General features: G+C 34.4%; 22 protein-coding genes and 4 pseudogenes (1 of these 26 only partly in view). 20 read left to right on the top strand and 6 right to left on the bottom strand.

The genetic code is table 11. From position 1 onward, the window contains the following. From Z054_RS31675 to Z054_RS32690, 4 genes and pseudogenes are all read left to right on the top strand, one after another. A pseudogene (locus Z054_RS31675) lies at nt 1-983 on the top strand (hypothetical protein); the annotation flags it as partial. 48 nt (nt 984-1,031) lie between these two features. Beyond that, nucleotides 1,032-15,578: a T9SS type B sorting domain-containing protein gene (locus Z054_RS0109495; RefSeq protein WP_161635271.1), complete on the top strand. Its 14,547-nt coding sequence runs from the start codon at nt 1,032-1,034 to the stop codon at nt 15,576-15,578. Nucleotides 15,579-15,672: 94 nt separating this feature from the next. Further along, nucleotides 15,673-16,629, top strand: a complete 957-nt coding sequence (locus tag Z054_RS0109490) for a PorP/SprF family type IX secretion system membrane protein (protein WP_024769838.1) — start codon at nt 15,673-15,675, stop codon at nt 16,627-16,629. A 487-nt stretch (nt 16,630-17,116) separates the two neighbouring features. Then, nucleotides 17,117-17,233: pseudogene (locus Z054_RS32690) on the top strand (T9SS type A sorting domain-containing protein); the annotation flags it as partial. 183 nt (nt 17,234-17,416) lie between these two features. Here Z054_RS32690 and Z054_RS0109485 read toward each other — a convergent pair. From Z054_RS0109485 to Z054_RS31670, 3 genes are all read right to left on the bottom strand, one after another. Then, on the bottom strand, nt 17,417-17,815 hold the full coding sequence (locus Z054_RS0109485; protein WP_024769837.1) for a hypothetical protein: 399 nt from the start codon (nt 17,813-17,815) through the stop codon (nt 17,417-17,419). Nucleotides 17,816-17,920: 105 nt separating this feature from the next. Further along, the gene (locus tag Z054_RS0109480) at nt 17,921-19,072 is read right to left on the bottom strand and encodes a DNA polymerase III subunit (protein ID WP_024769836.1); all 1,152 of its coding nucleotides are present in this window, start codon (nt 19,070-19,072) and stop codon (nt 17,921-17,923) included. A 231-nt stretch (nt 19,073-19,303) separates the two neighbouring features. Continuing rightward, the gene (locus Z054_RS31670) at nt 19,304-19,480 is read right to left on the bottom strand and encodes a hypothetical protein (protein WP_161635270.1); all 177 of its coding nucleotides are present in this window, start codon (nt 19,478-19,480) and stop codon (nt 19,304-19,306) included. A gap of 398 nt (nt 19,481-19,878) precedes the next feature. Here Z054_RS31670 and Z054_RS0109470 point away from each other — a divergent pair, with 398 nt between their 5' ends. From Z054_RS0109470 to Z054_RS0109440, 7 genes are all read left to right on the top strand, one after another. After that, the gene (locus tag Z054_RS0109470; protein ID WP_024769835.1) at nt 19,879-21,069 is read left to right on the top strand and encodes a phosphoglycerate kinase; all 1,191 of its coding nucleotides are present in this window, start codon (nt 19,879-19,881) and stop codon (nt 21,067-21,069) included. Between the two features lie 209 nt (nt 21,070-21,278). Continuing rightward, nucleotides 21,279-22,907, top strand: a complete 1,629-nt coding sequence (locus Z054_RS0109465; RefSeq protein WP_024769834.1) for a LysM peptidoglycan-binding domain-containing protein — start codon at nt 21,279-21,281, stop codon at nt 22,905-22,907. A 20-nt stretch (nt 22,908-22,927) separates the two neighbouring features. Beyond that, nucleotides 22,928-23,920 carry a DUF4837 family protein gene (locus Z054_RS0109460; RefSeq protein WP_024769833.1) on the top strand — a complete coding sequence of 331 codons (993 nt, stop codon included), beginning with the start codon at nt 22,928-22,930 and terminating at the stop codon, nt 23,918-23,920. A 202-nt stretch (nt 23,921-24,122) separates the two neighbouring features. Then, nucleotides 24,123-26,525: a hypothetical protein gene (locus Z054_RS0109455; RefSeq protein ID WP_152538516.1), complete on the top strand. Its 2,403-nt coding sequence runs from the start codon at nt 24,123-24,125 to the stop codon at nt 26,523-26,525. A gap of 124 nt (nt 26,526-26,649) precedes the next feature. Further along, nucleotides 26,650-28,776: a Tex family protein gene (locus Z054_RS0109450; RefSeq protein ID WP_024769831.1), complete on the top strand. Its 2,127-nt coding sequence runs from the start codon at nt 26,650-26,652 to the stop codon at nt 28,774-28,776. Between the two features lie 3 nt (nt 28,777-28,779). Beyond that, complete coding sequence (locus Z054_RS0109445; RefSeq protein WP_024769830.1) at nt 28,780-29,880, top strand: helix-turn-helix domain-containing protein; 1,101 nt, start codon at nt 28,780-28,782, stop codon at nt 29,878-29,880. A gap of 116 nt (nt 29,881-29,996) precedes the next feature. Further along, the gene (locus Z054_RS0109440) at nt 29,997-30,683 is read left to right on the top strand and encodes a DUF2306 domain-containing protein (RefSeq protein ID WP_024769829.1); all 687 of its coding nucleotides are present in this window, start codon (nt 29,997-29,999) and stop codon (nt 30,681-30,683) included. A 56-nt stretch (nt 30,684-30,739) separates the two neighbouring features. Here Z054_RS0109440 and Z054_RS0109435 read toward each other — a convergent pair whose 3' ends face one another. Then, nucleotides 30,740-30,931 carry a Sec-independent protein translocase subunit TatA/TatB gene (locus Z054_RS0109435; protein ID WP_024769828.1) on the bottom strand — a complete coding sequence of 64 codons (192 nt, stop codon included), beginning with the start codon at nt 30,929-30,931 and terminating at the stop codon, nt 30,740-30,742. A gap of 366 nt (nt 30,932-31,297) precedes the next feature. Here Z054_RS0109435 and Z054_RS0109430 point away from each other — a divergent pair, with 366 nt between their 5' ends. Genes Z054_RS0109430 through Z054_RS0109415 form a run of 4 tightly spaced genes read left to right on the top strand, consistent with a single transcriptional unit; the run spans nt 31,298 to nt 36,424 of the window. Further along, on the top strand, nt 31,298-32,170 hold the full coding sequence (locus Z054_RS0109430) for a M23 family metallopeptidase (protein WP_024769827.1): 873 nt from the start codon (nt 31,298-31,300) through the stop codon (nt 32,168-32,170). Nucleotides 32,171-32,176: 6 nt separating this feature from the next. Next, the gene (locus tag Z054_RS0109425) at nt 32,177-33,676 is read left to right on the top strand and encodes a GH3 auxin-responsive promoter family protein (RefSeq protein WP_024769826.1); all 1,500 of its coding nucleotides are present in this window, start codon (nt 32,177-32,179) and stop codon (nt 33,674-33,676) included. Between the two features lie 55 nt (nt 33,677-33,731). Continuing rightward, on the top strand, nt 33,732-35,426 hold the full coding sequence (locus tag Z054_RS0109420; RefSeq protein WP_024769825.1) for a DUF6909 family protein: 1,695 nt from the start codon (nt 33,732-33,734) through the stop codon (nt 35,424-35,426). A gap of 5 nt (nt 35,427-35,431) precedes the next feature. Beyond that, nucleotides 35,432-36,424, top strand: coding sequence for a hypothetical protein (locus Z054_RS0109415; RefSeq protein ID WP_024769824.1), 993 nt, complete (start codon nt 35,432-35,434; stop codon nt 36,422-36,424). A gap of 112 nt (nt 36,425-36,536) precedes the next feature. Here the strand turns inward: Z054_RS0109415 and Z054_RS0109410 are convergent. After that, a pseudogene (locus Z054_RS0109410) lies at nt 36,537-36,902 on the bottom strand (transposase); the annotation flags it as partial. A gap of 188 nt (nt 36,903-37,090) precedes the next feature. Between Z054_RS0109410 and Z054_RS0109405 the strand changes: the two are divergent. After that, nucleotides 37,091-37,579 carry a hypothetical protein gene (locus tag Z054_RS0109405; protein WP_152538515.1) on the top strand — a complete coding sequence of 163 codons (489 nt, stop codon included), beginning with the start codon at nt 37,091-37,093 and terminating at the stop codon, nt 37,577-37,579. Between the two features lie 106 nt (nt 37,580-37,685). Beyond that, nucleotides 37,686-38,486, top strand: coding sequence for a hypothetical protein (locus tag Z054_RS0109400; protein ID WP_024769821.1), 801 nt, complete (start codon nt 37,686-37,688; stop codon nt 38,484-38,486). A gap of 274 nt (nt 38,487-38,760) precedes the next feature. Here the strand turns inward: Z054_RS0109400 and Z054_RS32430 are convergent. Next, a pseudogene (locus tag Z054_RS32430) lies at nt 38,761-39,492 on the bottom strand (IS630 family transposase); the annotation flags it as partial. Between the two features lie 624 nt (nt 39,493-40,116). On the opposite strand from Z054_RS32430, the gene Z054_RS30065 reads away from it, so the two are divergent. The 3 genes in view from Z054_RS30065 to rfbD are tightly spaced (at most 28 nt apart) and all read left to right on the top strand, a layout consistent with a single transcriptional unit that may run on beyond the window. Next, entirely contained in the window at nt 40,117-40,353 is a 237-nt protein-coding gene (locus tag Z054_RS30065) for a hypothetical protein (RefSeq protein WP_051473714.1), read from the top strand. Further along, nucleotides 40,354-41,148 carry a hypothetical protein gene (locus Z054_RS28170; RefSeq protein WP_051473713.1) on the top strand — a complete coding sequence of 265 codons (795 nt, stop codon included), beginning with the start codon at nt 40,354-40,356 and terminating at the stop codon, nt 41,146-41,148. 28 nt (nt 41,149-41,176) lie between these two features. Further along, on the top strand, nt 41,177-41,838 hold the 5' portion of the coding sequence (rfbD, locus tag Z054_RS0109380; RefSeq protein WP_035091177.1) for a dTDP-4-dehydrorhamnose reductase. 205 nt of this gene lie beyond the right edge of the window; 662 of the gene's 867 nt are visible here — the first part of the coding sequence; it begins with the start codon at nt 41,177-41,179; its stop codon lies beyond the right edge, outside the window.

The raw sequence follows: 41,838 nt of genomic DNA, 5'->3' as shown, positions 1-41,838 counted from the left end.
GTTTAGCAGAAGAGAAGAGACTGGCAGATGAAGCAGCAGCAGAAGCAGCTCGTCTTGCTGAGGCAGAAAGATTAAAACAAGAAGCAGCAAAAGCAACAACAACTGCAAACGAAGAAGGCTTAGATGAGATTAAGAAAGAATTGGATAATAGTAGTCGAATCACAAGTAAGATATTTGCTCGTAGAGATTCATTACTAACTACCAACTTAAATGTGGATAAACGTGAATTTAGCAAGCTTTTAGAATCACTTGTTAGTATGAATGATGATGCCGATGAGGCTAAAAGAGAAGCTGATCCTGCTAGTTCTAAAAGATTAACAGCTAAAAATAGATTTGTGAAATTTGCAGAAACAACAAGACCAGAAGCTCAAATCGCAACCAAATATATACCTGGATACCCAGAAGGATATTACTTAATTGGTAATGTATTTAAGGGAGGAACATATGCTGATAAATTCTCAGGAACTTTAAAAGATTTAGGATTCAATGATTCTAAAATAATACTTAACCCAGAAAATCAATTCCAGTATGTAGCTATAGAAAGTTATACAAACAGGGATGAGGCGACAGAAAAGTATTTAAATAATATTGATAACAGATACTTTGGTGATATGTGGATATTGCACATTGCCAAGAGTAGAGTAGAATCCTATAAAAAGCTATTACAAGAAACTCGACTTATCAAGGATACAGTTAAGGATGATACAGTATTAACAGAGAGTTTATCATATATCGGAGGACATAATATTGAAAATGGATATTATCTGATTACTAATATTTTCAAGAGAGAAAATTACTTTGAAAGAGGAATGGCGAAGCTACGATCTCAAGGATTAGAGCCTCAATATTTCAGGAACCCCAAAGACAACTATATATACGTTTACTTAAAGAGACATGACAATCTTGATGAAGCTAAACAAAGTTTATTTTCTAACGTAAACAATTCGTATGATGGAGATCTTTATATATTGAAAATTCAATAATGTAAGAAAGAGATTATGATGACTAAATACCCAAACACCCCACGGCTTATGAAACTTAGACTGAAATCTGCTATCGTTTTGGTTTTTTTAATGATAGGCGTACAACAAATATCAGCTCAGGTCCCCTTTACCGAGGTACCTAATAGTACGTTAAGAATTAATGGAGAGCTTAAAATAATTGGTAATGCTATTATTGGACTAAACCAAAGTGGTTTTACACCTAATGATAACTATAATGGAAACGCTTCTAACAATGCAAAAACCTTTGGGTATATAGATATAGATGGAGATGGGAGTACATTTAGTTCCAGTAGTGCAGAACTTGAGTTAACATCTGGTTGTGAAAGGATTGCATATGCAGGATTATATTGGTCGGCATCATATTTTGTACAAATGAACCCGTCTGATACTCGTTTTGTTCAGTATACGGGTTTACCTTTTCCTGATAATAGACCTGATTTTAGAACTATAAAAATTAGACCACCTGGTGGTGGTGGGTATGTTACTATTCCACCTACTCAGACACAAGTGATTTATGATGGATATCGTAATACTGCCACCAATCCAAGTAATACTGCAGCAATAGATATTCCGTATGTATGTTATGCAGATGTTACAACACTAATACAAGGGCTTGGGGCAGGGAATGCAAATGGAACATATACTGTTGCAGATATGCGTGCTTCTACAGGTTTTTCTGGATTTAATGCCAACGGTATAGCTGGGGGATGGGTACTGGTAGTTGCTTATGAAGACCCTACCTTATCAGCAAAATTTATAAGTACAAATAATGGATATTTAGTGATTGCTCCGGGTAATCCACTTCAAACTTTTTCATATACTGGTTTTCAGACTTTACCTGCACCTTTACCAGTTCGTGCGCGATATTCGATTGCTACGTTAGAGGGTGATAGACCTTTTTTAGGAGACATATTTCAAGTGCAAAGACCAGATACTGCCTGGCAAAATATTTTTACAACTCCCGCTAATCCTAATAATAATTTTTATGACAGTTCGATTTCTATAGATGGTCAATATGTTACCACTGCGAATCCATTGACTCCAGATAGAACTCCATCTTCAATAAACACTTTAGGATTTGATGCCGATATTTTTGATATTCCGAATCCGGGTAGAACAGTTATTGGTAATGATCAAACTTCTGCTAGTTTTAGAACAACTTCTGCTGGTGATGCGTATAGTGTGTTTTTCAATTCATTTCAAATAGAAATTATTGAACCTGAGCTTACGGTTACCAAGCGAGTGTTAGATAATAATGGCATTGATATTACAGGATCTCCTGTAAATTTTGCAGATCAGTTGTTTTATGAACTTACTATAGAGAATCAAGGTAATGAGGATATTACTGCAGCAAGTATTAGGGATGTGCTTCCTGATAATGTTGATTTTACATTAGGTAGTATAACTACTAGTAATCCAGGAATAGTTGCTACTCCTAATGGTACAAACCGACAGATAGATATTACAATAGCAGATCCATTAATTGTTCGTAATGGAGGGATTCATACTGTTCGTTTTGGAGTTAGTGTTGTAGCCACCTGTGCCGACTTGCGAGATGCTTGTTCTAATCAAATTAATAATGTAGCAATTTCAACCTATACAGGAGTTGAATCTGGTATTACACAAACTGGTGAAGAAAGTATTTTGGAACAAGATGCGTGTCAGTTTGACATTACAGGTACATCTAACGTTTTGGTTAATGATGGTATTTGTTTTACAGAAAGCCAACCAGCGTTTATATGTACGGGTTCTTTAACGCTTACAGCGGGAGCAGGTTTTACTTCTTATGAATGGGTAAACGCTAGTAATCCAGGAGTTGTTATAGGCACTAATAGAGATTTAGTAGTTACAGCCGCAGGAACATATATAGTTACTGAGACCGGTGCACCAGGTTGTCAGGATAAACAACAAACCTTTGTTGTTGATGCTTTTAATACTGTAGTAAACCCTATTATACAAATAGCAAATGATTTAGTATCAAACCCCAATGTAAATGGTAATATTAGAACTTGTCCGAGTACCGGAGATCCACTACCGGAGATTTTTTTATGTGGAGCAGGGACTACATTAACTGTTCCAACCCCAGGAAATACGTTAGGTTTTCCTATTGGAACTACGGTTGAATGGCAGCGATTAGATCCTGCTGCTTGTCCTGCAGTAACAAGAGATCCTAATTGCCCTACTACAGATGCAGGATGTGATGGTGATTGGGTAACGGTAAGTACAGATATTAATAGTTTTACAATTTCACAAGCAGGAGAATATAGAATTAATGCCACTTTTGATAGTAATTGTACCATACCTTTTTACTTTAATGTATTTCAGAATAATTTTGATCCTGATCTTACAGTTGTACGACAAATCATTTGTAGTACGCCAGGAACAATACGAGTTCAAAATTCCTCTCTTCAATACGAATATCAATTAATTACACCAATAACAAACACAGTAATTGGGTATCAGGCTTCAGCAGAGTTTACAGGATTAACAGAAGTAGGAACATATGCTGTTAATGTTCGTCAAGTTGGAGGTTTGCCTACAGCTTGTGTTTTTCAGGAAACTATCTTTTTAGACGAATTAGATGCAAGAGAAACAGTTACTCCAACTTCTCCTACATGTCCAGGTGATCAAGGAAGGATTGAAATAACAGTTGATGATTCCCAAGTTAATTATAGATATATTATTAATAGTACTTCAACGACTTTTAATGATACAGAGGGACCTACAACGGTTCCAAACCATACATTTACCGGGCTTAATCCTGATACTTATAATGTACAGGTATTATCAGCCGATGGTAGCTGCTCTGAGGTTTTTGTTGTTACAATAAATGACCCTGCAGCATTTTCGGCTACAGTGAGACTTGTTGAGGATTTACATTGTAATCCCGGGTATCAACCTGATCCGAACCTTAATGATCCATTACATCCAAGTTATGATCCATTAGCTCCACCGTTTGATCCTGATCAATTTATTGCAATATACGAGGTTACGGTAACAGGAGGTTCTGGTAATTTTGCATTTAATACCCAGGCAGATTTTTTGGGTACTGTATTAGCACCCATAACAGGAACGACTTATCAATTTAGAGCGACTACTGCGGGTAATTACCCAGTATTTGTTGATGATCTTGATAATAGTTGTACTATAGCGGCTGGTAGTGTAGATGTAAGCCCTTATACGGCAATTACGGCAACAGCTACACCTATTAACCCTGCTTGTAACGCAGATAGCGGATCTATCCAAGTTACTATTGGTGCTGGGTCGACAGGGCCTTTTACCTATATTCTCGATCAAGGAACAGCATCAGAGGTAACTATCGGGCCTTCTGCTAATACTACTGAAACTTTTAATAATGTAGACCCATCGGTATCTCATACGGTTACTGTGCAAGATGGATTTGGTTGTGATTTTACAGTTACTCCAGATGTGACCTTTACAACACCAGCTAGTATTACAGCCACGATAAATGATGATTTCAGACTATTGAGTTGTACAGCAACTCCAGGAGCTCAGGCCCAGGTAACTGCTATTACAGGTGGTTCGGGAACTTATGAGTGGAGTTTAAACCCAGCAGGTCCTTTTACAGCAGTAGGAGCGGTTCCTTTTGAAATTGATTTTGCGAGTGACGGATCTTATACTTTATATATTAGAAACCAAGCTACTGATGATTGTTTAACACCTTTCCCAATTACTATAGATCCAAGATTAGAAGTTGATAGTGTAACCATCACACCGGGAGATCAAAATTGTACAAATCAAACTGTGGATGTTGTAGTTTCTGCTTTACCAGCATTAACAGCTCCTGCATTTTATGAATATAGTATTACACCAGACCCTGCTACAGGAGCTGGTGCTACAGGTACAACAGCATTTAGTACTACAACAGCTTATACGTTTACTAATGGAGTACTTTATACAGTTACAGCCAGAAGAAGTGATACCCAATGTGTTAATACAGAAAGTTTTACAGGAACTGCAGTTCCTGAAATACAAATTACAAGTGCTTCGCAGGATAAACCTGTAAATTGTGTTGGAGCGAGTGATGGTATATTATCTTTCACTGTTGGTAATAGTGCTGCCTATACATATACAGTTACTGGCCCTACAGTTGTTCCAGCAGGAGCAGGAGCAGGAGTAACTCCTGTAACGATTGGTTCACTATCTGCAGGTACCTATACGATTACAGTTACAGATACAAGTCTTTCTGCACCATCTGTAAATTGTTCTACAACGACTACAGTCGATATTACAGAGCCAACAGATCCATTTAGTTTTGATCCTTTTGGCATAGATGCTGCAGATTGTGGTAATCCAACAGGTTTTATTACTGTAAATGTTACAGGAGGACGAGGAGGTTACGAATATCAATTACGAGATGCTGCAGGTGTTGCAATAATTACACCGTATCAGTCGGGTAATGTGTTTGGTCCTTTAGCACCAGGAACGTATACTGTTTTTGCGCGTGATGGAAGTGACCCTACAACAGCTTGTGAAATTAACCAGCAGGTAATTGTACCAGTTACAGCTGTACCTAGTATTGCTGCAGTGGCTGGAGGAGACGCATGTTATACTCCTGCAGATCCAGCTACACAGAGAATTACTATTACTTTAGGAGTTCCAGCACCTGTCGGTCCTTTTACCTATAGTTTAGATGGTGGTGCTCCAGTGGCAGTTGTATTTTTAGGCGCACCTGCAAACACATTTGAGATTCCTAATCTTACTCCAGGAGCACATACAGTAACAGTTACTAATACAGGAAGTACATGTACTTCTAATACAGTGAACTTTACAATAAACCCAGAATTAACAATTACGGCTAATTTAGACAAAGATATAGATTGTAATTCAGGAGCTAGCATTTCGTTTACTCCCACTGGAGGAGATGGAGCTTATACCTTTAATTTAGTAGGAACAGCTCCTCAAGCTGGGATACCTAATCCTGTAACAGGAATTACGACTCCCGGAACTTATCAGATAGAAGTAGTAGATGGATTAGGCTGTACGGCATTATCAAATACTATAACTGTCAATGCATATGAAGCACTAGCAGGAAACCTTGTTGGAATAGATCCTGCCTGTCCGGCAGATAATGGAGGAATAACTGTTAATGCTACTGCTGGTGAAGGTCCTTTTACTTATATTTTAGATGGAGCGGTAACGTTTGGTCCAACAAGTGATGTGTCTCATACATTTAATGGAGTTGATCCTACAGTACCTCATAATGTTATAATACGTGATAGATTTAATTGTGATTTAGCATTAGGTCCGATATCATTAACTCCTCCGGCGGCAATTACAGCTACTATAAATGATGATTTCAGATTGTTGAGTTGTACTGCAACACCTGGCGCTCAGGCTCAGGTAACAGCCATCGCAGGTGGTTCGGGTACTTATGAATGGAGTCTAAATCCAGCTGGTCCATTTACTACAGTGGCAGCAATCCCTTTTGAAATTGATTTTGCTACCGATGGATCATATACCGTATATATTAGAAATCAAGCTACGGATGATTGTGTTGAGTCTTTCCCAATTACAATAGATCCACTTTTGGAGGTTACTGATATTACTTTTGTAACAGGAGATTCAGACTGTTCTGCGCAAACTATTGAGGTAACAGCAACTGGTGTTCCTGCAGGACCAACATATACATATAGTGTTGTTCCGGCACCAGTATCTGGTAATGCTACAACAGGAGTATTTGTATTAAACAGAGCAGTAACCTATACTTTTACTGCTACAAGAGGAGATAATCAATGTTCTTATGATGAAGATTATAGACAGGAACTAGTTCCTGAAATACAGATTACTAATGCAGTTGAAACTAGCCCTACGACTTGTATCGGAGGTAGTGATGGAGCACTTTCATTTACTGTTGGTAATAGTGCTAACTTTACATATACTATTACTGGCCCTATCGTGGTTCCAGGAGGTGCAGGAGTAGGAGTTACTCCGGTAAATGTTGGTTCTTTAGAGGATGGAGTATATACTATTATTGTAACAGATTCAAATCTGGCAGGAGGTTCACCACCTAATTGTCAAGCTACAACTACGGTAACGATTACCCAACCAGATCCTATTACATTTACCATAGATCCAGTAGTTCAGGACTGTGCGGCTGATACTAATACAGTTACCATTAGTGCAGTTGCAGGAGGTAGTGGGACAGGATATACATACGTATTAAATGATTCAGGAGGGACACCATTAGGTGCGAGCCGACCTGTTAATCAACCTTATAATAATGTACCTAATGCAACCGGATATGAAATTATTGTTACAGATGGAGCGGGTTGTCCATCCGCACCACAAACATTTGATATCAATCAATTACCACAATTAGATGCAAGTGTTAATGCTAGTTCTGATTTCTGTTTAGATGATGGCACAGTAAGTTTTACAATAGATATTGATGGTACTGATTCTGGTACTCCTGATTATACATATAACGTAACCAGAAGTGGTATTGTAGTAATACCAGATACCAATGTTGGAGCATTGACTACGTTTACTACAACTCCTGATTTAACCTTACCAGGAGATTATATAATTACAATTACAGATAGTAATGGTTGTCCGGTAGTACTACCAACACAAACTATTGCGCCAGCAGTAGAATTGGTAGTTACTCAAGTTGCTGATAATACTTGTGATGCTTTAGGTAATCCAGTTCCTGCAGAATTTTCATTTGCGGTTAATGGAGGATATACACCTTATGACATAGCAGTTTCTATAAATGGTGGAGCATTTGCTGACCACTTGACCAATGCTACAACACCATTTGCAAATTATACAAATGGTACTGCAGGATCTTATGTATTTAGAGTTACCGATGATAGAGGGTGTACCTTTACTACAACACCATTTACAGTTACAGTTCCTGCAGTGATCAATATTAATGCACCAACGGTGAATTTAGATTGTGATGGAGATACAGGAACAGCAGTGATTAACGTTACTGGTACAGAAGGACCTTATGAAATTGATTTCCAAAATACAGGAACTTTTGTTACTATTACAGGTACTCAGATTACTTTCCCGAATTTAGGAGAAGCTATCTATCCATTTACTGTTAGAAGTAATCGTGGATGTACTGATACAGGTACAGTAGAAATTACCACACCAGATCCTATTACCGAGGTAAGTAGAACAGAGACTCCAGTTACCTGTGGAGGTTCTGTAGTGATAACAGATTTAGGAGCTATTGATTTTGAAATAGCAGGAGGTACAGCAAACTATACTTATACTTTGGTTACTGCAGCGAATTTTGCAGTATTACCATTAGTTCCTGCTGCTACAGCTGCTACAACTCCAAACCCTGTAACTACAGGAACTACTGTAAGATTTGAAGGTTTAGATTTTGGTCAGTACTTTATTTTTGTAACTGATACGAATGGATGTACAGATAATGGTCCTTTTGGGCCTTTTAACATTTTCTCTCCACCAAATGACTTAGTACAGAACATTACAGTTTCTGCAACATGTCCGGGAGGGGTAACGTTTGAAATCGATGTACAAGGAGGTTCAGGTATTAATCCACCAGCAAATCCACCACCAGGATTTGATATTAGAATTGTTGGAGAGCCATCTCCAGGACTAGGTGATTTTGTGCCATTAGATGATAGTGTTGGAGGAGCGACTGCTGTTGATGCAAATACGCCGATCAGAGATCATACGTATAGCGGATTGGATTTTAATAGAACCTATATTTTAGAAGTAAGAGATAATGCGACGAACTGTTTATATCAAGAAATGGTTCCTGCTATAGCACCACCGTCAGAACCGAGTATTATAAATGATGTAGTTACGGATGTAAGTTGTAATGAAACACCAGCTTTAGATGACGGTAGTGTTACATTTGATGTTTCTGCATATGATCCTACGGTAACAGAAATATCTTGGGAAGTGTTTAACGCTTTTACTAATGTAAGCTTAGGTGCTGCATATACAGGTTCTGATAACACTACCCCAAGTCCGGCAGTACCAAATGTTCCGGTTACGATTAATAATATACCACCTGGTCAATATTATGTAACTATACGAGAAGTTGATGGTACAATGTGTCCGGCGAGATACGATTTTACTATTGATCTTCCAGTTCCAATAACTTCAACAGCAACAAATCAAACTCCAGCTAATGGTTGTGGTACAAATGCACAGGTTATTATGAATACCAATGGAGGTACACCATTTGCAATCCCTCCAACAGCTGATGGATATCAATATGCACTAATAGCCGATGATGGTTTTGGAGCTCCGGTAACTACACCAACGTTATTAGCAGATTTTCCATTACTAAGTAATGTAATTGATTTGGGTAGTACAAATGGACAGGTACAACATATATTTGTTATAGATGATAATGGGTGTACTTTTGGCCCTGTTACAGTTACAACAGTAGCAAACCCACTTCCAACAATAACATCAGCTAACTTTATAGATGATTGTGCCTATGACAATAGTAATGTGATACGTATTCAAGCTACAGGATTAGGAACGTTAACATATCAAATAGATGGTGGTACCGCGGTTGTCGGAAGTATTGATAACAATAATCATGAATTTACGGTTTCGACACCAGGAACATATACTATTGGAGTTACCGATGAAACAGGTTGTACTGTAACTACTCCTGTTGATGTATATGGACCATTGCAGATTAGTGCAGCGTTTACTGTGGCACCTGATTGTACAAATGCAACAGGAACAATTACCACAACAATCACCTCAGGAACAATACAAGGAACAGAAACATATGTATTACAAGATTCTGGAGGTACTCCTACAGGAAATGTGACAGGAGTCGCAACAGGTATATTTACAGGGGTTGCTCCTGGTAGTTATCTTGTTGAGATAACAGATGATGGTAGAGGGGTAGCACCAGGGTGTTCATTTACGGCACCTGTGAGTATAGAAGCACCTACATTACCCGTATTATTAGCACAGCCTAACACAAGTGTAACGTGTAATGGGGATACAGATGGTGTTGTTAATGCAGTACTTGATCCAGCTACAGAAGATCTTACTGCTACATATCAATATGAAATTATTGCGCCTATTGTAGTTGCACCACAAGCAAGCCCACAATTTACAGGCCTTGCTGCAGGAACGTATACAGTAAGAGTAACTGCTACAGAAGCAAACGGTGCATTGTCTGTATTGTGTACAGATGATCAGGACTATATTATAGATGATCCAAGTGTAATTACTGCAACAGGGACTGCTCAAGACCCATTAACTTGTGGTGCAGGCAATACTGTAAGCCCAGGAACGATAGCAATCACTATTGATGCTACTACAGGAACAGGACCAGATTTCTTTGTAACGGTTACGCAACCAGATGGAATAGTAAGAACAAGAATACCGGTACCAACACCAATACCAGCACCACCTGCAACAGCATTACTTATTGATGCACCAGTAGATGGCGTATATAACATTACTGTTTTTGATAGTAATAATTGTTCACTTGTATTGGCACCAGTACCAATAGCTCCATTACCAGTAATGAGTGATCCTACGGTAACTGCAGGTACACCTATAAATTGTGTTACTAATGTTCAACCAGTAACAGTTTCTATAACCGGAGGAACAGGACCATTTGATTTTGCAGAAACTAGTGGAGCGGTAGTTACTCAAACAGTTGCTGCCGGAACAGGTAATGTTGATCCACCACCAGGAGTTCAAACTATTGCGACATTTAATTTACCGGGAGTTGGTAATTATGTATTCGAAATTACTGATACTGCTACCGGATGTACAATTCAAACGCCTACATTTAATGTACCAGAATATGATACGATTGAGGCTACTATAGCGCCTTTAACTAATATAACGTGTGTAAATGATTTAACAGCTGGAGAAGTAACTTTAACAGTTACTGGATATACAGGAGCATATACATACAATGCAACTAACGCGACTACTGGTACAGTAACGCCAGGAGCTGGAAATACTGCTACAGGACCTATTACAATTTCTGGTTTGGAAGCTGGAGATATAACAGTTGTTGTGACAGCTGCGGCACCACTATTATGTGATGACACCTCAAACGTTGTTACAATTTCTGCACCAGCCCCATTAACATTAAGTCCTTTGAGTATATCTACTCCTGATTGTAACAATCCATTATCAGTAGTTACCATGGAAGCTAACGGAGGAGTTGGACCATACAACTTTGCGGCTGAAGCAGGAACACTTGTTCCTGGACCACCACCAGCAACTCCTGCAGTATTTGCACTTACAGATACTTTTAGTTTAGACCCGACAACGAGTTTAGATTGGGTGATTTATGTACAAGATGCTAATGGTTGTATAGTACCAACACAAATAGCTATACCAGCGGTTACAGCACCACCTACATTAAACCCTATACCATTGTTTGTAGATGATGCATGTAATTTTGATAATAATTATACATTTACAGTTACTGCAACAAGTAATGTACCCGCGCCGGGAACAGGAGATTTAACATACCAATTAAATATGATTACCCCTGTTGCTACTGTTGGTCCGCAAGTGCCAGGAAGTGTAAACAACAATACTCATGAATTTACGGTTACCGCTCCAGGTACATATAGAGTATTTGTATATGATGAGAATGGCTGTCCTTCGGCTTCACAAGACATAACGGTTTATCCAGAATTATTAGTAACAGCAACCTTTACTGACCCTACTTGTCGTGCTTCAGATGCCACTGTAGTAGCTACAGTAAGTGGTGGTTCTGCTACTCCAGGAAATTGGACTTTTAGTTTAGTTGATGCTGGAACGGGTACCCCTATAGCAGGAGTAACCCAAGCAGTTGGTGTACCAGGTGCAAATGATGTTACGTTTAGTAATGTGCCACCAGGAAATCATAGAGTAGAAGTTAACGATAGTGCAATAGGACCAAATCCACCTGCTCCAGGAGGTTGTCCTGCAACTTTTAATATCACTGTACCTACATTCTTAGATCCAATTCCTTCAGGAACGCCTACACCCGTTTCTTGTTTTAGTGGAACTGATGGTACTATTTTAGTAAGTTTAGACCCAACGGCAGATGATAATCCGCCATATCAATATGAGATTGTAGCCGGGCCAGTACTAATAGGACCACAGTCAAATCCATTATTTGAGAATTTACCAGCAGGAACTTATGATATCGTTGCTACTTCTGATAAAGGATGTTCTAATGCACCAGCAATTCAGGTAGTAGTTGGAGGACCAATGGCTGTTCTTGCCGCGAGTGGTCTTCCTGGATCTTATACTTGTAGTCTAACAAATGATCCTGTATCTCCAATTATCATAGTTACGATTACAGGAGGAACAGCTCCTTATGATGTATCGTATACAGGACCTTCGTCTTCTGGATCAGAAACCGATGTGGTAGATTCTGATTTAGTAACACCAGGAGTTCAATATGAAATTACTGCACCAGTTGCAGGAACATATACAATTACAGTTGTTGATGATAATAACTGTGCTGTTGCCGATTTTGATGTGATACAACCTGTATTCCCGGTAATGAGCAATCCTACAGTAAATGCTGGACCCGCAATTGATTGTAATACGAATACGCAAGATGTTACAGTTACTATAACAGGAGGTGTAGGTCCATTTAACTTTGTAGAAACAACAGGAGTTATCCCACCAGATAATAATGTTGTTTCGGGAGGAGCTACAACAACAAGTACTACATTTAGTTTACCAGGTTTACCAACACCAGGCAGCTATATTTTTGAAATTTTTGATATTGGTACAGGATGTTCTATTCTTACGCCACAATATGATGTACCTGTATATGATACTATTGAAGCGACTATTGCTTTGGGGAATGATATTACATGTTTTAATACTGCCCCAGCGGATGGTTCTGTTGTATTAACGGTAACAGGTTATACAGGAGCATATAGTTATAATGCAACGAATACAACAACGGGTACGGTTACACCAGGAGTAGGTAATACTGCTACAGGAACACATACAATTACTGGATTAGAAGCAGGGAATATTGAAGTGGTAGTGACGGCTACAGCAACACCATTCTGTAGTACTCCTACAAATACAGTTGCCATTACCCAGCCACCAGTTATTAATCTTACTGTAAATCAAATACAGGATGAAACCTGTACCCCTGGTGATGATGCTACTGTTGAAGCAGTTGCCGGAGGAGGTACTGGAGCTTTACAATACCAGTTAGAAAATGCAGGAGGAGGGATATTAGTACCATTTGGTACAGATCCAAGATTTGGAGGTTTCCTTCTTGATGCAGGTACTGCACCGGCAGGAATAGATTATGTGGTAAGAGTAAGAGACACTAGAGGTTGTGAGGTAACGGGCACAATTAATATTCAACCACCGACACCTTTAGGATTAAATGCAATTGCACCAACGCTATTAGCTTGTTCTGATAGTGAGGATGGTACAATTACAGCTACTGCAACAGGAGGTCAGGGACCAGGGACATATTTCTTTATGTTAACATTCCCTGATGGTTCACAATCTGCTGCGGTTGCAAGTACTACAGATACTTTCCAATGGATAGATCTTAAACCAGGTAACTATATTGTTACGGTTACCGATAACTTAGCGTGTGAATTTGCTCAAAATCCTGTGGTTATTAATGCACCACCAGTTGTGACGATAGATGTGGTTCAAGGACCAATAACTTGTCTTGCTCCTAGTCCTAACCCGATAACGGTTACTGCAGGAGGAGGAACTCCTGGAGGATATGTGTTTAGTAGTGATGGTGTAACCTTTGTTGCGGGTAATATTTCTCCTACAGTCCATGAATTTACTTTACCTGCAGGGGATTATAACTTCTTTGTTAGAGATGTAAATGGATGTGTTTCTCCGGCTTCTAATACCATACCAGTACGAGATCCTGTTCCATTAGCGACGACTCTAGATTTAAGTAACACGTTTATTGTTTGTTTTGGTGAACCAACAGGTTCTATTGATGCAAGTGTTACAGGAGGATTAGGTAATTATGGATATCGAGTAACAGGTACAGATTATTTAGGTAATGCTGTAACATTACCCGGCCCATTAGCTACAGATACTCAGACCACTAGTTTCTTTGGTGATTTACCAGCAGGAACTTATACCTATACAGTAACCAGTGGAGACTGTGTAGATAGTGTAACACCTTTTGATATTACCCAACCAGCAGAATTTATAGCAGAAGCATTTGCAACGCCTATTTCTTGTAATGGAGAAACTGACGGTACTATACGAGTAACTGCTGTTGGGGGTACTGCACAATACTACTTCTCATTATATAATAGCGCGGGTACTGCAGTGTTTACCTTTATTGAAGATGAATCTGAAACACCTCTTAATGAGCATACGTTTATAGATTTACCAGCGGATACATATCGAGTAGAGGTAGAAGATGATAACGGTTGTCCAAGAACTATTATTGATATTCAGATTATAGAGCCAGCACCAATTTTGGCTACTGTAAATTCGACAACGCCAGAAGATTGTGCAGGAGATATGAATGGTACAGCTACCTTATCAATTACAGGAGGATTACCACCTGCAAATCCAGCAGATCCAAGTTATTTCTGGAGTATTGATGGTGTAAATTATCAACCCGTAACAGATCCTGCAAATTTATTTATTGATAATCTACCAGGAGGTACGACTACAGTATTTATTAGAGATTCACAAAACAATGCAAACTGTCAGGGAGCCTTTAATATTGATATTGAACCAGGCGTTAATCTTGCTGGCGAACTAGTACCAGAATTAGTATGTCCTATATTTGACTATAGTGATCCTGCGAATCCTGTGATGACTAGTGAAGAGCAATATCTTGTAAGTTTTGATATTGTCGAAGAGGCACAAGGATTAGGTATTATTTATACTTTGAATGGTATAAATGGAACACCAAATCCACCTAACAATTCGAATTTGACAGGTAATTTTGAGGTAATTCCAGGAGAGTATGAAGGTATTATGGAGTTCCAAGGATGTACAAGAACTGTAGATACAATCGAGATTCTTGAGTATACTCCATTGGCAATACCAGTTGCTCAAATGACCAATAACCCAGAAGACCCTAATGAATATCAAATTATAGCATCTGGAGGAAGACCATTTGAAAATACTCCTTTCTATGCATTCTCATTTACGATGTTAGAAGATGGAATGACGTTGGATCAATTAGAGCCTTCAGACTATACAGAATTAGATGGAAATATTTTTGTAATACGACAGACTGCAGATTATGTATTACGCGTAGTTGATGCAGATGGCTGTGAGGTACTTACGATTCAGAATCTGACGTATATTAATATTCGTATTCCTAACTACTTTACACCGGATAGTCCTAATAGTACAGCAGAAGATCGTTTCTGGTACCCTAGACAGATTACTCCTAATATAGATGATCCTTTCTTCTTTGAAAACATGGAAGTAATCGTCTTTGATAGATATGGAAGAATGCTAGCGGAATTTAAAGGAGACCAACAAGGATGGGATGGTTTATACCAAGGAAAACAACTTCCATCAGGAGATTATTGGTATTCTATAATTCTGAATGACGTAGATAATAGAGAATTTACAGGCCACTTTACATTATATAGATAATATATAGAGCCTTAGTAAGTTATAAGACTATATGGATAAAAAGCCAAATGGTATAGAAAGAGAAAAGTTAATGATCTGTAATTTTTAATATTAGATGAAGAAGTATATTATCATATTTAGCCTATTTGCAAGTTATTGTACTTTTGCCCAGGAGTTTTTTGCCCCTGTACAAAATCAATATATCGCAGATAACCCATATTTGATATCCTCGGCATATGCGGGTATTGGAGATTGTTGGCAGATCAGAGCTTCAGGTTTTGAGCAGTGGGTTAGTATCGAGGATTCTCCAGGTACACAATCCTTATCAATAGATGGTAGAATATCAGACCGTTCGGGTGTAGGTGCTATTCTGTTTAATGATCAGAATGGATTTACTACTCAGAAAGGGATTCAGTTATCTTTTGCTCACCATTTAACACTTAACGAATACAATAATCAATACTTATCATTTGGAATTAGCTACAAGTTCACCCAATTTGGTATTGATACTTCAAAGTTTAATAATGGAGACCCTGATAACCCATTTAATCCTGGATTAGCAGATATAAGTGTAAATGATTCTAATTTTGATATTGGATTATTATATCGTATTGGTCGTTTCTTTTTGAGCGCCAATGCTGTGAATTTATTACAGAAAGAGATAGATGATTTTAATCCAACAGAACCTTCTCAAATACAGAACTATTATCTGTATACTGGATATACATTCTATCATAGATTTAGTGATATCGAGGTAGAACCGTCTATACTATACCAAAACTTTGCTGGAGATGGTCGTTCTACAGCTGATCTTAATCTAAAGGTTCGTAAAATGCACCGTGGAGATTATTATTGGATAGGAGTTAGTCTTCGATCTTTGGTTGATCAGGATTTTAAACCACTTTCTGTATCTCCTATGTTAGGAATCAAAAAAGCTAATTTTTATGTTGCTTATGGATATCAGATTAATGTAAACGAAGTTTTACAACCTACCTCTGCAGCAGGGTCGCACATGATCACGTTAGGATTCGATTTTGGTTGTAGACAAAGTAAATGTGGATGTACATATTAATAAGATTTTAAAAGAAATTCTAAAAACCTGCTTTGTTTAAGCAGGTTTTTTTATTTAAATTATTTATCCATATATTTTTGATTATTTAGTTTCTTCAACAAACTTCAAGATGTAAAACCCCTGAAAACCGTGATTTTTATTTAGTTACTCCATTGTATTTTTAACAAATATAAATGAGCTTCAATACTATATTATTAAACTAATATTTGTGTGATTTTATTTAAATATTTATAGCTCTTAAAACCCAAAACATGAAAAAATTATTATGTAGCATTACTATCCTTTCTAGCTCTGTTTTAGTTATCAAAATGCCTTTTAATTCCATATTTAAATAGTACCATTACAATAAAAGGCGAGTCAAAGACAATAGGAAATAGCATTGTTGGGTTAAATGAAACAGTAGATGGTCTCACACATGCACCAAACGAATTATAAATGTAAATACAAAGGTTACCAGTATAAAAATCTATGATAGAATGGCAAACTTGTAATAGAAACTACAGAAAACATATACAATATTGCTAATCTTCGTGATGGTATTTATTTTGTTAAGATCTTAACAAAAAATAAGAAGGAAATTATCACTAAAATAGTAAAGAAATAATATTCCCCAATATTTATTTCTTTAACCCGCCTTATGTAATAGAAAGTCCATTCTGTATTTGAGAAGAGGTGAAATATTACCCACACCAGGTTGGTATTACTATTTTATTCTAAAAAAGTTTTATTACATAAGGCGGGAGACTAGAAGGGCACTAATTAGTGCCCTTCTATATTATAAAGTATTTTATAAAGAAACAACGTATAACCCAAAGATGGCTACTATAAAGTAACAGGTGATTGTTAAAGCTCCTTGATAATCTTTTGCTACTCTTTGTCCAAAAAGCAACATTAAGAGCGTTATACAGGCTAAAAACATAGCTAAAACAGCATAGCATGTAATGTTATCTGTAATAAGGTAATACATACCAATAACGCAACATACCGCCGTAATCATTTCAATAATTAAAATAATTGTTAAAAGAAGAGGAACCATATTACCCATAAAAGTAGATGCAAAATGTTCTTTTAACCAACTAAGATTTCCTTTCCAATCGATTATTTTATCGATACCAGATTGCAAAAAAGTAATGAGAAGAAATAATAAGATAGTTATTGAAACAATATTATTTATAAAATTATCCATGTGAGATTAGTTTAGGATATCAAATATAGAATAAGATTTGAGACTAAAAACACTGATTTCTAATTTAGTATTCTTAAGGGTTAATAGGCAGTACACTAAGCGTGATTAACTTTTTTTATGTAATAATCGGGTAAGTTTTATAGAAAGATCTGTGAGGATGATTTTTGCATTACCGTTTCGTTCTATATGATAAGCAGCATCTTGAAGTTCATTACAGATGTCCATAATATTGGCTCCGTGTACAAAAGGAGCGAAGTTTTTTAATTTGAAACCATTTGTATTTGGTTCTAGAAAGACTAAATCTTCTGCACCATAATTAAGTAACATAGCTTGTCTGAAAAAATCCAGACAATATTTTAGGAATTTTTTTTGTGTTTCTCTTCCTGTACCAGCAATAGATTCGCTCCAGGTGATTAGATCATTTACAGCAGACTTGTTTCCCTTGGCTTTAAATGCTGTACGCACCCATTGTATAAACCAATCTTCAAATTGATCATCACCACCATCATGATGTAGCAGGTGTAAAGCTTTACTATAATCACCATTAGCCTGATGTGCTATTTTTAAAGCATCACCATCAGAAATATTCTCTTTTTTCTGAAGCGCTTCTTTTATTACCTGTTCTCCCAAAGGAGGAAAATGTAATACTTGACATCTGGATCTAATAGTTTGTATAAGTTGCTCCTCATCTTCTGCGATAAGTATAAATATGGTTTTTGCAGGAGGCTCTTCAATTAATTTGAGAAGCTTATTAGAAGCTGCAATATTCATTTTATCAGCCATCCAGATCAACATTATTTTATAACCTCCTTCATAGCTTTTTAGCGAAAGTTTTTTTACGATCTCAAGTGCTTCATCTACTCCAATCTGACCTTGCTTTTTTTCAATTCCAAGAGAAAGATACCAGTCAAAAATACTTCCGTATGGATTTTCATTTACAAAATGTCTCCACTCTTCTGCAAATTGATCCGATGTAGGGTGTTTTTTCACCTTATCGTTTACAGCAACAGGATATACAAAATGTAAATCGGGATGCGCGAGATGATCAAACTTTACATTACAAGCCTCGAGACCATCTGTATTTTCTCCATTTTGATTTTGGCACAAGACATACTGTGCATAGGCAATAGCCATAGGCAATGTTCCACTACCATTAGGACCAACAAAAAGCTGGGCATGAGGTATTCTTTGACGATTAGCACTAGTGGTCAAATAGCTTTTGATATGTTTTAAGCCTAAAATTTCTGAGAAAAGCATAGGCAAATATAAGGGATACCTAAAAAAGAAAGCAGATCTATAAGATATAAAACCTGATAAAAAATGAGCAACCTCTAAAATATCAATATAGGAATTAGAAGATGTAGTATTTATTTGACTTTAGGACATGTATTTGTACTAAGTATTAGTCATTATATATTACTAGAAAATCTTTTCTATAAAATAATCAGGGTTAAACGAATTTTGATAGGTATTGATCTTTACCGAAAATCACAGCCCTTTTAGATAAACTCCTAGTAGAAGAAGCACATATCCTGCAAGTACGAGCCAATTACTATTTTCTGCCAAAACAGGATGAATACGTGAACCTAGAAGGCCTAAAAGAACAAGTACAATACTTATGATTACTGTAATTTTTTTTGGTGTTTGTGCGGATAAATTACTCATAATTAGTTAGTTGTTTAGTGTTTTTGCATATACAATATAGAAATAATTTTTAACATAAAATACTATTATGGTATTTTGCCAAGACAAATATGATGTTAATAGCATCAAAGATTTATCGTATTCTAATTCTAAGAAATCGAAACAAATAGGTATAGTAAGAAAGAAAAACATGAAGTTGGATAAGAACCCCAATTTATTATAAATATCAAAATCGTATCTTTTTTTGGTTTGACAGTAATCCTATTATTTGACTATGATTCTTTTATTGAAAAAAGGGTTTTTATAAAAATTTGATAAAAGTGAAAAATTACCTTTGATTTCGGGTAATTTTTCTATCAGATTTTGATGTTTTTAATGAAATAGAATTATTTTCGTTTGCGAAAAACCAATTCAGCATCATGAAGACAATTGACGATTTTAATTTTGAAAATAAAAAAGCCTTAATTCGAGTAGATTTTAATGTTCCTTTAAATGAAAATTTTGAAGTAACCGATGATACTAGAATTCAAGCAGCAAAACCTACAATAATTAAAGTTTTGGAAGACGGAGGAAGTGCGATCTTAATGTCCCATTTAGGTAGACCAAAAGGTGTTCAGGATGAGTTTTCATTAAGACATATCGTAGATAAAGTTGCAGATGTTCTTGGAGTTCAAGTCAAATATGTAGCTAACTGTGTTGGTCAGGAGGCAGAAGATGCTGTCGCAGCGCTAAACTCTGGTGAAGTTCTATTATTAGAAAATTTAAGATTTCATCCTAATGAAACAAGTGGAGATGCAATTTTTGCAGAGCAATTGTCAAAGCTGGGAGATATCTATATAAATGATGCGTTTGGTACAGCTCACAGAGCACATGCTTCTACGACTATTGTAGCACAATTTTTTCCTGAGCATAAATGTTTTGGTAGTTTATTAGCAAAAGAAATAGAAAGTATTGATAAAGTATTAAGAAGCGGAGAGAAGCCTGTTACTGCAATTCTGGGAGGATCAAAAGTATCTTCAAAAATTACAATAATCGAAAATATTCTGGATAAAATAGATCACTTGATTATTGGAGGAGGAATGACCTATACATTTATTAAAGCTTTGGGAGGTCAAATAGGAGATTCTATTTGTGAAGATGATAAACAAGAACTGGCATTAGAGATTTTAAGGAAAGCTAAAGAAAAAGGAGTAGAAATTCACCTTCCTGTAGATGTATTGGGTGCAGATGCATTTGATAATAACGCAAATACTAAGGTTGTTGCTGTTAATACAATTCCTGATGGTTGGCAAGGACTTGATGTCGGACCCGAAACAATGAAAATTTTTCATGAAGTAATTCTAAAATCAAAAACCATATTATGGAATGGACCATTAGGTGTTTTTGAAATGGAAAATTTTTCTAAAGGAACAATAGCATTAGGACATTCTATCGCAGAAGCTACAGAAAATGGAGCATTCTCTCTTGTCGGAGGAGGAGATTCTGTAGCAGCAGTAAAACAATTTGGTTTTGGTACCAAAGTAAGTTATGTTTCTACAGGGGGAGGAGCTATGTTAGAAAGCTTAGAAGGTAAAACACTACCAGGAATTGCTGCAATAGAAAATGAATAAGGTATAATTTTGTAAGAAAACGCTTATTTTTTGTAAAAATTATGAAAAAACGGTTGTTTTAACCGTTTTTTTCATGTTTTTAACGCTTTGATTTTTTGCAGTTTAGAAAAAAAAGCACGATTTTCGTTGCTGTATTGTTGATAACATGTTAAAAACAATACAGATAGTCCCCAAATTTCCGTTGAACTAAAAGCAAATGCATTTGTAAAATGAATAACTATTGTACATTATTTCTTTCTTTTTTATTAGTTTCGATTTCATTAGCGGGACAAGAAACATCATCAGAGGAACAATCAAATCCTAAAAACACCAAGGAGATTGTACTTAGTAAGACCCAGGACATAAAACAAAATACAGTTCGGGTAGTAGATACAACTCAAGTAATCAAAACAACTGGCGAACTACAAACAACTACGTTAACATCGACGAGTGCAAAAGACAGTGTAATTTATGTAGCAAATGACCATCCCAGGATGTCGCAGTTAGATTCTATCTGGAAACAGGAATTATATAACTCTAACCTTTTTGATACTATTTACAAATCAGTTACCGAACTGAAATATGAACCAGTAGAATATGTTGATCTTCCTACTGATACTTTAAAAGCAAGATTAGCAGCATTAAATGCGCGCACTCCTTTTAATGTAGAGTATAATACCTCATTAGAAAGTGTTATCAAAAGATATTTAAAAAACAGGCACGAACATTTAGAGCGCTTAATGGCACTAAGCGAATTTTATTTTCCACTTTTTGAGCAAGAGCTAGACAATCAAAATATTCCTTTAGAAATAAAATACCTTGCTATTGTAGAATCTGCTTTAAAACCTAGAGCAAAGTCCAGAGTTGGAGCTACAGGATTATGGCAGTTTATGTTTGGTACAGGTAAAATGTTTGGTTTAGAGGTAAGTTCATATGTCGATGAACGTATGGATCCAATTATGTCTACCAAAGCTGCTTGCAAGTATCTTTCTAATTTGTATAAAGTATTTGGAGATTGGGATCTTGCTTTGGCTTCGTATAATTCAGGTCCTGGTAATGTAACCAAGGCTATTCGCCGTAGTGGTGGATATACAAACTATTGGAATATCAGACATAATCTTCCTAGAGAAACTGCAGGATACTTACCTGCTTTTTTGGCAACAATGTATATTTTTGAATATGCAGACAAACATGGTTTTAAACCCAGAAAACCCGAGTTTGCATATTTTGAAACCGACACCATACGAGTTAAACAAATGATCACATTAGATCAGGTTTCAGAATATATAAATATTGATATTGAAGAATTGCAATTTCTAAACCCTTCTTATAAACTAGATATCATTCCATATATCAAAGATGAAGATTATGTATTGCGATTACCATTGGATAAAATTGGTTCTTTTGTTACTAATGAAGATCAAATCTATACATTAGCTAAGGCAGAATTTGATAAACGCGAAAAACCATTACCTAAATACCGAGAGGCAAATGATCGGATTCGATATCGAGTACGTAGTGGCGACTATTTAGGAAAAATAGCAAGACGCTATGGCGTTAGAGTAAGTCAAATTAAAAAATGGAATGGTTTACGAAGTAATAATCTTAAAATTGGTCGACGTCTTACCATTTATCCTCGTAGACCAGTAGTAGATAAACCCAGAAAAACCACAACAAAAAAAGTCTTAACTAGGGTTGCAGCTAATAGTTCAGAGGTGTATACCGTTAAGACGGGAGACACTTTATGGAGCATTTCACAAAAATTTAAAGGTGTATCTGTCGAAAATCTTAAAAATTGGAACGATATTAGTGGTAGTGGTATAAAACCAGGTATGACACTGAAACTTTCAAAATCATAACCGCTAATATTATCTACCTTATGAGAAAATTATCCCTCGCAATTATTTGCATGCTTTGTATCGTTAGCTGTACAGAGGTTAAAAAAGATGAAAACCAGAAGAGCCAGGAATCTATGGCACACTCTAATGGAAGAATAAATCATCTTTCTGTAGTTGTAGATAATGAACTATGGAACAGTAATGTTGGTGATACCATTAGAAAATATTTTGGAGCCGAAGTACCAGGTCTACCCCAAGAAGAACCTTTGTTTACATTGCGACAAATGCCAAAGGAAACGTTTACCGGCCTCGCAAAACAGAGTCGTATTTTTCTTTGGATTGAAAAACAAAATGAAGGAGAAAACAAATATGGGTTGTTAAAAAACAAATTTTCTAACCCTCAAATTGGCGTAGTAATCTCTGGAGCCACAAACGAAGATATTGCTACTTTGATTCGAGAGAATCATGAAAAGATCATTTCGAAATATAAATCTATCGAAATTAAGGAAAAACAAGCGATTATTAAAAAGTCCTTAGAGAGGATTCCACAGTTACAAGAAAAAATGGGAATCACTTTAAACATCCCTTCAGCATATCGTATCGCTATTGAAGAAAATGAGTTTTTCTGGATTCGTAAAAATATTAAGCATGGTAGTATGAATCTTATGATCTATGAATTACCACTAGGAACGGTTACCAAAGATTCTAATACAGTTTCTAGTATCATAAAAATGAGAGATTCTATGGGAACAGTGAAAATTCCTACCCCAGAAGTTGGTCATTTCATTACCGAAGAGGCTTATGCACCTTATCTTTATGAAATTGAGTTAGACAATAGATTTACTTTCGAGACCAAAGGAATCTGGGAGATCAAAGATCGTTTTATGTCGGGCCCATTTGTTAATTATGTTATAGAAGACATTGCTAATAATAGATTAATGGTATTAGAAGGCTTTGTATTTGCTCCTTCGGTAAGTAAAAGAGATAATATATTTGAACTTGAAGCAATTATAAAAACGGTAAAATTCGATTAAGTCTTATAGACATTACAGAAATTTAATATCTACTGTTTTTTAATTGACAACTAGTTATAAAAACAGTTTAACCTTATTACTATTAGTTTTTTAATTCTGAAAGGACATTTTTAACTAAAAATCTAGTTAAAACCTTAGCAGTTAATTAATATGAGTTTTAAGGATTTCATATACTAGAGAAATAAAATATAAATAGGGGCTTATGAATCACTTTTTTACAACACTACTATTGTTCTTCCTTTCTATAGGATTAAATGCTCAGAATAATAGTTTATCACGCTCTGCACAACAAGCTAATAATGATTACTTCAGTATACCTAGAGAAACATTATACTTGCATTTGGACAAAAGCACTTATGTTAATGGAGAAGAAGTATGGTTTAAAGGCTATGCTTATGATCGACAAAATAATCTTCCATCTTTTGGTTCAACAAATTTTAATGTTCAATTATTCAATCAGGAAGGAAAGGAACTATATAATGGTTTGTTTTTTGGTTCCAGAGGTAATTTTAGAGGTAATATAAAAATTGATTCTACTTGGAATAATGGTAATTACTATATGAGAGTATCAACGAACTGGATGAATAATTTTATAGAAGACGAATCCTATACCAAGAAAATAGAGATCATAAAAGAACCCAATCCTGAAGAAGTTTTAACAGAAAAGTTAAGATATGATTTTCAATTACTTCCTGAAGGTGGTTATCTAGTCTCAGACACAGATAATAGCGTTGGTTTTAAACTGATTAATAGTAGAGGTTATGGAGTGCATTTTGAAAATGGTTATGTTTTTGATGATAAGGGAAATAAAATCATTTCATTTGGTTCAAATAAATTTGGGATGGGCAAATTTAATATACGTCCAAGATTAGATAAAAAATATAAAGCAATTGTAGAACTCAATAATGGCGAGAAAATACAAATACCATTTCCTCAAACATATGATAAAGGAATAGCTATAAGAGTTGACAATATGGCAACAGATCATACGTTGGTAGAATTTAATACCAATACAAGAACATTAGAGGATTTAGCCAGTGATCATTATTATTTATTAGTTAAACAAAATCACTTATCTAAGAAAATCCCTTTGCATTTTTTACCTAACGAAGTAAAGAGGAGGATTTCATTAAAAAAAGACGTGTTTTATCCAGGAATAAATACACTAACCGTATTTAAAGAGAAAACCCCTATTGCAGAAAGATTATTGTTTAATTCTTTTGATAAAACTGTTGAGGACATTAGTGCTTCTAGCAAGAAGACTATAAAAGATTCTTTATTAATAAATATCAAGGTGCCTACAAAAAAAGGAGTTAGATATGATCTAAGTATTTCTGTATTACCTGAAGGCACAAAATCATATAATCCAAACGATAATATTTATTCGGCAATGGTATTACGACCTTACTTAAAAGGTTTTATAGAGAATGAAATATATTATTTTACTGATATAGACAGAAAAAAAAGATATGATCTTGATTTATTATTAATTACTCAAGGTTGGAGTAAGTATAGTTGGAATACCATCTTTAATAATAAGCCTAACATGTTGTATGAATTTAATCAGGGGTATATACTAAAAGGAAAAATACAAGGTAAGAACAAAGATGATATATATAAATTATATATGCATCCAACTACATATCAAAAAGGTAATTTTATTGATGTTGATAATACAAATTCTTTTGAATTACCTAATTTCTTTCCTGAAAAAGGGGAAGAAATTAAGCTTTCTGGGGTAACCTCTGATGATATTTTTGTAGAGCCAAGATTATATTTACAAATACTATTAGATCAGCATAAAAAGCCACTTAATGATATTGTTATTTCACAACAAAATAATATAGAAAGCAAAAATATAAACAAGAACATAAAGATTCCTAAAGGGTTTATTGCCGATAATGTTGAGGTTTTAGATGAAGTTTTGTTGAAGGCAAAAAGTAAAGAAGAATCAGAAAACACAAGTAAAGTACCAATACTTAAATACATTAAAAATAATTCTAAAAAAATCACTCCTAGGATGGCAAGGGATTTTCCAGTGATATTAGACTATATTAAGTCTGTTGGAAGCTTTTTTATACGCGATCAGAGACCAGCTACTTCAGATGTAGTTATTTACAGCCGTGCACCAAGTTCTATAAATTTTCCAACTCAGGTTCCTGTATTTGTGGATAATGTTGAGTTAAGAGGCGATAAAAGTATGTTAACAGTATTACGAACTAATGAAGTAGATAGAATTTATATTGATAAAATAAGTTATGGTTTGGGTGCCCGAGGGGGCGCAGGGGCATCTATAAGGATATATACTAGAAAAGTTCCTTTAGGATCAAAAATTGACATTGATGAAAATTCTGTAGGATACACAATGGAAAAAGGATTTGAACCTGTTAAAGAGTTTTATAATCCAGGATATTCAAACTATCTTGATTTGGGATTTATAGACTATGGTTTGATTCATTGGCAACCTTGGGTTGATTTTAATAAGGACGGCTTAGGAACGTTTAAGATTAAGAATACCAACTTAGAGAATATTACACTTTTTATTGAAGGAATGGGAAGTGATGGAAGTTTGATCTCCAAGATTCAAACAATACATCTGAATTAGAATTTTGTGATACGTCTTGTATGTATAAAAGCAATTTTCTAAAAAATTGTAGAAAACTTTCTCTTCCGCATAAAATAATCCGCCATTTTTGGCATTATATTTAGCGATTCTAAAACTTGATTTTATGAGTATCGTTTCTTTTATAGCAAAGCAGATTCCTGTTTCAGAAAAACAAATTGCTAAAACTATTTCCTTACTAGATGATGGGGCTACGATTCCGTTTATCTCTAGATATCGTAAAGAGATGACTGGAGACCTTGATGAGGTGGCTGTTGGCGAAATAGTAAAGTTTAAAGCTGCCTTTGAAGCTCTTCAAAAAAGAAAAGAAAGTGTATTAGCCACGATCAAGGAGCAAGAAGCATTAACACCAGAATTAGAGAAAAAAATTCTATCTGCAGATACACTTACACAAGTAGAAGATCTGTATTTACCGTATAAGAAAAAAAGAAAAACTAAAGCTTCTGTTGCCAAAGAACAAGGATTAGAACCCTTGGCTAAGATCATTATGCAGCAAAGAGAAGAAGAAATTCTTTTTGTCGCGTCGCAGTACCTAAACGATACTATTACTAGTGAAGAGTTAGCATTGCAAGGAGCAAGAGATATTATAGCAGAATGGATTAATGAAGATGAAAAAATAAGAAATAGGCTGAGAAGATTATATCAACGCAAAGCTACAATAGCTTCTACAGTAATTAAGACAAAAAAGGATGATGTAGCTGCTCAGAAATACTTACAATATTTTGATTGGGAAGAACCACTTCATAAATGTCCTTCACATCGCTTACTAGCAATTTTAAGAGCCGAAAATGAAAAAATAGTAAGAGTAAAAATTACGGTGCCAGAAGGCGATGCATTAGATATTATAGACGATGTGATGATCAAAACTAATGTCGAAGCTTGTACAGACCATATGTTTTTGGCTAGTTCTGATGCTTATAAACGATTATTAACACCGGCAATTTCTACAGAGGTACTCAATCAATCTAAAGAAAAAGCTGATGATAATGCTATAAAGGTTTTTGCACAAAACTTAAAACAATTACTGTTGGCTTCGCCACTTGGGCAAAAGAAGATATTGGCTTTGGACCCGGGTTTTAAATCAGGTTGTAAACTGGTTTGTCTTGACAATCAAGGTGATTTACTACATAACGAGAATATTTATCCCCATCCTCCACAACGAGAAGTAACAGGAGCAATCAAAAAAATCAGATCTCTGGTAAATGCATATAAGATTGAAGCTATTGCAATAGGAAACGGAACCGCTGCCAGAGAAACAGAAGCTTTTATTAAAAAAATACCATTTGAGAAACCAATCCAGGTATTTATGGTAAATGAAAGCGGAGCTTCGGTATACTCGGCATCCAAAATTGCCAGAGCCGAGTTTCCAACTTATGATGTAACTGTACGTGGTGCAGTATCTATCGGAAGACGGCTAGCCGATCCTTTGGCAGAATTAGTAAAAATCGACCCAAAGGCTATTGGAGTGGGGCAGTATCAACATGATGTGGATCAATCTAAGCTCAAAAATGAATTGGATACCGTAGTAATGAGTTGTGTAAACGGTGTGGGTATTAATGTAAATACCGCTAGTGTCCCGCTACTAAGCTATGTTTCGGGTATTGGTGAAAAGCTTGCAGAAAATATTGTAACGTATCGATCAGAAAATGGAGCAATACAATCACGTGAGGAACTCAAAAAAGTACCTAGACTAGGAGGAAAAGCTTATGAACAAGCAGCAGCTTTTTTACGAATTACCAGCCCTAAAAATCCACTTGATAATTCTGCAGTGCACCCAGAGCGATATAAATTAGTTTCGAAAATGGCAAAAGATGCGGGAGTTCCTATAAGTGAATTAATAGGAAATAGAGAGGCTATTACAAAAATCAAACTACAAAACTATATTACCGATGAGGTAGGACTTCCTACATTAACCGATATTGTTAGAGAATTAGAAAAACCGGGTGTGGACCCTAGAAAAAAAGTGACAGTCTTTGAATTTGATCCTAATGTAAAAACCATAGAAGACATAAAAACAGGAATGAAACTACCGGGAATTGTAAATAACATTACAAATTTTGGATGTTTTGTCGATATAGGGATTAAAGAAAGTGGATTAATTCATATCTCAAAACTGGCAAACGAATTTATTAGTGATGTCAATGCCGTGGTACAATTACAACAACACTTGATGGTTACCGTAATAGAAGTAGATATAAGCAGAAAGAGAATTCAATTATCACTTGTGGATTAAAAAATGATATATTTTGGTGGTATAAGTATAGCTTTATTTATCTCTGCATTACTTCTTAATAAAAGGAGCAAATCAAAATCAGACATCTTTCTTTTTATATGGATGCTTTTGATGGCAGTACACCTTTTTTTATTTTACATTGATCATACAGGGCAGATTTATAATTGGCCTCATCTATTAGCGATAGAAACTCCTTTACCACTATTTCATGGCGTTTTTCTATATTTCTATGTTTCTTCGGTTACAAATCAATTTCCAAAAAATAACTGGATGGCAGCATTACATTTGTTACCAGCTATTTTTGGATATACCTATCTTACTAACTTTTTTTTACTTTCTGGTGCACAAAAAATAGAAGTGTTTGGAAATCGAGGTGAAGAATATGAAACATTTAGAATTTTTGGACTAGCATTAATTTTTATATCAGGAATAGCCTATGTGTTTTGGTCGAATATATTATTAATTAAGCACAGAAAAAATATTCGTGATCAATTCTCCGATATTGAAGAAATTAATTTAAAATGGTTACAGTTCTTAACTTATGGTCTTGGAGGGATTTGGAGTGTCGTAATATTAACAAATAATGATACTTATATTTTTATCGGAGTTTCGGTTTTTGTGATTTTAATTGGTTTTTTTGGAGTACAACAAAGAGTCGTTTTCAATAGTAAAACACTAGTTTTGGATGAGGTTAATATGAAATCTTCTGAAACAAAAACCAAAAAAGAAAAGTATGCAAAATCTGGATTAACAGATAAATTAGCTGAAGATTTGTATAAAAATTTAATGAAATTAATGATCGAAGAGGGATTGTATAAGGATAGTACACTCTCTTTAAATGATCTTGCATCTAAACTTGATGTTCATCCTAACTATTTATCTCAAACAATTAATGAAAAAGAACGAAAGAATTTTTACGATTTTGTTAATACTTTTAGGGTTGAAGAATTCAAGAGGTTAGTTAAGATAAATAATAATCAACAATTTACTTTGTTGGCTTTGGCGTATGACTGCGGCTTTAATTCTAAATCATCTTTTAATCGATATTTCAAAAAACGGACAGGCAAAACTCCTTCTCAATATGCCAAATCAGCTATAAAATAAATTTTTCTTTTAGTAATATGATGCTAAGTAAGTCCCAGATTGCAAGTTGAGGCGTTTACGTCCTTTGGTACGCCTATGTTTGTATTAATATCAATCAATTATTAAAAGAGATACTCATGAGGTTAAAAGGAATAATTACTACCCAGGCTTTGATAAATAGTATAAGACAAATTAGGTATAAAAAAGTAGTCTGGGTTGTATTCGCAATTCTTGCCATTTCTATAGGATTATATCCTTTAACTTTTTTAGCTGTTGATACTAATACGGGTTTACTAGGACACAAAAGTGAAGAATTGCTTTCGAGTGTCATTTGGAATTTTGCATTTTATATGCATATTTTTTTAGGAGGAGTTGCACTTATCATTGGATGGTCCTTATTTATAAAGAAGTTTAGAGTCAAAAATATAGGGTTACATAGGACTATAGGTAAAATTTATGTTATCCTAGTACTTGTGAGTGGTATTACAGGTTTTTATATTGCTGTTTATGCCACGGGTGGAATAATTGCTAAACTTGGTTTTAGTGGGATGAGTATTGCTTGGTTGATTACAACGATAATAGCGTATATATCAATTCGAAAAAGAAATATCAAAAAACATCAAAGATGGATGATTCGAAGTTATGCAGTAACCTTTGTTGGAGTTACATTTAGATTGTGGATGCCAATACTTCTATTTGTACTTGATATGAAATTTATAGAAGCATACAGGGTTGATTCATGGATCTCATGGATTCTAAACCTAGTCCTTGCAGAATTAATAATAAAAAAGACAGTTATAAATGAAATAACAAGCAATAAGTAAATAGCAAAAAACCCAGTTCCTAGGAACTGGGTTTTTTATATATTTAAATACAAAAATTATTTTTTCTCATCAATCTTAGGATCTTCTTCTTCTTCTTTTGAGGCATCCTTAAATTCTTTTATACCACTACCAAGGCCTCTCATTAGCTCGGGGATTTTCTTTCCACCAAACAAAAGCAACACAATTGCTACAATTAGAGCAATTTGCCATGGGCCAATCATTCCTAAAAATATACTAGATAATATCATGATCTTAACTATTAGATTACAAAGTTAGCAAGAAATGATTAAATATATGTTTTTAGCTGTTAAAAAACGGATTTTTATATCAATTTTATCAAAACCGATAGACGATTTACATATCAAAACCGTTGTGTTTTAATATGGATAAGTTGAATTTTTCTCTGATTTATATTTGCACTTCACACGTTTGATTTTCTTTGATGAACAAACCGTTTTTGAATATAATAACAATGAAGTAATTTGATAAAAAGACAAAATTAAAAGGTAAAATGTAAATTTCGCAGGTAAAAGGTAAACCCAAGATGAGTTCATTATGTATATTTGCGATTAATGATACCGATTTGATAACATTCTTTATTGAAGATGTAATCTATGGCAAAAAAGAACAAAGAACAAAAAAAAATCACCAAGAAGCTGCTTAATAAGTACCGCTTGGTTATCCTTAATGAGGATACTTTTGAGGAACGAATATCATTTAAATTAAACAGGCTTAATGTTTTTGTAATGGTTACGATTACCTCAATTGTCTTGGTAGCAGGAACTACCTTTTTGATTGCATTTACCCCGCTTAGAGAATATATTCCAGGATATTCTTCTACATCACTCAATTTAAGAGCTACCAGATTAGTAGCTACTACAGATTCTCTGGAGTCGGTAATTAATATTAATCAGGAATATTATAAATCAATCAGAAAAGTACTTACAGGAGATGTAAAAACTGTAGAATTTGATATTGATTCTGCAATACAATCCCAAAAGTTAAACCCTGAAGAGGTGGATCTTAAACCTTCAGAACAAGATATACAACTTCGTGAAGAAGTATCTAAGGAAGATAAATATAGCCTATTCGAAAGTGAAAAATCAAGCTCTGATTTTTCATTATTTCCTCCAGTAAAAGGTAATATCACTTCTAACTATAACATGAATGAAAAACATTATGGTATAGATGTAGCAGTCCCCAAAGATACTCCGGTAAAAGCAGCATCTTCTGGAACTGTAATTTTTTCTGAATGGACTGCAGAGACTGGTCATGTAATTATACTTAAGCATAGCAATAATTTACTTACAGTATATAAACATAATGCTTCTCTAACCAAGCAACAAGGAGAACAGGTTAAGGCCGGAGAAGTAATTGCTACAGCAGGTTCGACAGGAGAATTATCTACCGGGCCTCATTTACATTTTGAATTATGGCGAGATGGATACCCAACAGATCCTTCTAACTTTATTGATTTTGAACAATAATTATCTATGTCCTTAAAAACATTAGGAGCTAAAGTATTTGCTAGGCGAATTCGCAAAAAAATTAATAAATGGGCATCAAACCCAATAAAAACTCAAGAACAAGTTTTTGCAAGGCTTATAGAAAAAGCAGAAAACACGGCCTTTGGTAAAGATCATAATTTTCAGCAGATAAAAACATATTCAGATTTTACTCAAAATGTCCCAATACGAGATTATGAAGAATTAAAATCATATGTAAATCGTGTTGTAGCTGGTGAGAACGATGTACTTTGGCCAGGAAAACCATTATATTTTGCTAAGACATCAGGAACTACAAGTGGTGCAAAATATATTCCTCTTACCAAAGACTCTATGCCTACTCATGTTAGAGCAGCTCGTAATGCGATTTTGTGCTATATTGAAGAAACAGGAAAAACTGATTTTGTTGATGGCAAGATGATATTCCTTCAGGGGAGTCCAGAGATGAGTGAAAAGAATGGAATATTACTAGGAAGACTTTCGGGAATAGTAGCACATTATGTACCAAAATATCTTCAAAAGAACAGAATGCCTAGCTGGGAAACTAATTGTATTGAAGATTGGGAACAAAAAGTTGATGCCATTGTTGAAGAAACGGTACATCAAAATATGACAGTGATAAGCGGTATTCCACCATGGGTACAAATGTATTTTGAAAAACTGCAGCAAAAGGCAAACAAAACCATAGGAGAACTTTTTAAAGGTTTCGAGCTTTTTATATACGGTGGTGTAAATTTTGAACCCTATAAAGCTACATTCGAAAAATTAATTGGCAGAAAAGTAGCAGGTATCGAATTGTATCCGGCTTCAGAAGGGTTTTTTGCGTTTCAGGACAGTCAGAATGAAAAAGGAATGCTATTGCAACTGGATTCGGGGATGTTTTATGAGTTTGTAAAGGCAGATGAATTTTTTGAAGAAAACCCAAGGAGATTAACTATTGGTGAGGTTGAAATAGGAGTAAATTATGTAATGCTTGTTTCTACTAATGCTGGATTATGGGCATATAATATTGGAGATACAGTACAATTTACAAATACATCACCATATAAAGTAGTTGTTTCTGGTAGAATAAAGCATTTTATTTCAGCATTCGGAGAACATGTGATTGGTAAAGAAGTGGATCAAGCAATTAAAGATGGTATAGAAGCTACCGGGATAATGATTAATGATTTTACAGTAGCGCCACAGGTTAATCCAAATCAGGGCGAACTACCATATCACGAATGGTTTATAGAATTTCGAGAAACTCCAGAGGATATAAGAAAATTAACTTTAGAAATTGAGAGCTCATTGAGAAAACAGAACTCTTATTATGATGATTTGATCGAAGGGAATATATTGAGAACATTAAAAATAACTCCTGTTCCAAAAGATGGATTTAAAGATTATATGAAATCTGTGGGTAAACTAGGAGGTCAAAATAAACTTCCAAGACTTTCTAATGATAGAAATATTGTAGACAAACTCACTACTATAATAGACAAATAGTCCTAATTGAATTTTAATGTTCGGTTAGTATACTTATATTTGCTAGGAAAAATTTATGGCAAATCTTATATTACAAGGAAGAACGAGAGCTCAGGAAAGCTCTAGCGCAATTGAACGCATGTACATAACTATGCGTCATCTTTTTAATAGAGGTTTTTATAAACCTATGGGTGTTTCTGGGGATACACTTAGAGAAGCACTATTAACACTTCGTCCAGAAATTTATGGTTCTGTCGCAGAAGAAAAAGTAGAGCTTAATGGATTACTCTATGTTATTGATCGTTTACCATTTGGTATTGAAGAGTGTAGATATATTAACTTAACCAGTGATGAAGGGTATAAAAATTCTCATTTTAAAGCCATAGTACCTCCCAAAAGACGCAGGAACTGTTATCGTATAGATGAAGAGCAAATGAATATCGAGATCACCCGAGGGCGTTCAGAAATTTATGATATCCTTACACACCTTACATTTTTGTTTATAGAATCGCATAAGATCATGAATCGAGTGGTGATTAATGAGCAGGGTAATGTTACCAGAGATTGGCAGAAATTAGAAAAAGCTGTAACTTCTAAAAAAGATTTGACCAAGGCCGAAAGAGAAGTGGCTTTGACCCATACAGCTAATATTTTAGGAAGAACCTTCGAGGAGGTTTCTTCTGTATATGGTAATTTTTCTTGTCCAGAAAACAAAGAACGGTTTTTAGATATTATTTATTGGCTAGGTAAATTGGCCATAGAAGAATCAATTGAAGATGAAAAGAGAATCGTAACTTTTAGTCCGGTTTTAAGAGAAAGACTAGGTCATCATATTCATGGAGAGATTTGGGCAAATACAATTAAAAATAAACTAGAAGAACTAAATTTATTACACCGCCCAATCCATATTATCAGTGCTAATATGCATAGTGTAATGAATGCTTTATATGCTCCAATAGCATTAAAAACAGAATTAAAAGATAAAAGCACTTTTGATGTTTATGAATCATTAAGCGACAATAAAAATGATAAATTAAGAGCAAAAGTGCGAAAGTTAGCCTTGCAAAAAGGAATGACTTACCTAGAAGATCATAGTGGTGCAAATATTAATATTCAGATATTTGATACTGCTCATTATGCTGATGGTGAATATAAAAATCTGATTGCTGATATCGAAGATGATAAAAAGCCAGTGATCATTGTTATGGATTATGCGTTTGGTGAGCAGGCATACGAAACTATGGATGAGCTATTAAAGCCATATATTACTTCTCAAGGAAACAAAACACATATAGATGTTAAATCTATTTCTATTATGGGTAAAGCAGGTATTCTTGAAGGAGGAAAAGGGGATATAATGATACCATCTGCTCATGTCTTTGAAGGAACAGCAGATAATTATCCGTTTAAAAACCAGTTAAAAAAGAAAGAACTAGAAGGCCATGGCATTGATATCTATGATGGAGCAATGATTACAGTTTTAGGAACGTCTTTGCAAAATAGAGATATCTTAAAGTTTTTTCATGATTCTACCTGGAATGTAATTGGATTAGAAATGGAAGGAGCACATTACCAAAAGGCCATACAATCTGCTTCAAAACTTAGAAGTAGTATCAGTTCAAAAGTAAAAGTACGATACGCTTATTATGCTTCGGATAACCCTTTAGAAACTGGAAGTACACTAGCTTCTGGAGGATTAGGAACTACAGGAGTAAAACCAACATACCTAATAACAGAAAAAATAATAGAACAAATATTTAAAGAAAGATAATAATTATGGGTAATGAAAATTACAATGACGAAATAGATTTAATGCAAATTTTTGGCATGATTAAGAAGGGTTTTAAAAATCTTTTAAGATTGATTATTTCTGTAATTATATTCTTTAAGAAAAAAGCACTTTTGTTTTTGATTTTATTGATTGTCGGAGTAGCAGCAGGATTTTTTGTGGATCAATATCAAGACAAAAAAGACAATTATATACAGGAAATAATAATCGAACCTAAATATAATAGCACAAAATATATATATGATTTTATAGACGAATTGGATCGTAATTTTAAAGATGATTTTTTCTTAGAAAAATTAGGTATTAATCCAGATAATATCAAGAACCTAGATAAGATCACTATAGAACCTTTGATTACGGGGACGGATGTCTTAGATAACTTACAAGAACGATATGAGAACAGAGAGTTTTTTAAGGATATAATGGAAGCATATGAAGAAGATAAACTAGAAGAAGAAGAGTTTAGAAATTTCTATAAGCACCATAGATTAACTCTCAAGTTCAAAAATAAAAATGATGAAAACGCAAAGATTGTTTCTTTAATTTTAAAATATATTAAATCAAATCAATATTATCAAGATATAAAGAATCTGACTATTACTCAAAACAAAAATAGTTTAGAAAGAAACAAAAAATCGTTACAATTTATAGATAACTACTTAAACAACTTAAATAATAACCCTTCTTCTAACCCTAATGAATTGGTTGTGATAGCAAATGAAGCTGAAACACCAACGATAGCATCTTTATTAAAACAAAAAGATCTTTTGCTAGAGACAATCAATGAACAAGAAAAAGTGTTAGTATTGGATAAAGAAGTACTTTCTATTGTGGATTATGGCGATATTATTTCAGCAAGAAAAAAGCTGTTAAATCGAGCATTATTTATAATCCCACTACTTCTCATAGGGCTGGTTTCTTTATTCTACTTTTTAAGATATTTGTTTACAGTGGTAAATAATTTTGTTGAAGAGGAGTAATAAACTTTTATAATTAAGGATTTTGAATTTAACTTATCTACCTTAGAGGGTATAGAGATGTACATTCATTTAAAATATTGATGGCATTAGTAAAGTAAGTACTAGTGTCAAGTCAATTATTAATTGACGGATAAAGTCTTTTGAGTTTGATTCTCGAATTTTCGGTTGTGAATTGCCAATTTATTTTGGCATTAAGATTATTTCTATGTTCTTGCCAAGCAGCTACTTCTTGTTTTACCGTTTCGATGTTATCAATTCTTCTGTTTAAACATTGCCCATTTAGCACGTTTAATTCTATTTCAGCCATGTTTAACCAACTTCCATGCTTCGACTCAAATCGATCCCAAACTTGTTTGGCCTTTTCTGGAAGGAATGCTTCGTAAAATGAACTTGCTTTATGAGTGTTGAGATTATCCATAACTAATGTTATTTTCTTTGCCTGTTGATAGTGGTCTGCTATTTCCTTTATAAATAGTGCCTGCGGTAATCCATATGAATGCTTGTTATTATTTACTTTCCAATGATTTTGAATTTTGAAAGTTAGCTGTATTTTGAAGTTAAAATTATTTTAGAAACGCTTTTGCTGGGTTTATCGGGTTTAGATTCGCGTATATTATTGCTTGAATTTTAATTTTATTGATGATGCGCAAACGGTTCGAACAACAAATGGAATTAGGAGTGAAACCTATCGAAGAAACTCCATTTCGGGTTAAAAGCCGGGATGATATCCCTGCATTGATCAAAGCCTTGTTGTTAATTTACACCACTCCAAGGTATAATGAAAGTATTTTCAATATTCTGGAAAACAAATTACTATTGGGCAAGAAAGCTACGGGTCGTTTTGGATTAAATTTGTGGCAGATTTTTGTATTGGCCCAGTTCCGTTTGGCTTTAAGTATTGATTATGACCGTTTGGATGAGATGGTTTGTTCGCATAGTGGTTTACGTCAACTTCTTGGAATAGAAAACAATGCTGATTTCTACTCTGATAATTTCATTGATTTTAGTTATGATCGCATTGTGGATAATGTCCGTTTACTAGATGATGGTACCTTAACGCAAATCAATGATATAATCGTTGAATTTGGTCATAGCAAGGTCTTTAAAAAAAAAAGACGGCGGCATTATCTGTCAAAAGCGATAGCTATGTGGTAGAAAGCAATGTTCATTTCCCTACCGATTACAATTTATTATGGGATTGTGCCCGTAAAGCTTTGGATACCATAGATAAGATTACCCAAAGCTGCCCTAGCCTACCAAGGTGGAGAGAAAAACCAAGGATTGGAAAAGAGAACTTAAGAACCGTTGTCGTGCTTTGGGAAAGGCTTGTGGTAGTGGAGGTAAAAACAAAGAACAACGTGTGAAAAGGGCTACAGAAGATTACTTGGAAAAAGCCGTGGTTCTAAGCAAAAAACTGCACCATACCCATGTTAGTTTGGTCGCTGATGATATCCAAACATTGACATTAGGATTAGAACTCGAGCGTTTCACCAGACTACTGGACAAGCACATAGATTTAGTAGATCGCCGATTGTTACAAGACCAGCAAATCCCTCACCATCAAAAAATGTTTTCCATCTTTGAAGACTATACCGAGTGGATCAATAAAGGTAAAAGCCGTCCTAATGTGGAACTGGGCAAAAAACTCTCCATCACTACTGACCAGTACGGACTTATCATCGATCACCGGATTATGGAAAACGAAACAGATTCTCAAATTGTAATCCAAACAGCCACTGATTTACTGGTAAAATACAAAATCACCAATTGGAGCTTCGATAAAGGGTATTACCATAAAGACAATAAAAGTTACCTTGACCAAAGGATAGATCAAGCAATCATGCCCAAGAAAGGTAAACGGAATAAACAAGAGATTATAGAAGAGACCACTCCTGCTTTTAAAACACTCAAAAACAAACACAGCGCTGTAGAATCCAACATCATAGAACACTGCGGACTCAATCGATGTCCTGACAAAGGCTACCATGGATTTAAACGATACATCAGTATTGGGGTTACAGCTTACAATCTCAAAAGAATCGGCAGGGAACTTCTTAAATAAGAACGGGAAGAATTAAAGAAACAAAAGAAAAAAGCCTACAAGGTTGCTACTTAGCTTGATAAGAAAACAATTAATGAGAAAAATTAAAGAACAGAGCAAATGAAACAAGAAACACCTATGTTCAAAAACTATGAAAAATTAACATAAAATCAGCTTTTCAAACCTGACAGCCAATATTGAATCGAAAAATCAAAAAAAGGAGATAGATTTAAAACCAAATTCCATTGATTACTGATTCAAATCTTCAAAATAATCGAGTTTTATTCCAGAGACTAAATACGGCCCCATCTTTTTTTGTTTTTCTTTCGGTTATTTTTACAATCCGTTTGCCAGATAGCGGTTCATTTGCTATGAAGATATTACAAACTCCCTTTCTTGAATATTCAAAGTCAATCAGTTTAGTGCCATCTTTCATTTTGTCTGTAACCCGTGTTTCTACTATTAATTGTTTTGGGGATTCATCCATACAAACTACAGGAAAATCTTTTGAATATGGACGTTTATAAACATCTAAAACATTCTCCATGTTGGCTACAAATTCGGCGTTCTGTTTGGGAGGAATTACCCAACCTTTAACTCTTCAGGGTTTTAATTCGTTTTTTTAAAACACTTCTTACTGTTTCGTGAGAAATACTTTCTATATAATTTAAAGAGACCATTTTGAAAACCCTTCGGGTGGCTCACTACAGGCTATTGAAATCAAATGTGCCTCTACATCTCCATCTACTTTTTTATCATAAATACGGGTGGTAGCCTTACGCTTCAAACAAGCTTCAAAACCTTCTTCTACAAAGCGTTTCTTCAATCTGTCAATGCTTCGCAGTCCAACTTTTAAAATTTTAGATATCTGAATATTGGTTGCCCATGTTGAAAACTCTCCCTTATCGGTATTCAATAAAATATAAGCATTACGATAAGTTTGGGAGTTGTGCTTTCCTTTGTGAATGATATTCAATAGATCTGTGCGTTCTTCTTTGTTTAGTGTAACTGTATATCTAATGCTCATTTTGGATTTCTTACAAAGATATAAAATTACGCCTATTTAAACTTGACTTGACACTAGAGACTTTTATATAGCTTTTTTCTTACAGAAGTAATTATTAATTTCTACAAAATTTATAATATCGAATTATGTAAATTTAATCTCTTTTAGGTCTAATTCCTCGAGGCTTGCCTCGTATGAAGAGGAAAGTTTGAAAACCTAGGGTTTTCATCAAGAAAATTAGAATTCGGACAAATACCTCGTATACTTGCATCGAGGAACTTTATTATAAAGAAATTCTGAGTCAAAAGTCCTAAAGAATTTATTTGGTTTTATCACCAAAAAATTAATTAAAAAAAATTGATTGACTCTCACTTTTTTTTAATTAATTTGTACCTCACTTTTATTAGTTATAAAAGATATTCCCTAAAATCTATTTTTAGGATAAATACAATTATTTGTATTTTGTAATTGACGTTTTTCCTACCCTATCGTCAAAATAATAATATTTCATTGATTTTAAAAACGAAAAGACCTTTTTTGGCATGTTTTATTGTTTTAAATCGGTTGTATTATTATGTATTTGATTTTATTTAGAATTATCATTTAAGAGCAATATTGCTCTTAAAATAAAATTAACATAGGACGATGAAAGAAAACACTTCAGAAGAAATTGATTTGGGGGAATTATTTAAATTTATTGGAGATGTCTTTAATAGATTTTTCAAATTTATTGGAAATATCTTTAAAGCTCTTTTTCACCTTTTCATCTTATTTCTTAATTTCATAAGAATTCATTTTTTAAAATTCATTATTGCCGTATTTTTTGGCTTAGCAGTTGGCGGATATTTGGATTACAAATCTGAACCTATATATAGGTCTTAAATGATTATTGAGCCAAATTTTAATAGTGTCCAACAGTTATATAATAATATTGAATTTTATAATCAATTGGCTAAACAAAAAGAAAACAAAGCCCTAGCAGAAGCTTTACAAATTAGCGAAACAGAAGCTTTATATATAAAAAAGGTTAGTATAGAATCATTCTCTGATCAAACACAACGAATAAAACAATTCAGCCAGTTTATTAGTGAATTAGATTCAATATCTCAAAGAAAAGTAGACTACGAAGATTATTTGGAAAACTTTAATAACATTAACGCAAAATTTCATAAAATAGAGATAGAAGCAATATCATCAGTGGTAGCAAAACGATGCCAGAAAGCAATTGTGACATCAATAGAAAATAATGAATATTTTAGGCTACAGAAAGAAATTAACGATCGCAATATTGCTCTTAAAGATTCTGTTATAGACAAACAACAGGAAGAGATCAATGATTTACAAGTATTTTATAAGAAAATAAAGATTATAGAGGCTCAAAAACCTGATGGAACTACTAGTATTAATTTGGCAGAAAATCAACCAGATCAAATATCAGAAATTGAATTATTAAATCAGGCAAGAAAACTGAAAGACGAAAAAATTGAGTTAAATAATGAAAAGGCAAATACAAAGAATACAATCAACATTATCTCTGAATTCCCAAATAAAGGAGCATTGGTAAATGATTTTTTAAAGAAAAAAGTTGTAATACTACCTATAGTAAGTATTACTGTTTTATTTTTGGCCTTAATACTTATTTTGTTAAATAAGTATTTAATGAATTATAGCAAATAAGAAGTATATATAACTAGGAAATTTATTAATGAAAAAGGAATCTGAGATAACACGCATTTTGGTAACAGGATCTAAAGGTCAATTGGGTCAATGTATTGAAAAAATTAAGAATAGCTATTTTGGATTAGATCTATGTTTTGTTAGTTCTAAAGAGTTAGATATTACAAAAAAAGAAGAAGTACTACGCTTTTTTAAGGATAAGTCATTCAATTTTGTGATTAATTGTGCTGCATATACTAATGTAGAACAAGCAGAAAAAGAACCAAAGAAAGCATTTTTGGTTAACTCTGATGGAGTGCAGAATTTGGCACAAACCTGTAAAGAACAGGATGCTACTCTTATTCACATATCTACGGATTATGTTTTTGATGGAGCGAAAGAAACACCTTATACAGAAGAAGATATTACCAACCCTATAAATGAATATGGGAAATCAAAATTAGCAGGAGAACAACAAATTCAACAAATCCTTGAGAAATATTTTATTATTAGAACCTCTTGGTTATATTCTGAATTTGGTCACAATTTTTTTAAAACAATTTTAAAAAAATCTAAGACAGAGAAGGAGCTAACTATTATAACTTCGGAAACAGGAACCCCAACTAACGCAAATGATCTTGCTAATTTTATTCTTGATTTGATTGCAAACCATAATCAAGAATATGGCCTGTTTCATTATAGTAATCTTGG

This window comes from Aquimarina macrocephali JAMB N27 (genome assembly GCF_000520995.1).
Classification (GTDB): domain Bacteria; phylum Bacteroidota; class Bacteroidia; order Flavobacteriales; family Flavobacteriaceae; genus Aquimarina; species Aquimarina macrocephali.
The sequence above is the reverse complement of the archived record's forward strand: the minus strand, read 5'-3'. Positions and strand labels throughout refer to the sequence as shown.

Coding starts and splice junctions, on each gene's coding strand:
- Z054_RS0109485 (WP_024769837.1), bottom strand. CDS start 17,815: ATGGATAATTTTATAAATAATATTGTTTCAATAACTATCTTATTATTT.
- Z054_RS0109450 (WP_024769831.1), top strand. CDS start 26,650: ATGAGTATCGTTTCTTTTATAGCAAAGCAGATTCCTGTTTCAGAAAAA.
- Z054_RS0109460 (WP_024769833.1), top strand. CDS start 22,928: ATGAGAAAATTATCCCTCGCAATTATTTGCATGCTTTGTATCGTTAGC.
- Z054_RS0109490 (WP_024769838.1), top strand. CDS start 15,673: ATGAAGAAGTATATTATCATATTTAGCCTATTTGCAAGTTATTGTACT.
- Z054_RS0109495 (WP_161635271.1), top strand. CDS start 1,032: ATGAAACTTAGACTGAAATCTGCTATCGTTTTGGTTTTTTTAATGATA.
- Z054_RS0109425 (WP_024769826.1), top strand. CDS start 32,177: ATGTCCTTAAAAACATTAGGAGCTAAAGTATTTGCTAGGCGAATTCGC.
- Z054_RS28170 (WP_051473713.1), top strand. CDS start 40,354: ATGATTATTGAGCCAAATTTTAATAGTGTCCAACAGTTATATAATAAT.
- Z054_RS30065 (WP_051473714.1), top strand. CDS start 40,117: ATGAAAGAAAACACTTCAGAAGAAATTGATTTGGGGGAATTATTTAAA.
- Z054_RS0109445 (WP_024769830.1), top strand. CDS start 28,780: ATGATATATTTTGGTGGTATAAGTATAGCTTTATTTATCTCTGCATTA.
- Z054_RS0109470 (WP_024769835.1), top strand. CDS start 19,879: ATGAAGACAATTGACGATTTTAATTTTGAAAATAAAAAAGCCTTAATT.
- Z054_RS0109415 (WP_024769824.1), top strand. CDS start 35,432: ATGGGTAATGAAAATTACAATGACGAAATAGATTTAATGCAAATTTTT.
- Z054_RS0109420 (WP_024769825.1), top strand. CDS start 33,732: ATGGCAAATCTTATATTACAAGGAAGAACGAGAGCTCAGGAAAGCTCT.
- Z054_RS0109405 (WP_152538515.1), top strand. CDS start 37,091: ATGGAATTAGGAGTGAAACCTATCGAAGAAACTCCATTTCGGGTTAAA.
- Z054_RS0109480 (WP_024769836.1), bottom strand. CDS start 19,072: ATGCTTTTCTCAGAAATTTTAGGCTTAAAACATATCAAAAGCTATTTG.
- Z054_RS31670 (WP_161635270.1), bottom strand. CDS start 19,480: ATGAGTAATTTATCCGCACAAACACCAAAAAAAATTACAGTAATCATA.
- Z054_RS0109435 (WP_024769828.1), bottom strand. CDS start 30,931: ATGATATTATCTAGTATATTTTTAGGAATGATTGGCCCATGGCAAATT.
- Z054_RS0109455 (WP_152538516.1), top strand. CDS start 24,123: ATGAATCACTTTTTTACAACACTACTATTGTTCTTCCTTTCTATAGGA.
- Z054_RS0109440 (WP_024769829.1), top strand. CDS start 29,997: ATGAGGTTAAAAGGAATAATTACTACCCAGGCTTTGATAAATAGTATA.
- Z054_RS0109430 (WP_024769827.1), top strand. CDS start 31,298: ATGGCAAAAAAGAACAAAGAACAAAAAAAAATCACCAAGAAGCTGCTT.
- Z054_RS0109465 (WP_024769834.1), top strand. CDS start 21,279: ATGAATAACTATTGTACATTATTTCTTTCTTTTTTATTAGTTTCGATT.